The 40,781-nt window shown below is 73.3% G+C and carries 31 protein-coding genes (1 of these 31 only partly in view); 17 read left to right on the top strand and 14 right to left on the bottom strand.

What is annotated here, in order from left to right; all coding sequences use genetic code 11:
• The 12 genes from JK359_RS20435 to JK359_RS20375 all read left to right on the top strand — a co-directional run.
• On the top strand, positions 1-1,039 hold a 1,039-nt coding region (locus JK359_RS20435; protein ID WP_201837580.1), incomplete at its 5' end, for a sulfate adenylyltransferase subunit 1.
• Between the two features lie 235 nt (positions 1,040-1,274).
• Entirely contained in the window at positions 1,275-2,384 is a 1,110-nt protein-coding gene (locus JK359_RS20425; protein ID WP_201837576.1) for an aliphatic sulfonate ABC transporter substrate-binding protein, read from the top strand.
• Positions 2,385-2,395: 11 nt separating this feature from the next.
• Positions 2,396-3,199, top strand: coding sequence for an ABC transporter ATP-binding protein (locus tag JK359_RS20420; RefSeq protein WP_201837574.1), 804 nt, complete (start codon positions 2,396-2,398; stop codon positions 3,197-3,199).
• Positions 3,186-4,070 carry an ABC transporter permease gene (locus JK359_RS20415; RefSeq protein WP_201837572.1) on the top strand — a complete coding sequence of 295 codons (885 nt, stop codon included), beginning with the start codon at positions 3,186-3,188 and terminating at the stop codon, positions 4,068-4,070. Before JK359_RS20420 ends, JK359_RS20415 begins: the two co-directional genes overlap by 14 nt.
• A gap of 4 nt (positions 4,071-4,074) precedes the next feature.
• On the top strand, positions 4,075-4,815 hold the full coding sequence (locus JK359_RS20410; protein ID WP_201837571.1) for a sirohydrochlorin chelatase: 741 nt from the start codon (positions 4,075-4,077) through the stop codon (positions 4,813-4,815).
• 159 nt (positions 4,816-4,974) lie between these two features.
• The gene (locus JK359_RS20405) at positions 4,975-7,173 is read left to right on the top strand and encodes a thioesterase domain-containing protein (protein WP_201837569.1); all 2,199 of its coding nucleotides are present in this window, start codon (positions 4,975-4,977) and stop codon (positions 7,171-7,173) included.
• A gap of 3 nt (positions 7,174-7,176) precedes the next feature.
• Positions 7,177-8,418, top strand: coding sequence for a TRAFAC clade GTPase domain-containing protein (locus JK359_RS20400; RefSeq protein WP_201837567.1), 1,242 nt, complete (start codon positions 7,177-7,179; stop codon positions 8,416-8,418).
• Positions 8,415-11,213: a GTPase-associated protein 1-related protein gene (locus JK359_RS20395; protein WP_201837565.1), complete on the top strand. Its 2,799-nt coding sequence runs from the start codon at positions 8,415-8,417 to the stop codon at positions 11,211-11,213. The genes JK359_RS20400 and JK359_RS20395 overlap by 4 nt, the downstream gene beginning before the upstream one ends.
• Complete coding sequence (locus tag JK359_RS20390) at positions 11,210-12,889, top strand: TRAFAC clade GTPase domain-containing protein (protein ID WP_201837563.1); 1,680 nt, start codon at positions 11,210-11,212, stop codon at positions 12,887-12,889. The genes JK359_RS20395 and JK359_RS20390 overlap by 4 nt, the downstream gene beginning before the upstream one ends.
• 190 nt (positions 12,890-13,079) lie before the next feature.
• Positions 13,080-13,748: a vWA domain-containing protein gene (locus JK359_RS20385; protein ID WP_201837609.1), complete on the top strand. Its 669-nt coding sequence runs from the start codon at positions 13,080-13,082 to the stop codon at positions 13,746-13,748.
• Positions 13,749-13,756: 8 nt separating this feature from the next.
• Positions 13,757-14,608, top strand: coding sequence for a protein phosphatase 2C domain-containing protein (locus JK359_RS20380; protein WP_307788192.1), 852 nt, complete (start codon positions 13,757-13,759; stop codon positions 14,606-14,608).
• Positions 14,609-15,946 (top strand): protein kinase domain-containing protein, encoded by a 1,338-nt coding sequence (locus JK359_RS20375; protein WP_201837559.1) that lies wholly within the window; start codon positions 14,609-14,611, stop codon positions 15,944-15,946.
• A 41-nt stretch (positions 15,947-15,987) separates the two neighbouring features.
• Here the strand turns inward: JK359_RS20375 and JK359_RS20370 are convergent, their stop codons facing one another.
• The 5 genes from JK359_RS20370 to JK359_RS20350 all read right to left on the bottom strand — a co-directional run bounded on the left by JK359_RS20370 (position 15,988) and on the right by JK359_RS20350 (position 20,866).
• Complete coding sequence (locus tag JK359_RS20370) at positions 15,988-16,311, bottom strand: hypothetical protein (protein ID WP_201837557.1); 324 nt, start codon at positions 16,309-16,311, stop codon at positions 15,988-15,990.
• Positions 16,312-17,194: 883 nt separating this feature from the next.
• A complete protein-coding gene (locus JK359_RS20365) occupies positions 17,195-17,842 on the bottom strand; it encodes a mycothiol-dependent nitroreductase Rv2466c family protein (RefSeq protein ID WP_201837556.1) in 648 nt (215 codons plus the stop codon).
• Between the two features lie 88 nt (positions 17,843-17,930).
• Positions 17,931-18,782 carry a sigma-70 family RNA polymerase sigma factor gene (locus JK359_RS20360; protein WP_236678142.1) on the bottom strand — a complete coding sequence of 284 codons (852 nt, stop codon included), beginning with the start codon at positions 18,780-18,782 and terminating at the stop codon, positions 17,931-17,933.
• 272 nt (positions 18,783-19,054) lie between these two features.
• Positions 19,055-20,071: a ketopantoate reductase family protein gene (locus JK359_RS20355; protein WP_201837549.1), complete on the bottom strand. Its 1,017-nt coding sequence runs from the start codon at positions 20,069-20,071 to the stop codon at positions 19,055-19,057.
• Between the two features lie 243 nt (positions 20,072-20,314).
• Positions 20,315-20,866: a DUF1697 domain-containing protein gene (locus JK359_RS20350; protein WP_201837547.1), complete on the bottom strand. Its 552-nt coding sequence runs from the start codon at positions 20,864-20,866 to the stop codon at positions 20,315-20,317.
• A gap of 462 nt (positions 20,867-21,328) precedes the next feature.
• Here JK359_RS20350 and JK359_RS20345 point away from each other — a divergent pair, with 462 nt between their 5' ends.
• Positions 21,329-23,593 (top strand): MMPL family transporter, encoded by a 2,265-nt coding sequence (locus tag JK359_RS20345; protein WP_201837545.1) that lies wholly within the window; start codon positions 21,329-21,331, stop codon positions 23,591-23,593.
• A 135-nt stretch (positions 23,594-23,728) separates the two neighbouring features.
• On the opposite strand, the gene mgt is transcribed toward JK359_RS20345, so the two are convergent.
• The 4 genes from mgt to JK359_RS20325 all read right to left on the bottom strand — a co-directional run bounded on the left by mgt (position 23,729) and on the right by JK359_RS20325 (position 28,090).
• Complete coding sequence (gene mgt / locus JK359_RS20340; protein ID WP_201837543.1) at positions 23,729-24,955, bottom strand: macrolide-inactivating glycosyltransferase; 1,227 nt, start codon at positions 24,953-24,955, stop codon at positions 23,729-23,731.
• 98 nt (positions 24,956-25,053) lie between these two features.
• Positions 25,054-26,328: an ABC transporter substrate-binding protein gene (locus tag JK359_RS20335; protein WP_201837541.1), complete on the bottom strand. Its 1,275-nt coding sequence runs from the start codon at positions 26,326-26,328 to the stop codon at positions 25,054-25,056.
• Positions 26,328-27,161: a carbohydrate ABC transporter permease gene (locus JK359_RS20330; protein ID WP_201837539.1), complete on the bottom strand. Its 834-nt coding sequence runs from the start codon at positions 27,159-27,161 to the stop codon at positions 26,328-26,330. Before JK359_RS20330 ends, JK359_RS20335 begins: the two co-directional genes overlap by 1 nt.
• Positions 27,158-28,090, bottom strand: coding sequence for a carbohydrate ABC transporter permease (locus JK359_RS20325; RefSeq protein ID WP_201837537.1), 933 nt, complete (start codon positions 28,088-28,090; stop codon positions 27,158-27,160). The genes JK359_RS20330 and JK359_RS20325 overlap by 4 nt, the downstream gene beginning before the upstream one ends.
• Positions 28,091-28,270: 180 nt before the next feature.
• Here JK359_RS20325 and JK359_RS20320 point away from each other — a divergent pair, with 180 nt between their 5' ends.
• A complete protein-coding gene (locus JK359_RS20320) occupies positions 28,271-29,134 on the top strand; it encodes a phosphotransferase enzyme family protein (RefSeq protein WP_201837535.1) in 864 nt (287 codons plus the stop codon).
• Positions 29,135-29,165: 31 nt separating this feature from the next.
• Here JK359_RS20320 and JK359_RS20315 read toward each other — a convergent pair whose 3' ends face one another.
• The 4 genes from JK359_RS20315 to JK359_RS20300 form a co-directional block, all read right to left on the bottom strand.
• Positions 29,166-29,891, bottom strand: coding sequence for a 3'-5' exonuclease (locus tag JK359_RS20315; protein WP_201837533.1), 726 nt, complete (start codon positions 29,889-29,891; stop codon positions 29,166-29,168).
• Positions 29,892-29,993: 102 nt separating this feature from the next.
• Positions 29,994-31,232, bottom strand: a complete 1,239-nt coding sequence (locus JK359_RS20310; RefSeq protein ID WP_201837531.1) for a DUF5919 domain-containing protein — start codon at positions 31,230-31,232, stop codon at positions 29,994-29,996.
• Positions 31,233-31,346: 114 nt separating this feature from the next.
• A complete protein-coding gene (locus JK359_RS20305; protein ID WP_201837529.1) occupies positions 31,347-32,690 on the bottom strand; it encodes a copper amine oxidase in 1,344 nt (447 codons plus the stop codon).
• Between the two features lie 53 nt (positions 32,691-32,743).
• Positions 32,744-33,559, bottom strand: coding sequence for a Tat pathway signal sequence domain protein (locus JK359_RS20300; protein ID WP_201837527.1), 816 nt, complete (start codon positions 33,557-33,559; stop codon positions 32,744-32,746).
• Positions 33,560-33,756: 197 nt separating this feature from the next.
• Here JK359_RS20300 and glgX point away from each other — a divergent pair, with 197 nt between their 5' ends.
• From glgX to treY, 3 genes are all read left to right on the top strand, one after another.
• Positions 33,757-35,865, top strand: coding sequence for a glycogen debranching protein GlgX (gene glgX, locus JK359_RS20295; protein WP_201837525.1), 2,109 nt, complete (start codon positions 33,757-33,759; stop codon positions 35,863-35,865).
• Between the two features lie 124 nt (positions 35,866-35,989).
• Positions 35,990-37,459 carry a M1 family metallopeptidase gene (locus tag JK359_RS20290; protein WP_201837523.1) on the top strand — a complete coding sequence of 490 codons (1,470 nt, stop codon included), beginning with the start codon at positions 35,990-35,992 and terminating at the stop codon, positions 37,457-37,459.
• A gap of 92 nt (positions 37,460-37,551) precedes the next feature.
• Entirely contained in the window at positions 37,552-39,921 is a 2,370-nt protein-coding gene (treY, locus tag JK359_RS20285; RefSeq protein ID WP_201837521.1) for a malto-oligosyltrehalose synthase, read from the top strand.
• 131 nt (positions 39,922-40,052) lie between these two features.
• Here treY and JK359_RS20280 read toward each other — a convergent pair whose 3' ends face one another.
• A protein-coding gene (locus JK359_RS20280) for a LysR family transcriptional regulator (protein WP_201837519.1) crosses the window boundary here: on the bottom strand, positions 40,053-40,781 show its 3' portion. The gene runs 213 nt beyond the window's last position; only the last 729 of its 942 coding nucleotides appear in the window; its start codon lies beyond the right edge, outside the window; the stop codon is at positions 40,053-40,055.

The raw sequence follows: 40,781 nt of genomic DNA, 5'->3' as shown, positions 1-40,781 counted from the left end.
GCCGGGCCACGTGCAGTACACCCGCAACATGGTCACCGGCGCCTCCACCGCCGAGCTGACGGTGATCCTGGTCGACGCCCGCAACGGCGTGGTCGAGCAGACCCGCCGGCACGCGGCCATCGCCGCCCTGTTGCGCGTCCCGCACGTGGTGCTGGCCGTCAACAAGATGGACCTCGTCGCGTACGAGGAGCACGCCTTCGCGGCGATCGCCGAGGAGTTCACCGCCTACGCCACCGAGCTGGGCGTCCCGGAGGTCACCGCCATCCCGATCTCGGCGCTGGCCGGCGACAACGTGGTGGAGCCGTCCGCGAACATGGACTGGTACGGCGGGCCGACCGTGCTGGAGCACCTGGAGACCGTGCCGGTCAGCCACGACCTCGCGCACTGCCACGCGCGGCTGCCCGTGCAGTACGTCATCCGGCCGCAGACCGCCGAGCACCCCGACTACCGCGGTTACGCGGGCCAGATCGCGGCCGGCACCTTCCGGGTCGGCGAGGAGATCACGGTTCTGCCGTCCGGCCGGACCACGCGGATCGCCGGGATCGACCTGCTGGGCGAGCCGGTCGACGTGGCCTGGACGACGCAGTCGGTGACGGTCCTGCTGGAGGACGACATCGACGTCTCGCGCGGCGACCTGATCGTCCCGACGAAGGACGCCCCGGCCACCACGCAGGACGTGGAGGCGACCGTCTGCCATGTCGCGGACGCCCCGCTGACCGTCGGCCACCGGGTGCTGCTCAAGCACGGCACCCGCACCGTGAAGGCGATCGTGAAGGACATCCCGTCCCGGCTCACGCTCGACGACCTGTCCCTGCACCCGCACCCGGGGCGGCTGGTCGCCAACGACATCGGCCGGGTGAAGCTCCGTACCGCCGAACCGCTGCCGGTCGACTCCTACGCCGACTCGCGCCGCACCGGCTCCTTCATCCTGATCGACCCCGCCGACGGCACCACGCTCACCGCGGGCATGGTCGGCGAGTCGTTCGCGGCCCCCGAGCCGGTCAAGGACGCGGCCGACGACGACGGCTGGGACTTCTGACCATGAACTCCACGGACTTCTACTCGACGTTCGCGAAGGAGGGCGGCCGCGTCGGCAGCGGCTACCTCGGCAGCGGGCAGGGCGGGGTTGCCCGATGTGCGTGCTGACGTACGCTCACCGCTCGAGCGCCCAGTCCCCCCACCCGACGTCCCGGAAGCGACGAAGACCCTTTGCCGAACTCCCGGCCACGACCTGAAAACCCGTGACCGCCGGGCCAACGAGAGGAAACCCTCCCGTGCCTGCCAACCGCTCGACAATCCGCCGCCGCGGCGTGGCCGCGCTCGCCGCGCTCCCTCTGCTCGCCCTCGCCGCCTGCGGCTACGGTTCCGAGGCCAAGGACGACAGCTCCGCCAAGATCGCCGCCGGGGCCGAGAAGATCGACGGACTCGACTCCGTCAAGATCGGGTACTTCGGGAACCTGACCCACGCGACCGCGCTGGTCGGCAACCAGAAGGGCTTCTTCCAGAAGGAGCTGGGCGCCACCAAGGCCGACTACCGGATCTTCAACGCCGGGCCCTCCGAGATCGAGGCGCTCAACTCGGGCTCCATCGACATCGGCTGGATCGGCCCGTCCCCGTCGATCAACGGCTACACCAAGTCCGACGGCAAGAACCTGCGCATCATCGGCGGTTCCGCGTCCGGCGGTGTGAAGCTGGTGGTCGACCCGAAGAAGATCAAGTCCCTGAAGGACGTCAAGGGCAAGCGGATCGCCACCCCCCAGCTCGGCAACACGCAGGACGTGGCGTTCCTCAACTGGGCGGCCGAGCAGGGCTGGAAGGTCGACGCGGAGAGCGGCAAGGGCGACGTGTCCGTCGTGCGCACGGACAACAAGGTGACCCCGGACGCCTACAAGTCCGGCTCCATCGACGGTGCCTGGGTGCCGGAGCCGACCGCGTCCAAGCTGGTGGCCGAGGGCGGCAAGGTGCTGCTGGACGAGTCCTCCCTGTGGCCCGACAAGAAGTTCGTGATCACGAACATCATCGTGTCGCAGAAGTTCCTGAAGGAGCACCCGAAGGCCGTCGAGGCGGTCCTGAAGGCGTCGGTCGAGACCAACAAGTGGATCAACGCCAACCCGGACGAGGCGAAGGCCGCCGCGAACAAGCAGCTGGGCAGCGACTCCGGCAAGGAGCTGCCGGCCGACGTCCTGGACCCGGCGTGGAAGTCCATCCAGATCACCGACGACCCGCTGGCCGCGACCCTCAACACCGAGGCGCAGCACGCCGTCAAGGCCGGTCTGCTGGACGACCCGAAGCTGGACGGCATCTACGACCTCACTCTCCTGAACAAGGTCCTCGCGGCCGAGGGCAGGCCGGCCGTCGGCGACGCCGGGCTCAGCGCGAAGTAAGTACCCAGCCGATGAGTTCCCAGGAGGTGACGACCATGGCCACGACCCTCGCCAAGGCCGAGCAGTCGGTCGAGTACGCGGCGCGCATCGAGCACGTCTCGAAGTCCTTCGCGACACCGGGCGGGCAGCAGCTCGTTCTGGACGACATCGTCCTCGATGTCGCACCGGGCGAGTTCGTCACCCTCCTGGGGGCCTCGGGCTGCGGCAAGTCGACGCTGCTGAACCTGGTGGCGGGGCTGGACCAGCCCTCCGCCGGCAGCATCGCGACCGACGGGCGCCCGGCCCTGATGTTCCAGGAGCACGCCCTGTTCCCGTGGCTGACCGCGGGCAAGAACATCGAACTCGCCCTGAAACTCAGGGGAGTTCCCAAGAACGAGCGCCGTGAGCGCGCCGAGGCGCTGCTCGAACTGGTGCGGCTGCAGGGCTCGTACGGCAAGCGGGTGCACGAGCTGTCCGGCGGCATGCGGCAGCGGGTCGCCATGGCCCGGGCGCTCGCGCAGGACAGCCAGCTGCTGCTGATGGACGAGCCGTTCGCGGCACTGGACGCGATCACCCGTGACCTGCTGCACGACGAACTGACCCGGATCTGGGCCGAGACCGGGGTGTCCGTGCTGTTCGTGACGCACAACGTGCGCGAGGCGGTGCGGCTCGCCCAGCGGGTGGTGCTGCTGTCCTCGCGCCCGGGCCGGGTGGCCCGCGAGTGGCGCGTGGACATACCGCAGCCGCGGCGTATCGAGGACGCGCCGGTCGCCGAACTGTCCCTCGAGATCACCGAAGTACTGCGTGGGGAGATCCGCCGACATGGCCAGCACTGAGACGGGGACCGCCGCGGATACGGGCAGTGTCGAGGCGGGCCTGGACGCCCTGGAGACCTCGGCCACCGGCCGCACACCGTTCCGGCAGACCTTCACCGGCAAGATCCTTCCACCCGTCCTCGCCACCGTGGTGGTACTGGTCGCGTGGCAGGCGCTGATCTCCTTCAAGGTCGTCGACGACCCGACGAAGCTGCCGTCGCCCGCCGACGTCGGCGACGAGTTCAAGCGCGCCTGGCTCGAGGGCAAGCTGCTGGGCTACATCTGGACCAGCGTCTCGCGCGGTCTGCTGGGCTTCCTGTTCGCGCTGGCCATCGGCACTCCGCTGGGCCTGCTGGTGGCCCGGGTGAAGTTCGTGCGCGCCGCCCTCGGTCCGGTGCTGTCCGGTCTGCAGTCGCTGCCGTCCGTGGCCTGGGTGCCGCCGGCGGTGCTCTGGCTCGGCCTCGACAACGAGATGATGTACGCGGTCATCCTGCTGGGCGCCGTGCCGTCCATCGCCAACGGCCTCGTCTCCGGCATCGACCACGTGCCACCGCTGTACCTGCGGGCGGGCCGCACCATGGGGGCGACCGGACTGAAGGGCGCCGTGCACATCGTCCTGCCGGCCGCGTTGCCGGGCTACCTGGCCGGTCTGAAGCAGGGCTGGGCCTTCTCCTGGCGCTCGCTGATGGCCGCGGAGATCATCGCGTCCTCACCGGACCTGGGCGTCGGCCTGGGCGCCCTGCTGGAGAACGGCCGCAACGCCAGCTCCATGCCCATGATCTTCGAGGCCATCCTGCTCATCCTGTTCGTCGGCATCGCCATCGACCTGCTGATCTTCAGTCCGCTGGAGCGGCGGGTGCTGCGCAGCCGCGGCCTGCTGGTGAAGAGCTGATTCCATGCGCACGAAGCCCGTTCTCCTCGTCATCGCCCACGGCAGCCGCGATCCGCGGCACGCCGCGACCGTGCACGCCCTGGTGGAGCGGGTGCGTTCGCTGCGGCCGGGACTGCGCGTGGAGACCGGGTTCCTGGACTTCAACATCCCTTCGGTGAGCGGGGTGCTGGAATCGCTGGCGGCGGAGGGCGTCCGGGACGTCGTGGCCCAGCCGCTGCTGCTGACCCGCGCGTTCCACGCCAAGGCCGACATCCCGGCCGTGCTGCGGGAGGCGCCGGCCAGGCTGCGGATCCGGCAGGCGGACGTGCTCGGCCCGTCCCCGCTGCTGCTGTCGGCGCTGGAACGGCGGCTGTACGAGGCGGGACTGACGCCCGCCGACAAGTCCTCGACCGGGGTGGTGCTGGCCTCGGCGGGGTCCTCCGACCCGGAGGCGATCGCGGTGATCGCCGACATCGCGCGGGAGTGGTGGCACACCGGTTGGTGCGCCGTGCGGCCCGCGTTCGCCTCCGCATCCCTTCCGCGCACCGAGGACGCGGTCCGCGAACTGCGGGGACTCGGCTGCGAGCGGATCGCCGTGGCACCGTACGTGCTGGCCCCCGGCTTCCTGCCGGACCGCATCGCGCGCGGCGCGGCCGGGGCGGACGTACTGGCCGAGGTGCTGGGCCCGGCGCCGGAAGTGGCGCGGCTGCTGCTGCAGCGGTACGACGCGGCCCACCGTCCGGCCCTCGAGGCGCTCGGCGCCTGATCCGCACGCGACGCCCCGTTCCCGGCGCACACCGCGCCCGCCTGCGGGGCTTCCGCCACGGCGGCCCGCGACCTGCTCGGTTTCCCCGAAAACCCTTCCTGGCCACCTCCGGATCTGCTGGGATGGTCCGGGAAGCACGATCGGGGGAGAACGGTGCGTGTGGCCGGTCAGGATTTCGGGCATCACCTGGGGCTGCCCAGGGCTCTGTCGGGTCTGCCGCTGACCCCGCTCATGCGCGAGTACGACACCCTCGCCGCCGCCCAGCGGACGGCCGGCTTACGCCACGTCGGCGAAGTGCTGCGGGCCGGTCCCGGCGGGCTACGCGTCCTGGACGGGCTGTACGTGCCCACGGGGCCGCGCGGCCGGCGCCGGGTGGACGCGGTGCTGCTGGAGGTGCTGGCCGAATCCTCGGGTCCCGCCGTCGCCCCGCTCGCCGCCCAGCTGGCCACCCTGCACCGCGCCGATCCGCAGGCACCGCGCCGGGTCGTCCTGTACCAGCTGATCAACCTCTTGCAGGACCACCCCGTACACCGGCGCGCCGCGCTCGCGGCGGAGTCGGGGATCCATCCGACCGAAGTGGCGGGCCTGGTGGCGGCGGCCCGGCTGCGGCCCCGGCTCGACGGCCGGCAGCGGGACGCCGCCGAATCCCTGGCCGACGCCCGGGCACAGGGCCGGCTGCACCGGCTGTGCGCCCTGCTCGACCGGCTCCCCCCGAACGGCGGCGACCCGGCCCTGGCGGCCTTGCGCACCGACGCCGCCGAGCGGCTGCGCGCGACCGAGGACGCCCTGCGGGCGGCGGAGGAGGCCGAGGCGCGGGACGACCGGGACGAGGCGAGCGCCGCGTACCTGCGCGCGCTGTGCGACGCCGCCGACGACCTGCGTGCCCTCGACGGGCTGATCCGCGTGCACGGCCGCAACTCCGGCCTCGGCGCCGAACTCCACGCCTACCACGTCGAGTTGAGCTGGGAGGACCGCCGGGACACGCCGGGCGAGTGGCAGCTGCTCCGGCTCCGCAGGAACGAGCGGGAGGAGCCCTCCGTACGCAGCGTGCTCGGCGCCTCCACGGCCACGGCGGGCACGGTCCGGGACACCGACGCCGAGCCGGGCGCCACCGTCCGGTACGCGGCCCTGCCGCTGCGCAACGGGCGGGTCGACGGCCCGCCGCTGGTGTCCCGGCCGCTGGTCGTCGCCCCCGAGGTGGAGGATCCGGTGTTCAGGGACGGCCCGGGGCGGATCGACTGCTCCTGGCGGCGTCCGGCCGGTGCCACCGGCGTCACCGTCGAGCACACCGGACCCGACGGGCGGACCGCCCGGCTGGCCGTCGGTGAACACGGGTTCACGGCCACCGGGTTGCCGGCAGGCGAACACGGCTTCCGGCTCGTGTGCCACTACGCCACGGCGGACGGCCGCACGGTCTCCTCGCCGGGCGTCGACGCCACCGCCACCGTGCACCTTTGGCCGGAGCCCGTCGGCGCCCTGACCGCCGGGCCCGCCGGCGAGGCCGTACGGTTCACCTGGACCGGGGCCCGGGACGCCGAGGTCAGGCTGGTGAAGTGGCCCGACGGGGCGCCGGCGGCCGGCACCGAGCTGCGCACCGACGACCTGCCGCCCGCGCTGGACTGGCCCGAGACGGCGGGCGCCCTGCGCCCGCCGCCCGGCACGTACACCGAGGTCGCCGCGGTGGCCGTGCGCGGCGCCCGGGCGCTGGCCGGGCCGGCCGTCGGCGTGGAGGCCGTACGCCCCGTGCCCGGGCTCGCCGCCCACCGGCTGCCCGGCGGAGAGGCGAGGATCGTCCTGGACTGGCCCGGGGACGCCCCGCTCCTCGTCGTCGGCTGGCAGCCGGTGGGCTCCGCGGACGGCCGGGAGCGCACCGTCACCGCACACGCCTACCGGCGCGGCGGGCTGCAGCTGCCCGTGGGCCGGGGTGCCGTCCGGGTAAGGGCGGTGTCGGTGCCCAGGGTGCCCGGTGCGGTGGTCGTGGTGCCCGACACGGCCGAGGTGCTGGTGCCGCCGGACGCGGCGGTCTCCTACCAACTGGTGCGGGTGCCCAGGCGGTTGTTCGGACGGCAGCGCACGACACTGCTGCGGGTCACGCTGTCGGCGCCCGGAGGGCTCGCCCAGGCCCCCGAGTTCGTGTGCGTCGCGCGCAGCGGCACCCTGCTCCCCCGGAACGCGTCCGACGGCACGACCGTGCTGCGGATATCCGGACCCGAACTGACGCGGCTCGGCAGCCTCGAGAAGGAACTGCCGGCCACCCCCTGCGCCGCCCCCTACTTCCTGCGCGGCTTCCTGCTCGGGGAGCACGCGGCCTCGGTGCGACTCGAAGAACCCCCTCTCGCCAGCCTGGTGGTGCGCTGAGCCATGACGACCGTGATCTGTCCCTACTGCTTCGCTCGCGCATCGGCGGCCCGCCTGCCGTACCGCTGTCTGATGACTCCGACCGGGGTGCATGGCGGTGCCCCCTGCGCGGCCGAGACCGACAAGGCCTGGGCCGCGTTCCAGGGACCGCGGACGCCCCGGGGTGCCCAGGAGCGCGGGCCCGTGTTCACGCCCGCGCGCAGGCTCCCCGGGCTCGGCGGCGCCGGCAGCAGCGTGCCCTGCCCCAGATGCGGGGTACCGACGCCGGTCCGGGTGTGCGCGGAGTGCCACAACGATCTGCCCAGCGACTACTGCGACCAGGACAGCCGGATCATCGCCCTGGTCGGGGCCAAGGCCTCCGGCAAGAGCACCTATGTGGCCGTGCTCCGCAACGAGCTGGACCACAGGGTGGGTCAGGCCTATCACGCCTCGCTGGCCGCCATGGGACAGCACACGCAGTCGCGTGACAAGGAGATGGCCGAGGACCTGTACGAGCGGCTGCGGCTGCCCGACGCGACCCGGCCGTCCGCGCTCGGCTTCAACGACCCGCTGCTGTACCGGCTCAGCCTGCCCCGGCGCGGGCGCCTGCGCGTTTCCGGTACCAGGCACACCACGCTCGTCTTCTTCGACGCGGCCGGCGAGGATCTCGCGGGCGCCGAGGCGATCGACCGCTACACCCGGTATCTGAGCGCCGCGGACGGCATCATCCTGCTGGTCGATCCGCTGCAGCTCGGCTCCGTCCGGGACCGGTTGCCCGTGCACGACGGGCCGCCGCTGCCCGTGGTGGAGACCGCACCCCGGCAGATCGCCGCCGACCTCGCGGCCCAGCTGCGCACGCACGGCAAGGGCGGGACGGACAAACGGGTGACCACGCCCATCGCGGTGGCCGTCACCAAGACGGACATGCTCAGGTCCCTGCTCGACCCGCACTCGCCGCTGCTGCGCAACGCCGCGCACACGGGCGGCGCCTACGACGCCGAGGACCGGCTCGCCGTCCACGAGGAACTCCGGGCCCTGCTCGTGGACTGGAACTGCGGCTCGCTGCTGCGCCAGCTGGAGCACGACTTCGCGAGGCTGTCGCTGTTCGGGCTGTCGGCGCTGGGGGCGCCGCCGCCCCCGGACGCCCCGGCGGACGTACCGAAAGCGGGGCCGCAGCCGGTGCGGGTGGAGGATCCGCTGCTGTGGCTGCTGGCCCTGCGCGGGCTGTTGCCGGTCCGCACGGCCGGGAAGGAGTGGACCCGGTGAGCTTCTCCCAGCTGCACTACACCTCGGCGCCGCCCGGTCCGGACGGGTCCGGCTTCCGCTTCACCGCGGTCAGTTCCGGCGTACCGGCGCCGGTGCTGCGCGAGGCCGAACAGCTCATCGGGTACGAGCCGCCGCGCGATCTTCCGGACCGCCCGGACACCGAGCAGCTGAAGTCCTTCCCGAAAGCCTTCTCGTGCAGCGAACTGTCCGACGGCGGACGCCTGTTGTGCCGGTCCGTGTACATCGGCGCCGACTACAGCGGGCGGTGGGGCAACTTCCACGCGCACGCCGTGCACCTCCCGGCCGGGACCCGGCTGCCGGAGGGGGCGCTGCCGATCACGGCCTGGGAGTCGTCGCGCTGGGCGGAGACCACTCCCCCGGGCGGCCGGCCGGAGCCGGTCGGCCGGTTCGAACCGTCGGGACTGCTGCGCCGGGACGCGCTCGTCGCGTTCGCACGGTCCCGGGCGGACCGGCTGGCCGCGTTCTTCGCCGACCTGCACACCCTGGCCGACGGCAGTGACGCCCGGCAGATCGTCGTCGTGGAGCGGGACAGCGCGGACGTGGCCCGGTGGATCGCGCTCGCCTGCGCGGTCCTGCCGCGCGAGCAGGCACACCTGCTGACGTTCACGACGTACACCCGGCGACCGCAACAGGCCCGCCAGCAGATCGTCGGCGCGCTGCCCTCGTCGGAGCCGGTCGGGCACGACCACCGGTTCCGGGTGCACGACTGCACCGGCCGGGTCACCGGGGAGCCCGTGCCGGACACCTGGGCCGACGTGTGCGCGCGGATCTGGACGGCGGGGCGCCCGGAGCTGTTCCGCGAGACGGCCCGCCAGGTCGGGGACACCTCCCGCGACCCCGGTCCGCTGGCGACCAGCGCCCTGTCCGAAGGCATCCCCCTGCGCCCGGACGGCCGGGCGGCCGCCGCTCGGTGGGCCACGGAGCACGCGTTCCGGATGCCCGGGCCGACGCTCGTGGCGTTGCTGGCGCAGCTGGCCCGGGAGCCCGGCGAGGACGGGGGGTGGGGCGCCGGGGCCGAGCAGCGGTCCGGGGCCGGCGGCGGCGCCGCGGGAGGCGGTGGCCCGGACGCCGGGAGGCTCTCCGGCCGGGGCGCCGGGGGGTACGCCGGCCGCGGTGCCGGAGAGCCTGTGGGCCGGGGCGCCGGGGAGCATGCCCACGGTGGTGCCGGAGAGGCCCACGGCGAGGGTCCCGGCCGGGGCGCTCGGGACGACGAAGCGGTGGCGCTGGCCGCCCTGTCGGCGCGGCTGGACGGAAAGGTGCCCACGGCCGTGTCCGCGCCGCTCGCCGCGCGGGTGCTGGCCCTGGCCGTGTACGGACGGGGTCCGGTCCCCGCGCTGGGTGTGGCCTCGCTGACCCCCGGGGTGCGAGCCGCGCTGGCCCGGGATCTGGCCCCGGCCCTGCGCGACGGCATCGCCGGTACGACCGGACCGGCGACCGGCCGGCCCCTGGAACTGCTGCACATCGCCGACCTGCTCGACGTCGACTGCACGGACGTGCTGCCGGTGTGCGCGGGCCGCATCGCGCAAGAGCTGGTGGACGCGCGGGCAGCGGAGAAGGACGACGAGCCCGGCACGTCCGGGGACGAGACACGGGGCCGGCCGGGCGGGGACCAGGCTCCGGACCCCGCCGGGGAAGGGCGTCACGCACCCGCCGGCCACCCCGCCTCCCCCTGTCCCCCCGCTCTCCTCGACGCCCTGCACACGCATCCCGCCCTGCGTGCGGCCCTGTTCGGCGCGCTGGACGCGCTGGCCGCGGCGCATCCGCCCGCCGTGGCCGCGCGGCTCGCGGGCTCGGGGCTGCCCGTGGCACCGGGGCCCGGCTTCCCACACCTGCGGATGTGCGTGCTCGGCGACACGGCCGGCCCGCCCGACGGGGACCGGCTCGGGCGGTTCCACGCGGTGCTGCGCACCGCAGGGGTCTCGCCGCACGCCGAACCGGCGGTCCTGCGCACGGCGTTCCACCTGGTGTGGCCCGACGACCTGCCCACCGGCGAGGAGGCGAGCCTGCTGCTGAACCAGCTGGGCTCGGACGCGCACCGCCACGCAGGCACCCGGGACCTGCTGGTGGCCGCCGCGCTCGCCGCCCCCGCCGCGGATGCCGCCACCCCCCTGCTCGCGGCCGACCTGCTGCGCTGCTTCACCACGGAGCTGGCCCCGGCGCACCGTCCGCCCCTGCTCCTGCTGGAGTTCACGGCGCTGCTCGGCACCGGCGGCGAGGGCGAGAACTGGGTGGAGCGGGTACGCGCGCTGCGGGACAGCGCGATCGAGCCCGTGCCCGCGCAGGTGACCCGGCGGGTGTACGACGCCCTGGCCCGTCGGCTGCTGACCGCGTCGGTGCCCCCGGGCGAGCTGTACGCGCTGGCCCGTTCCGACGACGCGGACATGCTGGCGGCCTACCTGCGGGTGGCGCGCGGCATCGAGGTCGCCGACCGGCTCCGCGTGTCGCCGTCGTACCTGGCCGCTCGCTTCTGTGACTGGAGCGCCTACCCGGGCACCCACCCCCGCTGGGAGGCGACGCGCACCACGTTGCTGGCCAAGGTGCTGCGGCCGGTGGTGCGGGCGCTGCCCCACAAGGAGCAGGCCGCGGTCGAGGAGGCACTGCGCCGCACGGGCGGGGGCCGGCTGGACGCGTACCGCGCCTGGAACCGGCCGGGCGCCCTGGGCCGGCTGGCCGGCCGGCTGGCGGGCCGGGGGTCCGGGCGTGGCCGGCACGAGGACCGGCAGCCGCCGGGGCCCGGGGACGCCGGACCGCCCGCCGGCGGGGATGTCCGGTGAAGAGCGGCGACGGCATCTGGGACGATGGGCAGTGGTCCGCCACCACGCAGGTGGTGCTCGTCGTGCTCGCCTGGACCGGGCTGGTGGCCGTCGCGGTCTGTCTGTTCCGGACGCTCTGGGAGTACCTGGTGCGGGGCGTGGACGGGGTGTGGCAGGGGCTCGAGCCCTGGGACACGGGCATGGTGGCCCCGCGTCCGCCCGGGACCCGGGGTGCGGCGCCCGCCCACCCGGCCTACTGGTGGCGGCAGTCGTGGAGGGACGCGGCCTCGGCCGGCGGCAACGGGATGCGGTCGCTCTGGCACCCGTTCGTCCATCCATGGCTGGACGAGTTCGTGTGGAACCTGGTACACGGCCGGTACCCGAGGGGGCGGCGTCCCGCGATGCCGCTCAGCCGGTTCCTGCTGGCCACACTGATCGGCCCCGGTACGGCGTTGGGCGCGCTGATCGGCGCGGTGCTCGCCACCGTGCTGCTCGGCTGGGGGCTGCTGGTCTTCGCGGTGCTGCTGGGCCTGGTCTGGCTCGGCTGGGCGGCGAGCGTACCCCTGCTGCGCGGGGTGGACCGGTGCTGGGTGCTGCTGCGGGGCATCCGCCCGGCCTGCCCGCACCCGGGCTGTTACGCGCCGATCCCGCTGGCGCTGCACCGCTGCGACGGCTGTGGCTCGCGCCATGCGCAACTGCGGCCGGGCCGGTTCGGCGCCCTGTGGCATGTGTGCCGCTGCGGGGTCCGGCTGCCGGCCACGCGGCTGACCGGCCGGAACCGGCTGTCCACGCTGTGCCCGCGCTGCGAAGACAGCCTGCCGCAGGCACTGGCCACCACCCGGGTGGTGCACGCGCCGGTGCTCGGCGGCACCTCGTCGGGCAAGACCATGCTGGTGGCTGCCGTGGTCGAGGGGCTGCACGGCTGGGCCCGGGAGGGCGAACTGCGCGTCGCGTACGCCTCCGATCTCGGCCAGGTCGCCCAGAACGCGGTCAACCGGCAGCTGGAACGGACCGGTTGGGCACACGCCACGACCGGCGGGCCGCCGCGTGCTCTGATGCTCGTCGTGTCGCGGGGGCTGCGACGGCGGCTGCTGTACCTGTACGACCCGATGGGCGAGTCGGTGAGCGACGCCGGACGGGCACGGACGCAGAGCTATCTGGCGCACGCGGACGGGGTGGTCCTGCTCGTGGACGTGCTCGCCGATCCCACGGTGCGCCGCCGGCTGGGCCCGGCCGACACCGAGCGTGCGGAGCAGGCGCGACCCTCGCTCCAGGGGCCGCGGGAGACGTACGAGCGGGTGACCGGTGAACTGGCCGCGCTGAGCGGGCGGCGGCCCCGGCTGCCGGTGGCCGCCGTGGTCACCAAGCGGGACGTGCTGGACCAGCTGACCTCGCTGCCGGTACCGGGCGCCCGGATCGACCACTGGCTCGGTGACATCGGCCTGGGCGCACTCGTGCGGTCCCTCGGCCACGACTTCCGGGCGGCCCGCTACTGGTCGGTCAGCGCCCACGCGGCCACCGGCACCGGGCCGCTGATGAGCGAGCAGCGCCGGGCCGCCGAACCGGTGCTGTGGCTGCTCGCGGCCTCGGGGTTGCGCACCGGCCCGCTGACCGGGAGTGCCGGGCGCGGTGCGGGACGGCTGCCGCGGGCGGCGGCGGCCGGCGGCAGCGACGACGGCGACGGCGACGGCAGGTGAGGTCCGGTATGACTGAGGTGACCCCGCCCGTCCGCCGGGGCCGGCAGGTGATGGCGGGCCTGTTCGGCTTCGCACTGCTGCTGGCGGTGGCGGCCATCGCGCTCGGCGTCTGGCTGTTGCTGCCCTGACCGTTCCCACCCCCTCCGACACGAAAGGACGCAGCGGCGTGAGCGACATTCCCGGCGGGCCGATGGCCAACCGGCCGGTCCACTTCATCTGGCTGCTCGACTGCTCGTACTCGATGGTTGGCGAGAAGATCGCCCTTCTCAACTACGCGATCAGAGAGGCCGTTCCGGAAATGCGGTCCGTGGCCCACGACAACCCCGCGGCACAACTGCTGCTGCGCACGGTCACCTTCTCCACCACCGCCCGGTGGCACCACGGGACCCCGGTTCCCGTGGACGACTTCACCTGGCAGGACGTGCAGGTCGACGGCATGACGAACATGGGTGACGCGCTGCACCTGGTGGCACGGGAGCTGCAGACCCCGCCGATGCCGCAGCGGGCGCTGAAGCCGGTGCTGGCGCTGGTGTCGGACGGCTCGCCCACCGACGACTGGAGGGCTGGTCTGAAGGCCGTGGACGCCACCCCCTGGGGACGCAAGGCGGTGCGGGTGGCCATCGCGATCGGTTCGGACGCGGACCGCGGGGTGCTGCAGGAGTTCCTCGGCAACCCCGAACTGCAGCCGCTGGACGCCAACAGCCCCAAGCAGCTGGCGGCCGCGATCCGCTGGGCGTCGACGGCGGCCGTGAAGGCGGCCTCCCGGCCGGTCGCCGACGAGGGCTTCCTGGTGAACATGGCGAAGCAGCCGTACGCGCCGCCGGTGCTGAACGACGACGATGACGACGACGTGTGGTGACACTCCGGGTGGGACGGTGGGAGACCCTGGCCGGGAGCGTCCAGGGCGTGGGCAAGCGCTGCAATCAGGACTGGTACGAGTGCCGGGGCACCGGATCGGAGACGGATCCGCTGGTGCTGGCCGTGGCCGACGGGCACGGCTCGGCGGCGCACGTGCGCAGCGGGCTGGGTGCGCGGTTCGCCGTGGACCGGTTCGTGTCCCTGGCCGCCGGGTTCGGGCGGGCGGCCCACGGCTGCCGGGAGCGGGGCCGGCTGGCCCGGCTCATGGCCTACGCCCGGGACGGCTTCCCGCGCGCCGTGGTGCACGAATGGCAGCAGGCGGCCCTCGGCCACTGGGACCGGCACCGGCCGGCGGTGGCGGTGGCCGGCCCGGAGCCGGACACCGGGGAGAAACTCCTGCTGTACGGCACGACCCTGCTCGGTGCGGTGGTCACGCCCTGGCTGTTCGTGGCCTGGCAGATCGGCGACGGGGACCTCGCGGTGGTCGGGCACGACGGCACGCTGCGCCGGCCGCTCGCGCCCGCCGAGGAGGACCTGGGCGACGAGACCGAGTCCCTGTGCGGGCGGCAGGCCTGGCGGTCGGTGCGGATGCACTGGGCGCCGGTGTTCGACGAGGCCCGCGCTCCGCGGCTGGTCGTGCTCTCGACGGACGGCCTGTCGAAGAGCTTCGCCTCGGCGGACGGGTACCGCGCGTTCGTCACGGACCTGGCCGGTCGCCTCGCCGCGCAGGGCAGCGCCGGCGTCCGCACGGCGCTACCGGACTGGCTGGCGCAGGCCTCCCGCCACTCGGGCGACGACACGACCCTGGCGGCGGCGGTGGCCGGCACCGAGGTGACCACGGAACGGAAGACGGAGACGTAGATGAGCGGCATGCTCGACGGCGGGACGTACCTCGCGGCGGAGAACGGTGACGACGTCGAGATCGTGGACCTCCTCGGCGCCGGCGGGCAGGGCGAGGTGTACCGGGTCCGGACGCCGGACGGGGAGCGGGCCCTGAAGTGGTACTACCCGACGTGCGCGACCCCGGGGCAGGAGGCGGTCGTACGGGAACTGGTGACCCGGGACTTCGCCGACGACCGGTTCCTGTGGCCTCAGGCCTTCGTACCGGAGCACCGCGGCTCGTTCGGCTACCTGATGGGGCTGCGTCCGGACCGCTACAAGGGCCTTCCGGCGCTGTTCCGGCGGCAGTTGCGCACCACACCCCGGGCGCTGCTGACGGCCTGCCTGTACACGGTGGAGGCCTATCAGGCGCTGCACTCCCGGGGCATCGCCTACCGGGACATCTCCTGGGGCAACATCTTCTTCGACCCGTACACCGGTGACGTGCTGGTGTGCGACAACGACAACGCGGTGGTGGAGGGCGACGTCAGCGGCATCTCGGGGACCATGGAGTTCATGGCGCCGGAGCTGGTGCGCGGCGGCCCCGGGGCGTGCCCCGGCATCCAGTCCGACCTCCACTCGCTCGCCGTGCTGCTGTTCATGCTGCTGATGAACCATCACCCGCTCAAAGGCAGGCGCGAGTTGGGCATCCACTGCCTGGACGACGCGGCGGAGCGCAGGCTGTACGGCAGGAGCCCCTTGTTCGTGTTCGACCCGGCGGACGATTCCAACGCTCCCGATCCGGTGGAGCACGCGACGGTGCTGGCCACCTGGGACGCGGCGACCGACGGGCTGCGGGAGCTGTTCCGGCGCTCGTTCACGACCGGGTTGCACGATCCGGCGGCCCGGGTGCGGGAGTCGGAGTGGCGTGACGCGCTGCGGTCGGTGCTGGACGCGGTGGTGGAATGTGCCTCGTGCGGGCGGCAGAACATGACCGAACCGGGCGGCTGTCCGCCGCCGCGGGACTGCTGGGGATGCGGTGCCCTGCTGGTGCTGCCGCCGCGGCTGACGGTGACCACTCCGCCGCCCCGCTCCGAGCACCACATCCGGCTGCGCCGGGCCGCCCGTGTGCAGGCGCACCATCTGCTGCCGGAGCCGGCACGGCACGACTGCTCGGACGCGGCGCTCGTGGCCGAGCTGGTGGAACACCCCGACAGGCCTGGGCGGTTCGGGCTCGCCAACCGCTCGCGGGAGACGTGGACGGGCGCCCGTTCGGACGGCACCGTGCAGAAGGTCGAGCCCGGTCAGACCGTGCCGCTGCGGGCGGGGCTCGATCTCGACCTCGGTGGCGGGGTGCGCGCGGTCGTGCGGGCGCAGTGACCGGGCGGGCCGGGGCCCCGTGGCGGCGGGGCTCCGGCCGCTCAGAGGCCTAGCGCCTGCGTGAGGTGCCGGGTGTAGGCGAGGCTGCCGGTACCGGCCGACGCGGCGATGGCGATGGTCTCCAGTGCGGAGCGGATCCGGCCCCGGTTGGGCGGCAGTCCGTCGTCGGCGGACCGGGCCAGCTCGCGCTGGATGACCTCGCCGCTGCCGACGAGTCCGGGGTACTCGGCGTGCAGCGTCTCGGTGAGCTGGTCGGCGACGTCCATCAGCATGCCCAGGTCGGGGGTGGTGTAACTGGTCCGGACCCGGCCGTGGTCGGTGAAGTCGCCCGGGTCGTTGACGTTTCCGTAGTGGTAGGTGCTCATGTCCTGTCCTCGGTTCTGGCCGGCGGCTCGTTTCCGGACCGGAGGGGCCGCCGGGCGGCTGGGGTTACGGCTTCGGCGCGGGCGGAGCGGATCACGGGGCCCGGGGCCGCCCCGGGCGCCCGGACGCCATCGGTTCCGGGCCCCTGCCCGCTCGGGAGGTTCGTCCCGTGGGCGCCGAAGTTGCTGGGACCGCTGACGTTACCGATGTCACGGGTCTGCGTGCTGATGGCCTGTACGGCCTTGCCGGAGGTGCCGGTGGCGATGCCGTGGTGCCGCGGGAACCGTTCTGTCGCGGCGGGAACGCCCTTGCTGCGCTGCCGGTGACGGCGTGGGGTGCGGGTGCCGCGCGGTGCGGGGCCGGTGCGTCGGCTGGTGTGGCCCGGGAAGGCCCGCCGGTGCCCGGGAGCCTGCCGCCGAGTGGGCCGAAAATCGCCACCCGTCCGGGTGACCGGTGTCCGTTGACCGGTCCCCGAACCCCCGTCAGGGAGCGCAAGCCACAAGGCCTTCCGAGCCAGCCGGCAGTGAGCGTCCGGGCGGCGTGGCGGGCGGGAGCCGTCGAGTGGACGGGGGCGTCCGGGCGCCGGGGCACGCCGTCCTCGCGGCACTGCGACGACGGTGATGGCCGGCCCGTCATCCTCACCCGTTCCCCCTTCCGGCGTTCGGCGCGCTTCACCCTAGGGACCGCCTCGGGTGGATGTCGCGGGGTTCGGCGAGTCGGGCCGCCGGGGAGCCGGGGTGTGCTATGGCCGACGCGGTCCGGCGCTCCCCTGTGCCGTCGGACCGCGTCGGCCCTTCGTTCTGCGCCTGGTGTCGCCCTGGTGTCACACGTGTGGTGAAGCAGGGGCTCCGCAGGGGCGGTTATCGGCCATTCCGTGAGCGGGGGTCAGCCGAAGCTGAGTGCGCCGGTGCGGGTGCGCTTCAGTTCGAAGAAGTCGGGCTGCCGGGCCAGCACCCGGAAGCTGTCGAAGAGTTCCACCGCGTCGGTGCCGCGCGGCACGGCCCGCAGGACGGGCCCGAACCACACCGTGCCGTCGACGTGGAGGGTGGGCGTGCCCACGTAGCCGCCGGACGCGGGTTCGGCGCCCGATGCGTGGCTGCGGCGGACGGCGTCGTCGTACGACGGGTCGTGGGCGGCCGCCGACAGACCGGCGGGGAGCCCGAGTTCGGCCAGTGACTCGGTGATCACCGCGTCGAAGTCCTTGTCGCCCTGTTCGTGGATGCGGGTGCCGAACGCGGTGTACAGGTCGCGCAGCACCTTGTCGCCGTGCTGTTCGGCGGCGGCGACGGCGACCCGTACCGGGCCGATCGAACGGTCCACCAGGTCCCGGTACCAGTCGGGGAGTTCGTTGCCGGTGTTGTGCAGGTACAGGCTCATCACCCGGAACCGGAGGTCGAGCGGGCGCCGGCGCTCGACCTCCAGCAGCCAGCGGGAGGTGATCCAGGCGAAGGGGCAGGCCGGGTCGAAGAAGAAGTCGACCCGGGTCGGCGCGGAGGTGGCGTCCGGGGCGGTGTCGGTGCTGCTGTGCGTCATGCCCCTGACGCTAGTGGTGAGGTGGCACAGAGTCCCGGCCCAATCGAGGCACCTTCTCCTGGCCCATTCGACGGGGCCCGCGGCGCGGTCATGGGGCGGTGTCCAGCACCGCGATCTCCGTGCCGCGCAGCCGCTCCGGCTCCGCCACGACCTCGATCCGGGTGATGCGGGCGTCCGCACCGAAGGTGAAGACCAGGAACAGGCGCAGGCGTCCGTACGGGGCCATGACCAGACCGAACCTCCCGTCCAGCAGGGCCGGGCCGGTGAACCGGGCTCGGGCCGTCGCCGCCATGGCGCCCCGGGCGACGGTCTCGGCGCCCCGGACGGTGACCGGTGCGGGCGCGGGCACCGCGAGCGCGTCGGCGTGCAGCACCACGTCCGGGTCGAGCAGTGCGACCAGGGCCGTGAAGTCACCGCCGCGGGTCGCGGCCAGGAACGCCTCGACGGCCCGCCGGCGGCGGCCCGCGTCGGCGGCGGGGGCGGCCGGCCGGCCCTGGACCCGGCGCCGGGCGCGGCTGGCCAGTTGCCGGGTGGCGGCGGGGGTCTTCTCGATCAGCGGGGCGATCTCGTCGAAGGGCACCGCGAACAGGTCGTGCAGGACGAAGGCGACCCGCTCGGCCGGGCCCAGGGTGTCGAGGACGACCAGCAGCGCGACGCCGACCTCGTCGGCCAGCAGTGCCTCCCGGGCGGGGTCGCCGGATTCGGCGGCGGCTTCCGCGCCGGGCCCGGATGGCGTCTCGTGGGCGTCGAGGAACTCCTCACGCCGGTTGCGGCGGGCCCGCAGGAGGTTCAGGCAGACCCGGGTCACCACGGTGGTCAGCCAGCCGGTGAGGTTCTCGACGGCGCCGATGTCGGCCTGCCGCGCGCGCAGCCAGGCCTCCTGGAGGGCGTCGTCGGCCTCGGCGGCCGAACCGAGCAGCCGGTACGCCACGGCGGTCAAGTGCGCCCGGTCCGCCGCGAACCGCGCAACCAGCCGCTCCCCCGCGTCCCCTGCGGCCCCGGGCGCCACCGGCCCCCGCGAGTCCGCCGCGACGCCGGGCTCCGCCGGCCGCCGCCCCGGCTCCCCTGCGGCCCCGGGCGTGACCGGCCGCTCCCCGGCGTCCCCTGCAAGGTCTTCCACCGTGTCCCCCGTCTGTTCCGTGCGCGCTTGCGTCCGGTCCTGGTGCGTGCTTCTCTTCCCGGCCCTCGTGAACGCCGGTCCCCGTCGTGCGGTCAGCCGCCCTGCCGTGCGGCCCCGCCGGCCAGGAGGAGCAGTTCGCCGACCGGCAGGGAACCGGCCGTCCTGCGCTCCCGCGCGAACCGGTTCGCCAGGCGCTGCAGCAGCTCGTTCAGCGGGGTGGGGACGCCGTGCAGCCGGCCGAGCAGGACGATCTCGCCGTTGAGGTAGTCCGCCTCGATGGTGCCGGTGCCCCGGGCGAGGGACTGCCAGGAGGAGCCGCCACCGCGCGGGGCCCCCTCCAGCGGGACCAGGGTGACCTTGTCGCCGCGTGCCGCGCGCTGCTCATCGGGGCTCACGTGCGGGATCCCGGCCGCCCGGAGCACGGCCTCCCCTTCGGCCCGTACGCGCGCGAACAGGTCCTGCGCCTCCTCGCTCGCGACCGGCCCGCCGACCGCTTCGAGGGCGTTGCCGAGGTTCCCGAGCAGCTTGGCGTACTGCCAGCGGGCGACGTCGGCCACGACCGGCGCCTCGAAGTGCGCCTCGGTCAGGTCGGCGGCGATGCGGCGGGCGGTGTCGTCGGCGCCGTCCGGGAGCCGTCCGAGGTGCAGGATCCCGGTGAGCGGGGTCCCGGCCGCCGAGACGACGCCGGGTTCCACGAACGTCGACGGCAGCCAGACGCAGACACCGTATGCGTGCCGGAAGCGGCGCAGCGCCAGCCGTCCGCTCTCCACGCCGTTCTGCAGGCAGACGAGCGGAAGCCGTTCGGACGCCGTGCCGCCGCCGGCGACCGGCACGTCGGCCCAGGTGTCCAGGGCGGCCACGGTGTCCTGCGTCTTCACGGCGAGGACGAGCACGTCGTCGGCGCGCAGCTCACCGAGCGGGCCCGGTCCGTCCACGGCGGGCAGCCGGTACGTCGACTCGCCCTGCGGGACCCGCAGTCGCAGCCCGTGCTCACGCAGGGCCGCCAGGTGCCGGCCGCGGGCCACGAGGACGACCTCGCGCCCTGCCTGGGCCAGCCTCCCGCCGACGGTGCCGCCGACCGCGCCCGCCCCGATGATGATGTAGCGCATGGGCAGAGCCTCGCACACCGCTCCTCGGCGCTCGCGGGTCACCCCGGCCTTCGGGGGTGCGGCCGACGGCCGACGGCTCCCCCCGAGAGAGGACCGGAATCGCCCTGTCACTGTGGGACGTTGACGGCTCGTCACCGCGGCCTGCCCGTCCCCCGAGTGCCGGGACGGTGCCCCGTGACGGTGTCCCGGAACAGTGTCCCGGAACGCCGGGCGCCGCCGGCTGCCGCTGTGGTGCGCGGACCGTCACGCTCCCGGAGCGGTCAGCTCGGCCAGCTTGAGCACGGTGTTCCAGTTCCGGCTCGTGGCGACGAGTCCCCTGGTGATCCGGGGCCGGGCCAGCGCCTCGGCGAGCTTGGAACGGCCCAGGCCGTCCGGTGCGTACAGGTACAGGCAGCGGTCGCCGAGCCGGAACTCCTCCGGAAGGTGGGCGTCCTGGTCGATCTCCGCGAACCGGTCCGGGGTGACGGGTGCGGAGAAGTAGGTGACGTGCAGTTGCCTGGGCTCGAGGTCTGCGGCGGGGAACGGACAGGCCTCGGCGACCGACTTCAGGTAGGCGTGATCGCGCACGAGCACGTCGACGGAGAAGCCGAAGTCCTCCTCGATCGCCCGGGCCAGCTCGGCCGCCAGGGTCTCCTCGTCGCCGTGGGCGGCGGCAAAGACGGCCTGGCCGCTCTGGAGATGGGTGCGGACACCGGTGTGGCCGAGGCCGGCCATGAGGGTGCGCAGTTCGGCCATGGGGAGCTTCCTGCTGCCGCCGACGTTGATTCCGCGCAGCAGCGCCGCATAGATGGTCATCCGGCCACCCTAGAGCGGCCGTCGTGCCCCGTGGGGGCGGGCACGACGGCCGCGCCCGCACCGGGGCGGGCTGCGCGAAACTCTGGCCGATGGGCGGGGGCGGGATCAACCTCTACACGCACCTGTGACTTGTTCAACAAGGTTTCGTAATCACAAAGCGGATCTCTGTCGGTCGGAACGGACACCGGCGGCCCTCGCCGTCCCCGGCTCCCGTCCCCGCTCCCGCCCCTGTCCTCTCCGTCGGCCGCGAGGGGACCGCGCGCACCCCCACCCCCGAGACGCACCCCCGAGAACCAGCAATAGATGTAAGGGGTCACCGTCCTCCTCAGCGGTGATCCGCGCTCCGCGGACTTCACCGGCCAGCACGAGGAGACGTCTTCGCCGCACGCCTACCGTCGAACACGAGCAAGCACGGACGTGGCGGCAGGGGGCCGTCACCGCATACGAGGGGGCAGGCCCGTCATGGGGAACACAGAGGTGCGGGTGCGAGGGCTGGCGGCCAGCGCCGGCGGCTGGAGCGCCCGGCACCGCTGGGCGGCCGTCGGCATATGGGTGTTGTTCGTCGTCCTGGCGATGGGGCTCGGCTCGGCGGCGGGCCGGGTCGACGTGGACGAGAGCGACCAGCTGAAGGGCGAGACGCACACCGCCGCCAAGATCATCGACGATGCCGGGATCGAGGAACCCGCCTCGGAGACCGTCCTGATCCAGGCCAAGGGCGGCGCGCTGAAGGCCACCAGCGGTGAGTTCCGCGCCGCCGTCGCCGACGTCGTGAAGGCCGTCGAGGGCACCGGCAAGGTCACGGGCGTGACCTCGCCGTACGACACGCACACCGTGTCCCGGGACGGCCGCAGCGCGCTGGTCCAGTTCGACCTGCGCGGGGACGCGGAGACCGCCGCCGACCGGATCGAGCCGGTACTGGAGGCCGTCGCCGGGGTGCAGAAGGGCCACGGCTCGCTGCGGATCGAGGAGATCGGCGGCGCCAGCATGCAGAAGCAGTACAAGGACGCCTTCGGGGACGACTTCAAGAAGGCCGAGTACTCGGCGGTGCCGGTGGCCCTCGGCATTCTGCTGATCGCGTTCGGCGCGCTGGTGGCCGCGCTGCTGCCGGTGGCCCTGGCGGTCACCGCGATCATGGCGACGATGGGCCTGATGGGCCTGGTCAGTCACCTCCAGCCGATGAGCGACACCGCCAACTCCGTGATGCTGCTGGTCGGTATGGCCGTCGGCGTGGACTACTGCCTGTTCTACCTGCGCCGCGAGCGCGAGGAGCGGGAGGCCGGCCGGGACGCCGGCACCGCCCTCAGGATCGCCGCCGCGACCAGTGGCCGCGCGGTCATCGTCTCCGGTGTCACGGTGTGCGTGGCGATGGCGGGCATGCTGTTCACCGGGCTCGCCGAGTTCGAGGCGATGGGCCTGGCCTCGCTGATGGTCGTGGCCGTCGCCATGGTCGGTTCGGTGACCGTGCTCCCCGCGCTGCTGTCGCTGCTCGGCGAGCGGGTCGAGAAGGGCCGCATCCCGTTCCTGGGCCGCCGGCGCCGCCGGCACGGCACGGACAGCCGGCGCGGCACGGACGACGGCAGCCGCTTCTGGACCGCGGTGCTGCGGGGCGTGCTGGCCAAGCCGCTGCTCTCGGTCGTCGTCGCGGCCGGAGCACTGCTCGCGGTGGCCGCGCCCGCGGTCGGCATGAAGACGCAACAGCTCACCCTGGACCAGGAGTTCGGCGACTCGCTGCCCATGGTGCAGACGTACAACCGCATCAACGACGCCTTCCCGGGCGGCAGCGAGCCGGCCCAGGTCGTGGTCAAGGCCAAGGACATCAACGCCCCCGAAGTACGCCGGGCGCTGGCGGACTTCAAGAAGCAGGCGATCTCCTCGGGCGCCTCGCGCGGCCCGGTGGACATCAAGCTGCACGACGCGCAGAACCTGGCCCTGGTCTCGGTGCCGCTGGTCGGCGGCTCGGACCTGGACAAGGCCACGCAGAGCCTGGAGAAACTGCGCGACGAGGTGCGGCCCGCCACGCTCGGCAAGGTCGACGGCGTACAGGCCCCGGTCACCGGGCAGGTCGCGGGCAACCACGACTTCAACGACCAGTTGATGGGCTCGGTCGTCCCGGTCTTCGTCTTCGTGGTCGTCTTCGCCTTCCTGCTGATGCTGCTGTCGTTCCGCTCGCTGACCGTCGCGGTCACGTCGATCGTGCTCAACCTGCTGTCGGTGGCCGCCGCCTACGGCATCCTCGTCGCCGTCTTCCAGCACGGCTGGGGCGCCTCGCTGGTGGGCGCCGAGGGCGTCGGCGCGATCGTGACCTGGCTGCCGCTGTTCCTGTTCGTGATCCTGTTCGGGCTCTCCATGGACTACCACGTCTTCGTGGTCTCCCGGATCCGCGAGGCCCGGATGCGCGGCCGGTCGACGAAGGACGCGATCCGGCACGGCGTGGTCACCACGGCCGGGGTCGTCACCAGCGCCGCGGTCATCATGGTCGCCGTGTTCGCGATCTTCGGCACGCTGTCCATGCAGTCCATGAAGCAGATGGGCGTGGGCCTGGCCGCGGCCGTGCTCATCGACGCCACGATCATCCGCGGGGTGCTGCTGCCGGCGGTGATGGCCCTGCTCGGCGAGCGCAACTGGTACCTGCCGAAGTGGCTGCACCGGCTGCCGGACCTCACCCACGACGAGACGCCGGACGCGGTCGCGGCGCCGGTGCGCGACCGCGAGCGGCTGACCGTCTGATCCCGCCCCCTGTCGCAGGGCCCGTCGGTTCCGGGGGAACCGACGGGCCCTGTCCGTGCCGTCGCGGTCCGGGCGGGGTGCGCCGGTCGCCCTACGCGGCCCGGCCCGGCGGCACGGCACACCCCGGACGGCCGCTCACCGCTGCCGGTCCCGGCCGGCGCTGCCGGGCAGTTCGGCCTCGATGAGGTCGGCCGCCCGCCGGGTGCCGCCCTCCTGGGCCGTCTCCGTCTGGATCCGCTTGAGCCGGCGCGCCACCCCGGGGTCGTCCACCAGCGCGAGGGCGGCCTCGCGGAGGCGGTCGGCGGTGGCCTCCTCGGCGGGCACGTGCCGGGCGACACCGAGGCCCTGGAGCATGCCGGCGTTGCCGAACTGGTCCACGGCCTGCGGTACGGCGATCATCGGCGTCGCGGTGACCAGCCCCTCCTGGCTGCCGCCCGCGCCGGCGTGGGTGACGAACAGGTCGGCCTTCCGCAGGACCGCCAGCTGCGGGACCCAGCCGTGCACTTCGACGTTGTCCGGCACGTCGCCCAGCTCGGCGCGGGTCACGTGCCGGCCGATCTGCAGGACGACGTGCCAGCCAGGGAGGTCCCCGAAGGCGCGCACGCACTCCCGGTAGAAGGCGGGCTGTTTGGTGAAGGCCGAGCCGAGGGACACCAGCACGACCTTCTCCGCGCCGGCGGGCCGCTGCCAGTCGCCCTGGTCGGCGCGGTCTCCCTGGCAGGCGCCGACGAAGGTGTGGACGCGTTCGTCGACCCGGTCGGCATGCGGCTGGAGGGCTTTGGGGATGAGCACGAGGGAACGGTCCGGGCGGCCGACGAAGGGGTCCGGGTGCCGGGTGATCCCGTTCTCGGCCAGCCAGGCCTCGAACCGGGCGTAGTAGGCCCGTCCGCGTGCGGTCCGCCTCGGCTCCTCCCACATCGGCTCGGCGACCTCTTCCTCGTAGCCCTCCCAGGCCACCAGGTTCGGGGAGAGGGAGATCGCCGGGACTCCCCAGCGGTGGGCGAGGACCCGGGCCGGGTACGAGGCGATGTCGTGCAGGACGAGGTCGGGTGTGTCGTCGCCGTAGGCCGCGACGAGCTGGGGCAGCGCCTGGATCGCGTCCTCCAGGAACGGCTCGACGTTGTCGAGCGGGGTGTCCCCCCATGCGTCCGGGCCGGCGTCGGGCCCCGGCAGAGTGGAGGTGTAGGGCACGGGCCGGGCCCCGGTGGCGGCCACCTTGTCGGCGAAGTCCGGCGGGACGGCGTAGGTGACCCGGTGGCCGCGGGCGACGAGTTCACGGATCACCTCCAGGCTGGGGTTCACATGGCCGTGCGCGGCGATGGAGAACATGGCGATGTGAGCGGGTGCGGTCACTGGAGTCATGCCCCAGAGGCTAGACGAGACGATACGTATCGTCTATTTGATTTCCCGTGCCCGCTCCCGTGCCTGTGCCTTCTTGTGCCGTCCCCGGACCGGACTCCTCAGCGCTGGTAGCGGGCCAGCACCAGATTGCCGTCGTCCTCGAGGCGGCTGCGCAGCTCGGCGAGGCCGATCGCGCCGCTGTAGTACTCCTGGTAGGCCGGGGTGGCCACCTTGTCCTTCCACTCGGGGTAGCCGCGCACGGACTGTGCGGGCGCCGGGCGGAGCCGGGCCGCGAGGGCGGTGCCGGTGGCCCAGCCGTACTTCGTGGTGTGCAGCGCCGGATCCTTCAGGGCCCGGGTGCCGGTGGGCAGCATCCAGTCACCGAGGGCGAGACGGACCATGTTCCGCGGCCGCAGCAGGAAGTCGATGAACGCGACGGCTTCCTTCTTGTGCGGGCAGTCGGCGGAGACGGACAGGGTCTGCGGGCTGACGCCCTGGATGAGCCCCGCGGCACCGGCCGGGGCGGGGAGCACCTCCCAGTGGAAGCCCTCGGGAGCCTGCTGCACGATCTGCTGGCGGTAGGAGAAGCCCAGCGGGACCATCGCGTACCGGCCGGCGAAGAAGCCGGGCAGGGTGTCCGCGCCGCCGCTGCCGAGTGTCGAGGCGGGGGCACTGTGGTCGACGGCGACCTGGTCGTGGAGGGTACGGGGCACGACCGCGTCCCCGTCGGTGAAGCGTACGACCGTCTTGCCGTCCGCGTCCCGGTGGAAGAGCCGCCCGCCCGCCGACAGGGACAGGTTGAGCGTGGCGGAGACGGGTTCCTTCAGCGGCCACGCCACGCCGTACCTGCCGGGCCCGCTGAGCCGCCTGGCGACCTGCCGGAACTCCTCCCAGCTCCAGGGGTGTCCGGGCGTCGGAATGCGCACCTTCGCCGCGCGCAGCCGGTCCGAGTTCGCGATCAGCACCCGGGGCTCCTGGAGGAACGGCACCCCGTAGACGCCGGTCCCGAAGGTGGCCGTGCCCCAGCTGCTCGACGGTATGTCCGACTTCAGCCTGCCGGGCAGCAGGCCCCTCAGGTCGGCGAGGTATCCGCCGTACGCGAAGTCGGCCAGGTCGTCGGAGGCGTCGTGGACGACGTCCGGCGCCTCACCGCCCTCGAAGGAGGTGAGGAGCTGGTCGTGCACACTGTCCCAGCTTCCCTGGACGTACTCGACCTTGACGTCCGTGTGGGTCGCGTTCCACTCCTCGACCAGCTCCCTGTTGGCGGCGACGGACTCCTGCTGCCAGGCCAGGGACTGGAAGCGCAGGGTGACCGGCCCGCCCTCGCGGTGCCCCGGTGCCGAGCAGCCGGCCAGGAGCAGCAGCACCGCGAGCACCTTGAGAAGGGTCCGCATCAGCTCTTCACCGCCCCGGCGAGCAGGCCGCCCGTGATCCGCCGCTGGAGGAGCGCGAAGACGGCCACGGAGGGCAGCGTGGCGAGGAACGCGGCCGCGGCCAGCGGTCCGAGATCGGCCACGCCCTCCGCGCCGATGAAGTGGGTGAGGACGACGGGGAGGGTCTGCTTCCCCGGGCTCTTGAGCAGCACCAGCGCGAAGAAGAACTCGTTCCACGCGGTGACGAACGCGAACAGGGCCGTCGCCGCGATTCCGGGCGCGAGCAGCGGTGCCGTCACGGACACCAGGGTCCTCACCCGCCCGGCCCCGTCGACGGCCGCCGCCTCCTCCAGTTCGGCCGGCACCGCCCGCACATGACCGGTGAGCATCCACAGCGCGAACGGCAGTGCCCACACCACGTACACCAGCACCAGTCCGGTCAGGGAGTCGATCAGTCGCAGGCCCTTCAGCACCAGGAACAGCGGGATGATCACCAGTACGAAGGGAAACGCCTGGCTGACCACCACCCAGCCGGTCGCCGCCCGGGCCAGCCGGGTGCGCTGCCGGGCCATGACGTAGGCCGTCGGGGTGGCGATCACCACGGCGACGACGGCGGTCGCGACGGCCACCAGCAGGGAGTTGAGGGCGGCGTGTGCCAGTGGCTGCTCGTCGAAGGCCTGCCGGACATTGGCCAGGGTGGGGTGACGGGGGATCCACGCCGGGTGCAGGCTGCCCAGCTCGCGCGGGGACTTCAGCGCCGTGGACAGCAGCCACAGCAGCGGGAAGGCCAGGAAGACCAGATACGCGAGCAGGGCTGCGTACTGGCCGGCGCGGGCCGCGCGTCGGGGCCTCATGTCGCGTCACCGCCCCGCAGCCGGCCGGCCAGGAACACCGCGAGCAGGACGGAGACCACCGCGACGAGCACACAGCCCATCGCCGCCGCGTAGCCGAACTGGCCGTAGCGGAAGGCCTCTTCGTAGGCGAACAGCATCGGCAGCCGGGTCTTTCCGCCGGGGCCGCCGCTGGTGAGCACGTAGACCAGGGCGAAGGAGTTGAGGTTCCAGATGAGGTTGAGCGCGGTGACGGCGAGGGCCACCGGTCTGAGCGCGGGCCAGGTGACCGCGCGGAAGCGGCGCCAGGCCCCCGCGCCGTCGACCGCGGCCGCCTCGTGGAGTTCGCGCGGGACGTTCTGCAGGCCGGCGAGCAGGGCCACCGTCGTCTGCGGCAGGCCCGCCCAGACGCCGACGACGATCACCGCGGGCAGTGCGGTGGCCAGGCCGCTCAGCCAGTCCCTGCCGTCACCGAGACCGAGGTCGCGCAGGGTCTCGTTGAGGACGCCGGCGTCCGGGTTGTAGACGAGCCGCCACATGATGCCGACGACGACCTCGGGCATCGCCCACGGCACGATCGCCAGGGCCCGGGCCAGGCCGCGCAGCCGCAGGTCCTGGTCGAGCAGGAGGGCCAGGCCGAGTGCCAGCAGGAACTGGGGCACGGTCACACCGACCGCCCAGACCAGTCCGATCCGGAACGACTCCCAGAAGAGGGTGTCGTGCAGCAGGTCCTGGAAGTTGAGGGCGCCGATCCAGCGGGTGGTGCCCGTCCGGCCGGACTGGGCGTCGGTGAAGGCCAGCAGGATGCCGTAGAGCAGCGGGCCGGCGCTGATCAGGAGGATCGGGACGAGCGCGGGCAGCACCAGGAACCAGGCACCGTGCCCGGCGGTCCGGGCACCGGCGGGCCGCCGCGCCGCCGTCGCGGACGCCTCCGCCCCGGCAACTGAGGTCACGGAATCAGCCCCTTCGCCGCTCCGGTTGGCGTGTTCATGGTCGTAAAGGCCCGGTGGCTCGTCAAGGGAGCGTGCACGGCGGCCGACCTGTGCGAATGCGAGACTGGCCGGACACCGCCCGCGCCCGGCACGCGCGGTGGGCCCACGGACAGCACCGGAAGACGGCACGGAGGCACGACGATGGACGAGGCACGCGCGCGGGAGGTACTGGCCGCGGCGGGAGTGCTGCCGGGCCCGGCCCGGGACGCCCGGCTCCTGGCTCTCGGTGAGAACGCGGTGTTCGCCGCCGGTGACCTGGTGGTGAAGGTGGGCCGCGACGCCGAGTTGCTGGCGCGGGCCGAACGCGAACTGGCCGTCGCCGGCTGGCTGGCCGGGGCGGGCGTCCCGGCGGTGCGGGCCGCCGAGCCGAAGCCGCTGCTGGTGGACGGCCACCCGGTGACCGTGTGGCACCGGCTGCCCGAACCCGTACGGCCGGCCGAGGCCCGGGACCTGGCCGGACTGCTGCGAGCCGTGCATGCGCTCCCCGCTCCCCCCTTCGCGTTGCCGCCCCGCGATCTGCTGGGCGGTGTGGAGCGCTGGCTGCGGCTCGCGGGCGATGCGATCGACCCCGGGGACGCGGCCTTTCTGCGTGAGCGCCGCGACGGCTTCGCGGCACAGGCGGCGGCACTGACCCCGCATCTGACGCCGGGTCCGGTCCACGGCGACGCGCTGCCCCGCAATGTGCATGTCGGGCCGGACGGGGCGGTCCTGGTCGACCTGGAGACCTTCGCCTCGGACCTGCGCGAGCACGACCTGGTGGTCCTGGCCCTCTCCCTGGACCGGTACGGGCTGCCCGGCGAGGCGTACCGCTCCTTCACGGAGGCGTACGGCTGGGACGTGCGGGAGTGGGCGGGCTGCGCGGTGCTGCGGGGCGCCCGGGAGACGGCGAGCTGTGCGTGGGTGGCCCAGCACGCGCCGAGCAACCCGAAGGCACTGGCCGAGTTCCGGCGGCGGGTGGCCTCGCTGCGGGACGGGGACGACAGCGTGCGCTGGTACCCGTTCTGACGGACGGCGCGCCCGGCGCCGGCCCGGGCACCTACACGGGCTGAGTCTCGGTCAGGCCCCGGAGCGGCCACGTGCCGTCCACCACGGCTTCCGCATCGCCCTTGCGCCGCAGGAAGGCCTGGAAGTCCGCCGCCCAGTCCGCGTACCACTCGATCTGCCGCCGGTGCAGTTCCGCGGGGCCCAGGGACGCGATCTTCGGGTGGCGGTCGGCTATCGCGGACGCGAGCCGTGCCGCGGCCAGGGCGTCGGCCGAGGCGTCGTGGGCGGCGTCGAGGACTATGCCGTACTCGGCGCAGACCGCCTCCAGGTTCCGCTTGCCGCGGCGGTAGCGGTCGACCCGGCGGTCGATCGTGTAAGGGTCGATGACCGGGCCGCAGGGGGCGCCGCCCAGCCGGTCGGCCAGGGACGGCAGGCCGTGGCGGCGCAGCTCGGCGGAGAGCAGGGTGAGGTCGAAGGCCGCGTTGTAGGCGACGACGGGAACGCCCGTCGTCCAGTAGGAGACCAGGACGTCGGCGATGGCGTCGGCCACCTGGTCGGCCGGGCGGCCCTCCGCGGCCGCGCGTTCGTTGCTGATGCCGTGCACCGCCACGGCGTCGGCCGGGATCTCCACGCCGGGATCGGCCAGCCACTCCCGGTGTCCCATGGGCTCACCGGCCCTGACCTCGATCACGGCACCCGTGACGATGCGCGCCTCGTGCGGATCGGTCCCGGTGGTCTCCAGGTCGAAGCCGATCAGCAGCTCCCGGTGCCAGCCCATGGGCGGCCCCCCTTCTTGGTGGTGCTTTCCCCCAGTGGGCTCCACCTTCGCACGCGGCACTGACAATCCGAGGGCCACCTTCCGCTTCCGCGCGGGAACGGCTCAGGACACCGGACGCGAATCCGCCCAGGTCAGCTCGAATTCCTCGCGGTATGTAGGGAAAAGCCCGGATTCGCCCACTTCGTCCGCCTTGACCAGCCGGCTGCCGTTGCGCAGCACCAGGACCGGCGACTCCATCCCCCGCGCCCCGCGCAGATAGGACTGCACCACGGCGACACCGTCGGCGCCGTCGCCGTCCACGAGGTAGGCGGTGAAGCGGGGCGTCTCGTCGTACACCTGGATCTCGAAGGCACCCGGGTCGCGCAGCCGGGACCGCACCCGGCGCATGTGCAGGATGTTCATCTCGACCGAGCGGCCCAGTTCGCCCCGCTTCATCCCGAGTTCGCGCTCGCGGCGCTTGACCGAGCTGGAGGCCGGGTTGAGGAAGAGCAGCCGTACCCGGCAGCCGGACTCGGCGAGCCGGACCAGGCGCCGCCCGGAGAAGTTCTGCACCAGCAGGTTGAGACCGATGCCGATGGCGTCGAGGCGGCGGGCACCGCCGAAGATGTCCTCGGCCGGGAACTGGCGCAGCAGCCGCACCCGGTCGGAGTGGACGGCGACGACGTCGGCGTACCGGTCGCCGACCAGGTCCTCCACGGCGTCGGCGGGCAGCCTGCGCGCGGAGGGCACGTCACCGCCCGCGCCCAGCATCTCCAGCAGCCGGGCCGAGGCCCGCTCGGCCTGGCCGAGGACCGCCTCGGACAGGGCCCGGTTGCGGGAGACGACGTTGCGGGTGACCTCCAGCTCGTCCAGGGCGAGTTCGAGGTCCCGGCGCTCGTCGAAGTACGGTTCGAAGCACGGCCAGTGCTGCACCATCAGCTCGCGCAGCTGGGGCAGGGTGAGGAAGCTGAGCACGTTGTCGTCGGCCGGGTCGAGCAAGTAGCCCTTGCGGCGGCTCACTTCGCGCACCGCGACCGCGCGCTGCACCCACTCCTGCCCGGCCGGCCCGGCCGCGGCCACCACCCACTCGTCGCCGTGCACGGGTTCGTAGATGGGGCGCAGCACGGCGGCCACGACCGCGCGCAGCCGTTGTTCGACGAGGTTCAGCCAGATGTAGGCCCGGCCGGCCCGCTGGGCGCGGGTGCGCACCTCACGCCAGGCGTCGGCGTCCCAGTCCAGCTCCGGCCCGATGGAACCCGCGTCCATCGGCCGGGCCAGGGACACCGCGCCGGGCGGGACGTCTGTGGAGTTCCCCTCGTGACCCTCGTCACCAGGAGGTAGCTCCAGCCCTCCCGAGCCCACCCGTGCACCGCCTTCCACCGCCGGGCCTTCCCCGTCTCAACGATCAAGGAAGGGTACTCCGCAAGCGGTCGGCGGTGCAGCCGGATGGACAGGTCGGTTTCCCGACTCCTCGGCTCAACTACGCCATTCCCAGTGACCGTTCTGCCATGCGAGATCCTTGGGAGTGAGCGGATTCATAGCCGTGACGTCCCGCGGGGCGATGGAGAAGCCCTGCCAGTGCACCGGCATGGGCTGCTGGTCCTCGTCCCGGGCGATGTGGTGGAAGCCGACGTTCATCCAGACCACCGGGTGGGTGAGGGACTGGCCGCCGACCCACTTGTCGACGGACTTCGGGTAGTTTTGCGCGCACAGGGGGTTGTTGCTGGCGAACAGCTCGCACTTGTTGTACTCGGTGACGTACATGTCGTGCTTGGTGTAGCTACGGCCCGGGTACCGGGTGGTGGGCCCGGGGACCAGCTCGTACGAACGCGCGTGCCCGTCCTTGTTCTTGCCGGTCGCGCTGACCACCCGCCACCAGCGGTAGGTCTTGTAGTCGCCGGCCAGTTCCTTGGTCACCTTGGTGCGGGTCGTCCTGGCGGTCGGGCCCTCCTGACGGCCGGAGGGCGCACTGACCGTCGAGTCGTACTGCTCGACCTTCGTCCGGGACGAGCCGTCGAGGCCGAAGTCCAGCCGCCAGAAGACGTTGTGGCTGTGGCTGGTGGAGTAGTCCCTGGCGCCCTTGCCGATGGGCCAGCCGCGGCCGTCCTGGGCGTTGTAGTCCTCCCAGGAGAGGCTGCCGGTGGCGCCGACGTTCATGTGGACGGTGCCGTCGTCCTGGAAGCGCCACTCGGTGATGTACTCGTACCAGCCGACCTGGTTGACCGTGTAGACCAGCAGGTCCTTGCCCTGCTCCTGGTACGCCTTGTCCGACTGGAAGTCGTGCATGCGGTAGGCGTGGCCCCGCGAACGGGTGGTGGTGCACAGGCCCTTGACGTTCGGGTGGCGCGGGTCCCCGTCCGGGACGCGGACGGTCTTGATGGTGCCGCCGGGGCACTCGCCGGGTGCCAGCTCCTGCAGTTCCTGCGCGAAGTCCTGGCCCGTGAGGTCGGAGTACTCGTGCTTGCCGTCGTCGTACGGCACGTGGATCTGGCCGAGTCTGGCGCTGTTGAGGACCTTGATCGGCTTGGCTTCGCCCTTGGGCTGGTAGGAGACGTTCTCCAGGACCAGGCCGGCCTTGCTGTCGTAGCGCCAGCACATGCGCCAGGTCGTTCCGGTGGACAGCTTCTGCTCGATCCGGTAGGCGGCGCTGCAGCCGGGGGCGGCCGCGGGCGCGGTCTGCGGCCGGGCCGCGGCCGGACCGGCGGCCGTCGTGGCGCCGGCGGCCAGCGCGGCCAGGGTCAGTCCGACGGCCGCGCTCTTGCGGGCGGCACGGCCGGCGGCTCGCGGCCGGACTGCGCCGGGCAGGTGCTTTTCGGGCATGAAGAGGTGACTCCCTTGCCGGAGGTTCGGGTGGGAAGGCGGGCTGCGGCCCGTCAGCTGCGGTCGAGAGCGGCGGTCTTGCGGGCGCTCAGGTCGATCACCAGGTCCCTGGTGTCGATCCACGGTCCGTTCTTCACCTTGGAGAACAGCCGGACGCACCGGTGCACCCCGCAGTCGTCCAGCACCGCGGGCTGGGCGCCCGGCGAGGCCTCGTAGACGCCACCGGTCAGCTCCAGCTGGTCCGGCGAGGTGAGTTCCTTGCCGGTGGCGTCCTTGTAGTCCGCCTTGAGGCCCGCGCCGAGCGGGCCGGCGATCAGGATCCTGGCCGCCTCGGTGTTCTCGGCGCGGCTCGGCGGCGGCTGGACACCGCGCTGGGTGCCGGTGTGCTCGACCTTCCCGGTCTTCAGGTTGACGGTCTTGGTGACGAGCGTGTCGGTCTTGTAGTCGTAGAAGGTCACGTCGGCCCGGCGCGGCGCGTCCGGGTCGTCGGCCTCGGCGGCCTCCGGTTCGGCGAGGTCGACGCTCAGGCGCTGCGGACCGCGGCCGCCGTCGACGTCGCGGGCCGTGGCCGACAACTGCCCGGCCAGGGCGATCCGCTCGACCCGCCCCGTCTCGTCGCCGGTCAGCGGGTCACGGCCCGTGCCCTGCTCCGCGTCGGCGGGCGCCTGCTCCACGACACCCGGCGGGACGGCGTCCGGTCCCTGCCCCGACCGCTGGGCGGCCTGCGTACCACCGTTCCCGGACCCGCCGGACTCGTCCGCCCCCGCGGAACCCGGCAGTGTGACCGCGACCATCGCGGCGGTCCCCACCGCCGCGAGGGCCGCACCGGCCAGGACTTTGCCCAGATGGCGGTGGACTTTCTCGCGCACTTCTTCCCCCTGCTCCCCCTGGTCCCCGGGAGTACGTAGGTGCCCCGCTGGTTCGGCGCACGGCGGGTACCAGAACCGCCGTGCGCACTGGTCGATGGGTAAGAGGTTCATGAACGGCGGGAGGTTGCGTCGGTTTCGGACAAGACTCGGGGGCCAACACCCCCCGGACGCGCGGCACACCTGGGAGAGTCGTATCCATGCAGGTCTGGCCTGGAGAGGCGTATCCGCTCGGCGCCACCTACGACGGCGCCGGAACCAACTTCGCGGTCTTCACGGAGGCCGCGGACCGAGTAGAGCTGTGTCTGCTGCACGACGACGGCTCGGAGACGGCGGTGGAACTGCGCGAGAGCGACGCGTTCGTCCGGCACGCGTACCTGCCGGGCGTGATGCCCGGACAGCGGTACGGGTTCCGGGTGCACGGCCCGTACGACCCCGCGCGCGGGCTGCGCTGCAACTCGGCGAAGCTGCTGCTCGACCCGTACGCCAAGGCGGTCAGCGGGCGGGTCCGGTGGGGCGAGGAGGTGTACGGCTACCACTTCGGCGCCCCGGAGCGGCGCAACGACCTGGACTCGGCGCCGCACACCATGACCTCGGTGGTGATCAACCCGTACTTCGACTGGGGCGACGACCGGCCGCCGCGCACCGACTACCACCACGCCGTGATCTACGAGGCCCATGTGAAGGGCCTGACCATGCGCCACCCGGACCTGCCGGAGGAACTGCGGGGGACGTACGCGGGGCTCGCGCACCCGGCGGTCATCGAACACCTGACCAAGCTCGGCGTGACGGCCCTCGAGCTGATGCCCGTACACCAGTTCGTGAACGACCACCGGCTGGTCGACATGGGCCTGAACAACTACTGGGGCTACAACACGATCGGCTTCTTCGCCCCGCACAACGCCTACGCCTCCTGGGGCGACCGCGGCCAGCAGGTCCTGGAGTTCAAGTCGGCGGTCCGGGCGCTGCACGAGGCCGGGATCGAGGTCATCCTGGACGTCGTCTACAACCACACCGCCGAGGGCAACCACCTCGGTCCGACGCTCTCCTTCAAGGGCCTCGACAACCCCTCGTACTACCGCCTTACCGACGATCCCCGCTACTACATGGACACCACGGGCACCGGGAACTCGCTGCTCATGCGGTCCCCGCACGTGCTCCAGCTGATCATGGACTCGCTGCGGTACTGGGTGACCGAGATGCACGTCGACGGCTTCCGCTTCGACCTCGCGGCCACCCTGGCCCGCCAGTTCCACGAGGTGGACCGGCTGTCGTCGTTCTTCGACCTGGTGCAGCAGGACCCGGTGGTCTCCCAGGTGAAGCTCATCGCCGAGCCGTGGGACGTGGGCGAGGGCGGCTACCAGGTGGGCAACTTCCCGCCGCTGTGGACCGAGTGGAACGGCAAGTACCGGGACACCGTCCGGGACCTGTGGCGCGGGGAGCCGCGCGCCCTGGCCGAGTTCGCCTCCCGGCTGACCGGCTCGTCCGACCTCTACCAGGACGACGGCCGCCGCCCGCTGGCCTCCATCAACTTCGTGACCTGCCACGACGGTTTCACCCTGCACGACCTGGTGGCGTACAACGACAAGCACAACCAGGCCAACGGCGAGGACGGCCGGGACGGCGAGAGCCACAACCGGTCCTGGAACTGCGGGGCGGAGGGCCACACCGACGACCCGGGGGTGCTGGAGCTGCGCGCCCGGCAGATGCGGAACTTCGTCGCCACGCTGATGCTGTCGCAGGGTGTGCCGATGATCAGCCACGGCGACGAGTTCGCCCGCAGCCAGCGCGGCAACAACAACGCCTACTGCCAGGACAACGAGATCTCCTGGGTGCGGTGGCCCGAGGGCGAGCACGACCTGCTGGAGTTCACGCGCGCGATGGTGTGGCTGCGCCGCGACCACCCCGTCTTCCGCCGGCGCCGCTTCTTCCACGGCCGGCCGGTGGAGGGCACCCATGACGAGCTGTCCGACATCGCGTGGTTCACTCCCGAGGGCGGCGAGATGACCCAGCGCGACTGGAACTCGGCGCAGGCGTCGGCGCTGTCGGTCTTCCTCAACGGCAACGCGATCTCCGAGCCGGGCCCGCGGGGGGAGCGCATCTGCGACGACTCGTTCCTGCTGATGTTCAACGCCTCACCCGAACCCCTGGAGTTCCTGGTGCCGGTCAACCACGGCCGGCAGTGGCAGGTGGTGGTCGACACCGCCCGCCCGGAGGGGGTGCCGCCGGGCACGGGGGCGAAGGTCGCCGCCGGCGAGCGGATCACCCTGCCGGACCGCAGTCTGACGGTGCTGCAGCGGCCGGCGTAGCGAATCCGGCGTTCCACCCTGCGAGGAGTCGTCACGCGAAGAAACTTTTACGGCCTTCGAGGCAACCAAGAGACAGTGCAGGGTTTCTGACCTCTCGCGTCCTGCGTTCGACGGGAGACACGAGATGGAACCTCGCACAGCGAACAACGGCCGGCCCCGCCCGGCCGCCCCGGGCCGGCTGCCCCGCTGGGCTCCGGCCACGGCACTCCTCCTGGCCGTGACGGCGTCCTGCACCGGCTCCGCACCCGGGGACGGTGCCGCCCCGGTCGCCGGGCCGGGCGCGGCCGGCGTGGGTGACCGGCTGTTCCCCTCGCTCGGCAACGGCGGCTACGACGTCGTGCACTACGGGCTGACGCTGGACTACGCGCCCGGGACCAACCGCCTGAAGGGCACGGCCGTCGTCACCGCACGGGCCACCCGGGACCTGAGCCGCTTCGACCTCGACCTGACGGGGCTGCGGGTACGTGCCGCCACGGTGCGGGGGGCCGAGGCGCGCGTCGCGCGCAGGGGCGGCGAGCTGATCGTGACGCCGGCGAAGGCGGTGCGCAAGGGCGAAACCTTCGACACCGTCGTCACCTACGACGGCACCCCCCGCACGCTGCGGGGCGACGACGGGGGCCGGGAGGGCTGGATCGAGACCGACGACGGTGCGACCGCCCTGGGCGAGCCGACCGGCTCCACGACCTGGTTCCCGGGCAACCACCACCCGTCGGACAAGGCCACGTACGACATCACGGTCACGGTGCCCAAGGACGAGGACGGCGACCCCTACGACGTGGTCGCCAACGGCACGCTGGTGTCGCAGGAGGACAAGGGCCGCGCGGTGACCTGGCACTGGCGCACCGACGAGCCGATGGCCTCCTACCTCGCGCACGTCTCGGTCGGGTACTTCGAGATACACAAGGGCTGGACCGACGACGACCTGCCCGTCTACGTCGCCGTCGACCCCGAGGAGTCCGAGGACGCCGCCGGCGTCGTGGACGCGGTGCCCGAGGTCGTCGGCTGGGCGAGCAAGCGCTTCGGCCCCTACCCCTTCTCCTCGGCCGGTGCCGTCGTCGACCACCTGCCCGGGCTGGACTACGCCCTGGAGACCCAGACCAAGCCGTACTTCGACGAGGCGCCGGACGAGGTGCTGCTCGTGCACGAGCTGGCGCACCAGTGGTTCGGCGACTCCGTCACCCCCCGCGCGTGGAAGGACATGTGGCTGAGCGAGGGCCTGGCCACCTACGCGGAGTGGCTGTGGGAGGAGGACCACGGCGACCGGGACACCGGCGAGACCTTCGCGGACTTCTACGACGGCAGGGACCCCGAGAGCGAAGGCATATGGGCCTTCCCGCCGAGCGATCCGCCGAGCGCGGCGCGTGTCTCCGACCCGCCCGTCTACGGACGCGGCGCCATGGTCGTGCACAAGGTGCGCGAAGCCGTCGGCGACAGGACCTTCTTCCGTATCCTCCGCACCTGGACCCGGCAGCACCGGCACGGCAACGCCGACACCCGGCAGTTCATCGCCCTGTGCGAGGCCGAGTCCGGCAAGGACCTGACCGGGCTGTTCGACGTCTGGCTCTTCGGCAGGGGCAAACCGCCCCGGATGTGAGGGAAGGGCGCCGTAAGGGGGCGCGGGCCACCTGGCCGAGCGGGGCGGCCGGCGATGACACGAAACGCGCCTAGCTGGGTACGTAGGTTCCCATGACTTCTGCGCGACCCGGACCCGGGGTGCCCACGGCCACCTACCGGCTGCAGCTCCAGCCCGCGTTCCCGTTCGCCGCGGCCGCCGCGGCCGTACCGTACCTGGCGTCGCTCGGCGTCTCGCACCTGCATCTGTCCCCCGTCCTGGAGGCCGTTCCCGGCTCGTCGCACGGCTACGACGTGGTGGACCACACGCGCGTGCGCGAGGAACTGGGCGGCGAGGACGGGCTGCGCGCCCTGGCGCACACCGCGCGGGAGCACGGCCTGGGCCTGGTGGCGGACATCGTGCCGAACCACATGGCGATGGTGCCGCGCCACAACCACGCCCTGTGGGAGGTGCTGCGCGAGGGGCCCGCTTCGCCGTACGCGCGCTGGTTCGACATCGACTGGGAGGCACAGGGCGGCCAGGTGCTGCTGCCGGTGCTCGGCGGACCGGTCGGCACGCAGCTGGAGCACCTGGTGGCCGACGGTGACGTGCTGCGCTACCACGAGCACGTCTTCCCGCTGCGCGCCGGCACCGAGCAGCTGCCGCTGCCGCGGCTGCTGGACGCCCAGTGGTACCGCCCGGTGTGGTGGCGGCTGGCCCGCACCGAGCTGAACTACCGGCGGTTCTTCAGCATCTCGGAGCTGATCGGGTTGCGGGTCGAGGACCCCGAGGTGTTCGACGCCACGCACGCCAAGATCCTCCAGCTGCTGGCGGAGGGCGTGCTCGACGGGCTGCGCATCGACCACCCCGACGGGCTCGCCGACCCGGACGGCTATCTCGCGCGGCTGCACGAGGCGACCGGAGGGCGCTGGACGGTCGTGGAGAAGATCCTGGCCGACGGCGAGCAGCTGCCCGCCTCCTGGCCGGTCGCGGGCACCACGGGCTACGACGCGCTGCGGCACGTCGACGGCCTGTTCACGGACCGCACCGGGGCGTACGAGCTGCTGGGCCGCTACCGGGCGTTCGCGGCGCCGCAGACGGACCGCGGCGGCAACTGGGAGGCGACGGTCCGGCGTGCCGCCTACAAGGTGCTCACGCACGAACTCGCCACGGAGACCGACCGGCTCACCCGGGTGGCCGCCCGGCTGTGCGCCGCCTCGCCGGACCTGGCGCTGCGCGACCGTGCCCCCTGGGCGCTGCGCACGGCCGTGGAGGAGCTGCTGGTGCGGCTGCGCGTCTACCGGCCGTACGCCTCCGGCGACGCCTCCGCCGTGATCACCGAGGAGGCCGCCGAGGAGGCCCGGCTCGCCTTCGTGGTGCCCGAGGAGGCCGAGGCCGTCGGCATCGTGCGCCGGCTGCTGGTCGAGCCGCCCGGCGACGAGTCGGCGCCGGACCACGCCGACCGGGTGGAGTTCCGCGCCCGGTTCGCGCAGACCGCTTCGGCACTGCGCGCCAAGTCGGTCGAGGACACGGCCTTCTACCGCTACGTGCCCCTGCCCGCGGCGGCCGAGGTGGGCGGCGACCCCGGCAGCCCCGGTGTGTCCCCCGAGGACTTCCACGCGTACTGCACGCGCGTGCAGCGCGACTGGCCGCTGACCGGCACGGTCGTCTCCACGCACGACACCAAGCGCAGCGCGGACGTGCGCGCGGCGCTGGCCGTGCTCACCGAGTGCCCGGACCGCTGGGCGAAGCTGCTGGCGGAGGTGACGTCGGCCGAAGAGGGCGCGCCGGACGGGCAACTGGCCTGGGCGGCCTGGCAGACGGTGTTCGGGCTGGGGCCGGCGCAGGAGGAACGCGTCCAGGAGGCGCTGCTCAAGCACGCGCGTGAGGCGGGCATGTACACCAGCTGGACGGAGCAGGAGCCGCCGTACGAGGAGGCGGTGGCGGCCTTCGTCGGCGCCGGGCCGTGCGGGCCGGCCGGTGAGCGTGTCGCCGCGTTCCGCAAGGCGCTGGACCCGCACGTCCGGGCCAACCTCCTCGGCACCGCGCTGGTCCACCTGACGATGCCGGGGGTGCCGGACGTGTACCAGGGCACCGAGGGCGAGTACCGGGCGCTGGTGGACCCGGACAACCGGCGGCCGGTGGTGTTCCCGCCGGAGGCGCCCGGCGAGAAGGACGCGCTGACGGCGGCGGCACTGCGGCTGCGCGCCCGGCGGCCGGACGTCTTCGGGGCGGACGCGTCGTACGCCCCGCTGTCCGCCGAGGGCCCGGCGGCCGATCACTGCCTGGCCTTCACACGCTCGGGTGAGGTGCTCACGGCGGTGACCCGGCTGTCACTGCGGCTCGCGGAGACGGGCGGCTGGCAGGAGACACGGCTGCCGCTGCCGCCCGGGCGATGGGCGGACGCGCTGGCCGCCGGGCGGGAGTTCACCGGCCACGCGCGCGTGGCGGACCTTTTCGACCGGCTGCCGGTGGCGCTCCTGGAGCGGGTCGCCGAGGAATGAGCGGCGCGGAGCACTGAGGGCCGTGGAGCACTGAGGGCCGCGAAGCACTGAAGGCCACTGAGCACTGAGGGCACGGAAGGATGAGGGCCGTGGCGGAATGAGCGGCGCGGAGGGCTGCGGGAGCGGGACGTTCACGTTCCCCGTGCCGGTGTCGCGGCCGGCTCGCATTCCTCGTACGGCCCCGTGGACCTCAGGGCCGGCCACGTGGCGCGCAGCAGGTCCACGAAGGCCGCGGCGGCCCCGGCGGGCGGTACGCGCGCGTAGACGGCCAGGGCGCGTCTCCAGGCCGGGTCGGGGCTGAGGATCACGCAGTCCTCGCCGACGGCCCCGCGCACGATGTGGGCCGGCGCCGTGCACACCCCGACACCGGCGGCGGCCATGCGCACGGCCGTCGACGTGTGCTCGGTCCACACGGCGGTCCGGGGGCGGAACCCGGCCTTCCCGCAGGCCCAGTCGAGGAAGCGTTCGCCGTGCACCACGGGTTCCATGGCGCACCGGATCCAGGGACGGTCGGCGAGTTCGGGGAGCGTGACCGTCGTGCGGCCCGCGAACCGGTCGTCGAACGGCACGACGAGGACGAGTTCCTCCTCGCCGAGGCGGACGACGGTGCCGGGCCGGCCGAGGGGCTCGGGGCCGACGGCGAGGTCGGCGGTGCCGCGCTGCACGGCGTCCTCCAGGGCCTCGGCGGTGGCGTACTCGTGCAGGCGCAGCAGGACCTGCGGACGCGCCGTGCGCCAGCGGGCGAAGACGTCGGGCAGGACACCGACCGCGACGGAGTGCAGGGCCGCCACGTGCAGTTCGCCGCCCTCGGCGCCGGCGGCGGCACGAGCCGCGCGCCGGGCCTGCGCGGCGCTGCGGAC

Origin of the sequence: Streptomyces actinomycinicus, assembly GCF_016741775.1 — a bacterium.
GTDB classification, from domain to species: domain Bacteria; phylum Actinomycetota; class Actinomycetes; order Streptomycetales; family Streptomycetaceae; genus Streptomyces; species Streptomyces actinomycinicus.
Note: the sequence above shows the minus strand (reverse complement) of the source record. Positions and strands in the feature narration are given on the sequence as shown.

What these genes read in the sequence shown, in the direction of transcription:
- JK359_RS20335 (WP_201837541.1), bottom strand. Translation starts at nt 26,328, where the DNA reads ATGCGGACCCTTCTCAAGGTGCTCGCGGTGCTGCTGCTCCTGGCCGGC.
- JK359_RS20355 (WP_201837549.1), bottom strand. Translation starts at nt 20,071, where the DNA reads ATGCGCTACATCATCATCGGGGCGGGCGCGGTCGGCGGCACCGTCGGC.
- mgt (WP_201837543.1), bottom strand. Translation starts at nt 24,955, where the DNA reads ATGACTCCAGTGACCGCACCCGCTCACATCGCCATGTTCTCCATCGCC.
- JK359_RS20365 (WP_201837556.1), bottom strand. Translation starts at nt 17,842, where the DNA reads ATGACGCACAGCAGCACCGACACCGCCCCGGACGCCACCTCCGCGCCG.
- JK359_RS20320 (WP_201837535.1), top strand. Translation starts at nt 28,271, where the DNA reads ATGGACGAGGCACGCGCGCGGGAGGTACTGGCCGCGGCGGGAGTGCTG.
- JK359_RS20375 (WP_201837559.1), top strand. Translation starts at nt 14,609, where the DNA reads ATGAGCGGCATGCTCGACGGCGGGACGTACCTCGCGGCGGAGAACGGT.
- JK359_RS20345 (WP_201837545.1), top strand. Translation starts at nt 21,329, where the DNA reads ATGGGGAACACAGAGGTGCGGGTGCGAGGGCTGGCGGCCAGCGCCGGC.
- JK359_RS20370 (WP_201837557.1), bottom strand. Translation starts at nt 16,311, where the DNA reads ATGAGCACCTACCACTACGGAAACGTCAACGACCCGGGCGACTTCACC.
- JK359_RS20305 (WP_201837529.1), bottom strand. Translation starts at nt 32,690, where the DNA reads ATGCCCGAAAAGCACCTGCCCGGCGCAGTCCGGCCGCGAGCCGCCGGC.
- JK359_RS20415 (WP_201837572.1), top strand. Translation starts at nt 3,186, where the DNA reads ATGGCCAGCACTGAGACGGGGACCGCCGCGGATACGGGCAGTGTCGAG.
- treY (WP_201837521.1), top strand. Translation starts at nt 37,552, where the DNA reads ATGACTTCTGCGCGACCCGGACCCGGGGTGCCCACGGCCACCTACCGG.
- JK359_RS20315 (WP_201837533.1), bottom strand. Translation starts at nt 29,891, where the DNA reads ATGGGCTGGCACCGGGAGCTGCTGATCGGCTTCGACCTGGAGACCACC.
- JK359_RS20420 (WP_201837574.1), top strand. Translation starts at nt 2,396, where the DNA reads ATGAGTTCCCAGGAGGTGACGACCATGGCCACGACCCTCGCCAAGGCC.
- JK359_RS20400 (WP_201837567.1), top strand. Translation starts at nt 7,177, where the DNA reads ATGACGACCGTGATCTGTCCCTACTGCTTCGCTCGCGCATCGGCGGCC.
- JK359_RS20385 (WP_201837609.1), top strand. Translation starts at nt 13,080, where the DNA reads ATGGCCAACCGGCCGGTCCACTTCATCTGGCTGCTCGACTGCTCGTAC.
- JK359_RS20290 (WP_201837523.1), top strand. Translation starts at nt 35,990, where the DNA reads ATGGAACCTCGCACAGCGAACAACGGCCGGCCCCGCCCGGCCGCCCCG.
- JK359_RS20410 (WP_201837571.1), top strand. Translation starts at nt 4,075, where the DNA reads ATGCGCACGAAGCCCGTTCTCCTCGTCATCGCCCACGGCAGCCGCGAT.
- JK359_RS20330 (WP_201837539.1), bottom strand. Translation starts at nt 27,161, where the DNA reads ATGAGGCCCCGACGCGCGGCCCGCGCCGGCCAGTACGCAGCCCTGCTC.
- JK359_RS20350 (WP_201837547.1), bottom strand. Translation starts at nt 20,866, where the DNA reads ATGACCATCTATGCGGCGCTGCTGCGCGGAATCAACGTCGGCGGCAGC.
- glgX (WP_201837525.1), top strand. Translation starts at nt 33,757, where the DNA reads ATGCAGGTCTGGCCTGGAGAGGCGTATCCGCTCGGCGCCACCTACGAC.